Raw genomic sequence first — 56,555 nt, forward strand, 5'->3', positions numbered from 1 at the left:
CATGGTCACTCCTGTGGTCGTGGGCCACGATCGACCCGGTGTGTCCTGCCGGGCTCGATCGGTGTGGTCACAGCCTCTCCCGGCCGGGGTACGGTCCGCCTCCGTGCTGACCACGGAAACCACCACGGATAATGAGTCGGTGTCCAGTCCTGTGATATCCGCTCGTGAAGCCGACGTGCTCGCGCTGCTCGGGGAACACCTCAGCAACGCGGAGATCGCCGCCCGGCTGGTCATCTCCGTACGCACCGTCGAGTCCCATGTCTCCTCGCTGCTCCGCAAGTTGGAGGTGCCGGACCGGCGGGCGCTCTCCCGGCGCGCGGCCGAACTCGCCCGCGCCGAGCAGTCGCGCCCGGTACCCGCCCTTCCGGCACCGCTGACCGCGTTCGTCGGCCGGCTACGGGAACGCGCGGAGCTGGCCGAGGCGGTGAAGGTGCGCCGGCAGGTCACCGCGGTCGGTCCGGGCGGAGTGGGGAAGACGCGGCTCGCGCTGGCGGTGGCAGCGGAGGCGGCCGGCGACTTCGCCGACGGGGTGTGGTTCGTCGACCTGGCCCCGCTCACCGATCCGGCGCGGGTCGGGGCGGCGGTCGCAGCGGCCGTCGGTGTGGGGGAGCAGCCCGGGCGCGGCATCGACGAGGCGGTGCTGGCCGCGCTGGCGGACCGTCAGGCGCTGCTGGTGCTGGACAACTGCGAGCAGGTACGCGACGGGGTGGCGCCGTTCCTGGAACGGCTGCTCGTGGCCTGCCCGCGGCTGCAGGTGCTCGCGACGAGCCGGGCCCGGATGATGGTGCCGTTCGAGTGGGTCTTCCCCGTTCCGCCGCTGTCCTGGGCCGACGGCGGCGATTCGGAGGCTGTGACCCTGTTCATGGAACGGGCCGCGGCGGTCGGCCGGCCGCCGGATCCGACGGAACGCGACCGGATCGCGGCCATCTGCGAACGGCTCGACGGCATGGCCCTGGCGATCGAGCTGGCGGCGGCACGGTGGCCCACGCTCGGACTGGACGGTCTCACGGCCGGCCTCTCCGACCAGCTGCGGATCCTCGCCGGCGGACCCCGCGCGGACGACAGGCACCGGTCCGTGCGGGCCGCGCTGGACTGGAGCCACGACCTGCTGGAGCCGCCGGACCGGGCGCTGCTGCACCGCATTTCGGTGTTCGTCATGCCGTTCACCGCCGAAGCGGCCACCTCGGTCGCCGCCTTCGCCCCGCTGGATCCGGCCGCCGTCGCCGACGGGCTCGGCAGACTTGCCGAACAGAGCCTGCTCACCGCGACACCGTCCGCGACCGGCACCCGGTACCAGGCGCTGGAAACCATCCGCCAGTACGGGACCGAGCGGCTCGCCGAGGCCGGTGAGCTGACCGACGTGCGATCCCGCCACCTGGGGTGGTGCCTGGCCGGCGCGGCCGCCCTCACCGGAGCCGAAGGCGCGGACTGGCGCGCCCGGTTCGACGCGATGGCCGAGGACATCCGAGCCGCCCTCACCTGGGCCGCCGACCAGCCGGACCAGCGCGTGGACGCCTACCGCCTCGCCCTGTCCATGGCCGAACTGACCTTTACCCGCAACCTGCTCGGCGAAGCCCAGCAGCGGTACGAGCAGGCGGCCGCGCTCGCCGGCGACGCCGCCGGTGCCGCGGCGCTGCGCGAGGCCGCCGGGGTGGCCGGCTGCCGCAGGCTCGGCGACGACATGTTCCGCCTGCACCGTGCCGCCGCAGAGGCCGCCCGCCGGGCCGGCGACACCGCCGGCGCCGGCCGCGACCTGGCGGCCGCCGCCACCGTCGCGTACCGCTTCTCCAGCGAGTTCACGCGGATCCCCGACGTGGACGAGGTGACCGCCGTGCTCGCGGCAGCACGACAGCTGTCCGGCGACGGCGACGGCGACGGCGACCCGGCTGCCGGGGCGGCCGTCGCGCTGGCCGAGGCGGCGGTGATCGCGGATGCCTTCGGCGCGGTCCAGGGAGCTTCGGACAACACGGTCCAGGAGACGGTCGGGTACGCCGAACGGGCCGTCGGACTCGCCCGGCGGGCGGGCGACCCGGTGGCCGAGTCCGCCGCCCTCGACGCGCTGTCCGGCGCCCGCAGCTGGGCCGGTGAGTCCTTCGGCGCCGCGGCCGCCGCCCGGCGCCGGATCGACATCCTGGCCTCCGTACCCGGCACCCCCGGAAGCACGCACGAGCGGATGGACGCGCTCGCCATGGCCGCCGGAACCGCCCTCGGCGTGGGGGAGCTGCAGCAGGCCCGCCGGTGGGGTAGGCAGCTCGCCGACCACCCGCTGCTGGCCGAGGTGGGCCACCACGCCACGTCCTGGCTCCTGGTCGCGGACGCGTTCGCGGGCCAAGCCGACGACGTGCTCACCGGCAGCGGGAGGTTCCTCGACGCGTGGAAACGGAGCGGCCGGCAGCGGTCGTTCTCGCTCGGCCCGGCCGCCGCGTCGGTCGCAATGATCCACGGCTTGCGCGAGGACCACGACGCCCGGGCAGACTGGCTGGCGATCGTCGACCGGGTGGGCACCGCAGCGGAGCACCGCCACGGCTACGGTGCGGTCTTCGACGCCATGGTCCTGCTCCACCACGGGGACCCGGAAGCGGCCCTGGAGCGGGTCGCACCGGAGCCGGACCAGGTGTGGAAGTGGGTGTGCTGGATCTGGCTGCACTGGTACGTGGCGCTCCGCGCGGAGGCATCGGTCCTCGCCGGGCACCCGGACGCCCGGAACCGGATCGACGCCGCCCGGAGCCTGGTCACCGGCAACCCCGTCGCCACCGCCCAGCTGGACCGGGCGCAGGCGCTGCTGGACGGCGACCTGACGCGGCAGCTCGCCGCCGCGGCGGCATTCGACGCGGCCGGCTGCCCCTACCAGTCGGCGCGCACACTGCTGCTCGCCGGGGGCGAGCACGCCGCTGCCGGCACGGCCGTGCTCGCCGGCCTGGGTCTGGCACCCGCGGCCGTCCGGTAGCCGAGCGCCGATATTCGTTTCGTGTCTCGCGGAGGCGCCCCTACTGTGGCGCGGTGACAACTCGGATGATCATTCTCAATGGTGGTTCCAGCTCGGGGAAGTCCGGGATCGTGCGGTGCCTGCAGGCCGTACTGCCCGATCCGTGGCTGGCGTTCGGGGTCGATTCGTTCGTCGACGCCATGCCCGCGAAGATGCAGGCGTCGGAGGCGGGGCTCGACATCGCGGCGGACGGCCGGGTGAGCGTCGGGGCGGACTTCCGGGCGCTGGAGGAGGCCTGGACCGAGGGCATCGTGGCGATGGCCCGGGCGGGCGCCAGGATCGTCGTCGACGACGTCTTCCTCGGCGGAGCGGTGTCCCAGCAGCGGTGGCAGAAGGCCCTCGGCGGACTGGCGGTGCTGTGGGTCGGCGTCAGGTGCGAGGGCGAGGTCGCCTCCGGCCGCGAGATTTCACGAGGAGACCGGGTCCCGGGAATGGCCGCATTGCAGGCGGATCTGGTGCACCAAGGGGTGATCTACGACCTGGAGGTCGACACGACGCATGCCGAATCCCTGGAGTGCGCGCGAACCATCGCCGCCCACGTCAGCTGAGCGACGGATCAGCCCGGTCCGGGTGGGCCGCGGACACCGCGGCCAGGAGCTCGGGCAGCGTACCGGGGTAGTGCCGCAGGAGGGGGTAGAGCGCTGCCCACCGCCCGGCGGGGCCGCGGCCGGCGGCCCAACGGGCCAGCAGGGCCGCGGTCTCCACGTGGAGGGCCGCGCGACCGCTCCAGGCGGCGCGGGAGACGTCCGCCCAGCCGGAGGCCTGGCCGACCCAGGAGGTCAGCACGCTCGCCGGGCGGACGAGCGGGACGGCCGCGGAGGCGGGCAGCTGCCCGCGCTCGATCACCGCGGCCAGGTGGGCGAGGGTGGCGGCGGCCGGGTCGGTGCGTGCGTCGAAGGCGACGGGCATCGTCCGCAGGGCGTGCCGCGCCGCTTCGGCGCTGTCCCCGAACGGGCCGGTGTCGCCCGGCGGTTGCCATTCGGGGACCCAGTGGGAGCGGGGCGGCCGGTAGGGCTCCGGGACCGCGGGTTCGGGTGCGGGCGGCAGGGGGCGGCCCGGGCGGGCGGGCCGACCGGTGCGCAGCACGACGGCGACCTCGGGCGGGCAGTCCGGACGCGAGCGCAGCAACTCTGCGGCCGTGCGCGGCAGCCGGCACCCGAGGCGGGCCGCCGCGACCAGCCGCCAGTCGATCCGGTACGGCTCCGCGAGGATCGACTGCATGGCCCGCCGTGCCCGCCAGGGCTGGTGGTCGGCCCGGTGTGCGGTCCGCAGACGGCGCAGCAACGCACCGGTACCGAGATGGCGTTCGGCCGCCGTGTCGAGAAACGGTTCCGGTTCGGCCTCGGCGCAGGCCGCGACGACCTCGGCGTCGACCGGGTCGTCGTGTCCGGGCAACGCGGCCGCGAGTTCACGGACCCGGGCCGTTCCTCCGGCCGCGCGTACGGTGGCCCAGGCAGCGGCCCGTACGGTCGGCCGCATGTCGCCGCGCGGGTCCAGGAGCGCGGCCGCCGCGAGCTCGGGGTCGGCGGACAGCAGGGCGCGCCGGTGGTGGCCCGGATGGTACGAGCGGCCCGCCGCGGTGGCGTGCGGGTCCCGTACCCGCAGCAGGCACACCGTCTCGTAGTCCAGCCGGTGGTTGTCCCGCAGCGCGGCGTCGATCTCGGGCTCGTCCAGTGCGAACAGGGCCCGCTGGGTGTCACCGCTGCCGACGGTGAGCGCGAGTGCGGCCCGCAGCCGGGTGCCGCCCAGGCGCACGACGGCCTCCGTGACGGGGGTGGGCGGATCGAAGCCCATGAAGAAGAAGGCGGGATCGAGCCCGACCCAGGCGTCCAGGGCGTCGGGACGCTGGTGGTAGGGGAGCAGGGTGGCCAGGCAGGTCAGGTGGAAACGCACCGTCATCCGCTCGGTCTGGGTCAGCTCTCCGCCCGGCTGCCCCTGCCCCTGCCCCAGGGCTTGTTCCTGCACCTGCTCCTGCGGCGCGGCCGTCACCGGGACCTTCCGTCCCGGTGGTACGGGCCGGAGAATTCCCGCAGGGTCTGCTCGTACCGGCCGCCGAAGTCCACGCGGGTGACGTCCTTGAAGCGGAACCTGCTCGGGGTGCTTCGCCATTGCGCCTCCGTGTCGACCTCGCGGATCCGGAGCGACTTGGGCCGCAACTCCGTCACCTCACCGATCCAGCAAGCGTCAGGGACCTGGCGTTCCGCGTGCAGGGAGATCAGGCCGAAGCCACGCGAGGCTGCGTCCGCCAGAGCCGGCAGGCCGTCCAGCGGAACCGCCGGTACGGGCGCCCGTACCGGCCACTCTCCCCGGCGGCGCAGTGCCCTGACGGTCAGGCAGGTTTCGTCGCCGCGCCGTCGGACCTTCGTGATGTCCGCAGTGCGTACCGCCGCCCAGCCGTCGAGCTGGATGTCCTTGCAGACCGCCATCAGGGTCCACTCGGTGCCCGTGCCGACGACGAAGCCCTCGAGCCGCTCCGCACCCGGCATCGACCGCCGCAGGCGCACCAGTGCACCCGAGCCCACTGCCTCGTCGAGCCGGGCTCGGATCTTATCGTTCATGACGGAAGATCCTGCCCGGTCACGGCCGCCGGGGCATCCCCATTTCCCGAGCGGCCACGCTCGGGCGCGGAGGCCGCACAGAACACCGATCGGCCCGGAGGTGCCGTGTCCCCGCAGATGAAGTTGACCGCGATCACACTCGACTGCCCTGATCCGCCGGCTCTGGCGCTGTTCTACCAGCAGGCCACCGGCCTCGAACCCCACCCGGAATCAGACGCCGACTTCGCCGGTCTCAGCGGTGAGGACGGGCTCTTCATCGGCTTTCAACGGGTCGACGACCACCGGGCTCCGAGCTGGCCGGACCAAACCGTTCCCAGCAGTTCCACCTCGACTTCGCGGTCGAGGACCTGGACGAGGCCGAGGCCCGGCTGCTGGAACTGGGCGCGGGCAAGCCGGATCACCAGCCGGGTGGGGAGAGGTGGCGGGTCCTCACCGATCCGGCCGGTCATCCCTTCTGCCTGGTCGCAGGCAAGCGGCGTCGAGACGCTTCGCCGGGCGGGTGTACGGAGCCCCCGCCGGTCGGGTGAGCGCCGGCGGACCGCAGTGATGCCGGAGGCGATGGCGCGACCGCGGCAACGGGGGACCGGTACGGCCGGGTCAGCCTCCGCTGCCGGAGGCCCGGCCCCTGCCGGGAGCCGGGGGCAGCGGCCACGGCCCGGGCGGCTCGGGAACGGGACGGCCGGCGGCGAGGGAGGCCTCGGGCAGGCGCCCGCTGAGCCAGCCGAGAAAGGACGTGATCGGGCGAGGAGTGGGCACCGGTACGCGCCACGGTCAGCAACCACACGTAGGCGTCCATGCCCCGGGCCACGTGGGAGACGACGTGTCCCCGGGGCCACGCCGGCAGCGCCGAGGGGGCACACATGTCCGCGTCCGGCAGGGCGCTGAGAGTCGAGACGAACCGCGCGCCGGAGCGGACGATCTCGGCGATCGAGCGTCCACGTCCCCGTGGCTTCCGGGCCGGTCGCTCATGACGCCGAACGCACCGAGCCCGGCGCGTCTGCGCCCTCCGCGACGGCATCGGGCGCGGTGCAGCTACCGGCCACGGCATCGGCGAAGGCCCGTGCCAGGGGCGAGAGAGAGTCCCAGCTACGTACCGCCCAGCCCGCGGTGAGGACGGGGAGGGCGGGAATCGGGACCAGGCGCAGGTTCGGGTGTCCGGAACCCTGCCAGCCCGGCAGGGCGGGGACGACGGCGTGTCCGAGACCCAGTTCGGCCAGGAGTATCGCGGTGTCCCAGTCGGCGACGCCGGTGTCGAAGACCGGCCGGATACCCGATGCGGTCAGCCAGGAGTCGAGATGGGAGCGGGAGGTCGATCCCTCGGGGAGGCCGATCAGCCGGGCACCCTCGAGGTCCTCGGGTTCGATCAGCGGTCGAGCCGCCAGAGGGTCACCGGCCCGGACGGCCAGCACCCAGGGGAGCTCGATGACGGGGCGCTGTTCGATGCCCCGGACCGGTGTGCCGAGCGTGATCCAGGCGAGATCGAGACCGCCGACGGCCAGGGCGTCGAAGCAGCTGCGGCTGGAGTTCTCGGTCCGGAATTCCAGGCTCACCCGGGGGAAGCGCTGCCGGAATTCGACCACGGCCGCGGACATGAAGTGCCGGACCGTGGTGGCCCCGGTGGTGATCCGGACCGAGCCCCCGTCGCCGCGCACGAGCTCCTCGATCCGGCGCAGGGCGTGGTCGATGCCAGTGAGGCCGTCGGTGATCGCCGTGCGGAGCAGGTGCCCGGCCTGGGTGGGCGCGACGCCGCGGGAATGCCGCTCCAGCAAGCTGAGTCCGGTTTCGCGCTCGAGCCGCTTCACATGCTGGCTCACCGCCGACTGCGTACACGACAGGTCGCGGGCGACGGCGCTCAGCGAGCCGGCCTGGCACACCGCGGCGAAGACACGGAGATCATCAAGAGTCACGAGACCCAAGGTAAGCCTTGGTGGCGGCGAAGCAAACCCTAGGATTGACTTGGGTGTTGGGCCGTCTGATGATCGGTAGCGGGTCGACCCAGGGCGGCAACCCGCCTCCGCTCCTTCACGACGGTGCGCACCTGAAGGAGGGCGGGAGACGGGTGCCGACCCGACCACACGCAGAGAGACGCAGAGAGGACCACCTCCTTTGTCCACATCACCCCCGGCCCTCGCCCACGCCGTCGCGTTCCTCCGCGAGCTCGGTGCCGCAGACCTCGATCACCCGGGCGGCACCCTCCTCGCCCACCTGACACGCGTACGGGAACGCCTCGCCGCGTGGGGTGCTCGTCCCGCCCTGCAACTGGCGGGCCTGTGCCACGCGTTCTACGGAACCGACGGCTTCCCCGCGGCACTGCTGCCACTGGACCGCCGAAGTGAACTGGCCGCGGTGATCGGAGCCGAAGCCGAAGAGCTCGTGTACGCCTACGCCAGCTGCGACCGGGACGCCTCCTACCCGAACCTGGCCCGGACCGATGCCCCGATCCGGGACCGGTTCACCGGCCGCGTCTTCACCCCCGGCCCAGGGCTCAGGCGGGACTTCGCCGAACTGACCGCAGCCAACGAACTGGACATCGCCCACGTCGACCCTGACTTCCGCCTGAAGTGGGGACCCGATCTCCTCACCCTGTTCACGCGCTTCAGACCACTGCTGACCGAATCCGCCTGGGAGGACTGCCACACCGTGCTCCCCCGGGGGCAGGTCAGGCGGTGGTGAAGAGGTCCGCCTGCACCTCGTCGAGGATGAACCCGTTGTCGAAGCGGACGCGTACCGTCACGCGCTGCCCCTGCTGCTGGTAGGCGATCCATTCGGGCTCCAGGGCGCCGACCTTCTCCACGAGCTGCCTCCTGCTCTCCGTGGGCATCTGATGCCCGAAGTCATCGAGCAGCGACTTGAGCCGCACGTACTCGCGGACCTCCTGGCTCTCGTTCCGGTGCTCGACCACCTGCTCGACGGTGCCCTCGGTGCCGGCGGCCAGTGCCAGGAACCCGCCCCCCGCCACCGCACCGGAATCGGTCAGCCTGGTGTCCGCCGCCAGCTTCACCCGCCGGCCTTCCTTCAACGTCATCGGTCCTTCATCTCTCGGATCGGTCCATGCTGACCTTACCGACACGAGCGCACCGGTCGGCGAATCAGCGGGCCCTCAGGGCCGCAAGGAAGTCCAGTCTGGTCTCGAGCCGGCCCAGGTCCCGGCCGGTGAGCTGCTCGATGCGGGCGATGCGGTGGCGCAACGAGTTGACGTGCAGGTGGAGTTGGGCGGCGCATTGGGTCCAGGACGCGTCGCACTCGAGGAACCTCTCCAGCGTGGGCAGCAGGTCGGTCTGGTGGCGGCTGTCGTGATCGCGCAAGGGGCCGAGCAGACGGGCCGCGAAGGCTTGCAGGGTCTCGGCGGGGATGAGGGGCAGCAGCGACAGGATGTGCGAGGTGAGGTCGTCGGGGCCGCGTACGGTCACTTGTGCCGTGCCGCCCTCGGCGACCCGCAGCGCGGTGCGGGCATCGTTGAGCGCCCGGCGTGCGCTTTCGGCCGATCCCACCGGCGAGCTGACCCCGATGGAGATGCGGCCTGCCGGGCCGAGCCAGCGCGCGAGCGCCGCGGCGAGTCTCCGCTGGAGGGCAGCGCAGTCGAGGCCCGGTTCCGGCAGCGCGTCCGTGGGCTCCGGCACCAGTACGAAAAGTACGGCCTGTTCGCCGTCGACGGTGGCGGCGATGTCCTGCGGCGATACCGGCACCGAGCCGTCCTGTTGGACCAGGGCCTCCTCCAGGAGCACGCGCAGGGCCGGGGCGGGGATGGGGAGGGTTCCGTGCAACCCTCCCCTGGCAACCACGAACTGGCAGCGCTGCCAGGTGTCCTTCTGGCTGACGACGGCCTGCGCGGTGCTGCTCAGCCGGACGGGGATCTCGTCGGCCGGGACGCGGCTGTGCAGCAGGTCGAGGAGTTGACGGGCCAGGTCGTTCAGGGCCACCTTCGCCCGGTCGTGTGCGGATCGCGCGTCAGCGGCCAGTTCGACGATCCGGTCGAGGAGTTCCAGATCCGTCGCAGGCCAGGTCGACGTGTCGGCCTCCACGACCAGCAGCCAGTCACCCAACTCGGCGGCGTGCTCCGCCGCGGCCGACGGCCCGGCGGCGCGTACCGGTACGAGCGAGTAGGGCCGGTCCCCGATCGTGACCCGATGGGGAGCCGCCTCGCACGAGCGGCGCGCGGCGAGGTACCTCCCGGCCAGTGCCACCGCCGTCTTGGCGTGCAGCGGCGGGCGGGGCCCGGCGATCTGACGCCCGGTCGGCGACAGCAAGCGCACGTCGAGGCCGAGGCTGTGCCGGAGGAGCTCCAGTACGGAGTCCGGGGCGCTCTGGTCCATGAGGAGCCGTCGATGGCGTTCGACCACGGCGGCGAGGTCGCCCGCCTGCCCGCCGTGCAGACGGCGCAGAACGTGCTCGGTAATCGCGCTGAACGATGTTTCCGGTCTCACGGCAAGGAGTGGAAGGCCGTGGCGTCGGCAGGCGCGTACGAGGTCGTGCGGGACGAGTCCGTGTGCGGCTTCGCCGGCGGCGAGGGCTGTGACGCCCGCCTGATCGAGGATGCGCACAAAGCCCTCGGCGTCTCCGTCCTCCCGCCACCACGCGAGTTCGGTCAGGACGAGTTCACCGCCGGTGAGGAAGCGCCCGGGGTCGGCCAGGTCGATGGTGGGGACGGCGCGTATGGCGCGATCGAGCACGCTGTCGGCGCCCTGGCCCACGAGCAGAAGCAGCCCCAGTTCGTCGATGTCCAAGAGTTCGCGCAGTCGCATGATCGCCACTCTCTCACGCCCCCCGCTGCTTCCGGAACACGTATCGCCGCAGTTCAACGGCGTGATGCGGTGGGAAAGAACGGTGGTCCACAGGCGACGGAGAAGCCTGCTTTGAGCGATCGGTGACTGCCTCGCCCCCTTGATCGAGCTGTCTACTTCTGTGCATCCGGCGGACGGAGGCTTCGGGCCCCTGGCTCGAAACGAACGCCCCATCACGACCGAACCGACACGAAGAGAGGAGAGCCGCTCATGGACTTCCTTCGCCCAGCCGCCTGGGAGGAGGCGCTCGCCGCCAAGGCCGAGCACCCCACGGCCGTGCCCATTGCGGGTGGCACCGATGTGATGGTCGAGATCAACTTCGACCACCGTCGCCCCGAGTACCTCCTGGACCTCAACCGCATCGCCGAGCTCCGGAAGTGGCACGTTGACAAGGAGACCGTCCGGCTGGGCGCCTCCGTGCCGTACACCGCGATCATGGAGAACCTGCGGGCCGAGCTCCCCGGTCTCGCGCTCGCCTCGCACACCGTCGCCTCGCCGCAGATCCGCAACCGCGGTGGCGTCGGCGGGAACCTCGGCACCGCCTCGCCGGCCGGTGACGCGCACCCCGCGCTGCTCGCCGCCGGCGCCCGGGTCGAGGTCGAGTCGGTCCGCGGTCCGCGCCTGATCCCGATCGACGAGTTCTACACCGGCGTGAAGCGCAATGCGCTCGCCCCGGACGAGCTCATCAAGGCCGTTCACATCAACAAGGCGGACGGCCCCCAGCAGTACTCCAAGGTGGGCACGCGGAACGCCATGGTGATCGCCGTGTGCGCCTTCGGTATCGCGCTGCACCCGAAGACCCGCACCGTACGCACCGGCATCGGCTCGGCGGCGCCGACCCCGATCCGGGCGCGGGCTGCCGAGGAGTTCCTGAACGCCGCGCTGGAAGAGGGCAACTTCTGGGAGTCCGGCAAGGTCATCACCCCGTCGATCGCCAAGCAGTTCGCCAAGCTCTGCTCCGGCGCCGCCAACCCGATCGACGACGTCCGCGGCACCGCGAGCTACCGCCGGCACGCGGTCGGCATCATGGCTCGCCGTCAGCTCGTCTGGACGTGGGAGCGGTTCCGCGGCGCGAACGGCCGCTCGCTCGAAGGAGCTGCGTAACCGTGCGCGTCAATTTCACCGTCAACGGCCGTCCCCAGGAAGCGGACGACGTCTGGGAGGGCGAGTCCCTTCTGTACGTCCTGCGCGAGCGCCTGGGCCTGCCCGGCTCCAAGAACGCCTGCGAGCAGGGCGAATGCGGATCCTGCACCGTCCGCCTCGACGGAGTGCCCGTCTGTTCCTGCCTGGTCGCGGCGGGGCAGGCCGAGGGCCGCGAGGTCGTGACGGTCGAGGGCCTCGCCGACCACGCCGAGCAGCGTGCCGCGTACGGGGGTCGCGGCACCGACGGCGGCGGGGGCACCTCCTTGCAGGACCCACAGCAGCGGTCCGCCGAGGGCACCGACTCGCAGACCGGTGAGGGGAACGAACTCTCCCCGATCCAACAGGCGTTCATCGACGCCGGCGCCGTGCAGTGCGGCTTCTGCACCCCGGGTCTCCTGGTCGCCGCGGACGAGCTCATCGAGCGCAACAGCAGGCCGTCCGACGCGGACATCCGCGAGGCGCTCTCCGGCAACCTCTGCCGCTGCACGGGCTACGAAAAGATCCTGGACGCGGTCCGCCTGGCCGCGACCCGCCAGGAACGACAGGAACGACAGGAAGAGGCGGTCTGATCATGGCTGGCACCACCACCGGTATCCCCACCAACGTCACCCAGGGCTCCCGGACCAAGGGCGGTATCGGCGAGTCGACGCTGCGCCCGGACGGCACCCTGAAGGTCACCGGCGAGTTCGCCTACTCCTCGGACATGTGGCACGAGGACATGCTGTGGGGCCAGATCCTGCGGTCCACGGTCGCCCACGCCGAGATCGTGTCCATCGACACCTCCGAGGCCCTCGCGATGGACGGTGTCTACGCCGTCATGACGTACGACGACCTGCCGGCCGCGATGAAGTACTACGGCATGGAATTCCAGGACACCCCGGTACTGGCCCACGGCAAGGTCCGTCACCACGGCGAGCCGGTCGCCCTCGTGGGCGCCGACCACCCGGAGACCGCGCGCCGCGCCGCCGCGAAGATCAAGGTCGAGTACAGGGAGCTGCCCCTCATCACCGATGAGGCCTCGGCGATCGCCCCCGATGCCGTGCGAGTTCACGAGAACCGCGACGACCACCACTCCGGTCACGTCCCGCACCCGAACATCGTGCACCGCCAGCCGATCATCCGCGGCAACGCCGACGAGGCCGCCGAGAGGGCCGACGTCATCGTCAAGGGCGAGTACACCTTCGGCATGCAGGACCAGGCCTTCCTCGGCCCGGAGTCCGGCCTCGCCATCCCCGCCGAGGACGGCGGCGTCGACCTGTACTGCGCCACCCAGTGGCTGCACTCGGACCTCAAGCAGATCGCCCCGGTCCTCGGCCTGCCCGAGGAGAAAGTGCGCATGACGATGGCGGGCGTCGGCGGGGCGTTCGGCGGCCGCGAGGACATCTCGATGCAGATCCACGCCTGTCTGCTCGCGCTGCGCACGGGCAAGCCAGTCAAGATCGTCTACAACCGGTTCGAGTCCTTCTTCGGGCACGTCCACCGGCACCCGGCGAAGCTCTACTACGAGCACGGCGCCACCAAGGACGGCAAGCTCACGCACATGAAGTGCAAGATCGTGCTCGACGGCGGCGCCTACGCGTCGTCCACGGCCTCGGTCGTCGGCAACGCCGCGTCCCTCTCGGTCGGCCCGTACGTCATCGACGACGTCGACATCGAGGCGATCGGCCTCTACACCAACAACCCGCCCTGCGGGGCCATGCGCGGCTTCGGCGCCGTCCAGGCGTGCTTCGCGTACGAGGCCCAGATGGACAAGCTGGCCGCCAGGCTGGGCATGGACCCGGTGGAGTTCCGGCAGAAGAACGCGATGGAGCAGGGCACCATCATGCCGACCGGGCAGCCGGTCGACTCCCCGGCCCCCGTCGCCGAGCTGCTGCGCCGCGTCAAGGCCCGTCCGCTGCCGCCGGAGCGCCAGTGGGAGACCACCGGCGGCGTCGACGTCCGTGCGCTGCCGGGCGGTCTGTCCAACACCACCCACGGCGAGGGCATCGTCCGCGGTGTCGGCTACGCGGTCGGCATCAAGAACGTCGGTTTCTCCGAGGGCTTCGACGACTACTCGACCGCCAAGGTGCGCATCGAGGTCGTCAACGGCGAGCCCGTCGTGATGGTCCACACGGCCATGGCGGAGGTCGGCCAGGGCGGCGTCACCATCCACGCGCAGATCGCCCGTACCGAGCTGGGTGTCACGCAGGTGACCATCCACCCGGCCGACACCCAGGTGGGCTCGGCCGGTTCGACCTCCGCGGGCCGCCAGACGTACATGACCGGCGGCGCCATCAAGAACACCTGCGAACTCGTCCGCGAGAAGGTCCTGGAGATCGGCCGGCGCAAGTTCGGCTCGCACCACCCGGCGTGGGCCACGGCCGAACTGCTCCTGGAGGGCGGCAAGGTCGTCACCGACGGCGGCGAGGTCCTCTCCACCCTCGTGGACGTCCTGGAGGACGAGGTCGTGGAGGTCGAGGAGGAGTGGCGGCACCGCCCCACCGAGGCCTTCGACCTCGTCACCGGCCAGGGCAACGGCCACGTGCAGTACTCCTTCGCCGCGCACCGCGCGGTGGTGGAGGTGGACACCGAGCTCGGCCTGGTCAAGGTCATCGAACTGGCCTGTGCCCAGGACGTCGGCAAGGCGCTCAACCCGCTCTCCGTCGTCGGACAGATCCAGGGCGGTACCACCCAGGGCCTGGGCGTCGCGGTGATGGAGGAGATCATCGTCGACCCGAAGACCGCGAAGGTGCGCAACCCCTCCTTCACGGACTACCTGATCCCGACCATCCTCGACACCCCGACCATCCCGGTCGACTACCTCGAGCTGGCGGATCCGAACGCGCCGTACGGAGTGCGCGGCATCGGTGAGGCTCCGACCCTGTCGTCCACTCCGGCCGTCGTCGCGGCGATCCGGAACGCGACCGGCCTAGAGCTCAACAGGACGCCGGTCCGCCCCGAGCACCTCACCGGGGGCATCTGACCGACACCTTTCCGGGGCGCAGCGCCGTACGGATGGCCCAAACGGCAAAAATGATAAAATTGGATGCTTTGCCGACCGTCGACTGTCGAGCACGAGGGCTGTGATGCCGGCATGAGGACCATCCGCGCTGACGCCGACACCCCGGACCGCACCCACCGCCGAAGAACCGGATCCGCACCCGCATCCGCATCCGAGGGCTGGCGCGCCGCCCGTCGCCGCGCCGCGGTGCTGGCCCCGGGCGCGGCCGTGCTGATCGTGGTCTGCGGCCTGCCCCCGGCGGCTCCCGTCGCGTCGGCCGCACCCGTCGCGATGGCGAGTGCCGCCGACCCCACCCCGTCTCCAACGGTTCCGTCGGCGGCGCTGAAGCCCATCGATCCGGCCGCGCTGCAATCCGCGGTGGAGCAGGCGGCGAAGAAGCTCATGGTGCCCGGCACGGTGGTCCTGCTCCGCACCCCCCAGGGAACCTTAAGTACGGTCGTCGGCACGACCGAGCTGGGCAAGGCCACCCCGCCCACCACGGCCGACCACTTCAGGATCGCCTCCAACACCAAGACCATGACCTCGGCGCTGATCATGCTCCTCGCCCAGGACGGCAAGCTCCGGCTCGGCGACCGGGTGTCCGACTACGTCCCCGGCGTACCCGGCGGCTCCGACATCACCGTCGCCGAGCTGCTGAAGATGCGCAGCGGCCTGTACAACTACACCGACGCGCCCGAATTCTCGGCGTCCCTGGACGCCGAACCGGGCAAGGCGCGGACACCGCAGGAGATGCTGGACATCGCCTTCCGGCACCCGCCGAACTTCGCCCCCGACGCCTCCTACGAGTACAACAACACCAACTACGCGCTGCTGGGCCTAATCGCCGAGAAGGCGGGCGGCCGGCCGCTGGCCCAGCAGTTCCGCGACCGGCTGTTCACCCCGCTCGGCCTGGCCGGGACCTCGCTGCCCGGCATCCACGACGTGTCCCTCCCCGCCCCCTACGCGCACGGCTACATGTACGGCGGATCGGCCCACGCGATGGTCGACGAGCTCTACCCCGCCGACGTACAGGCCGCGGCCCGGTCGGGGAAGCTCAAGCCGGTGGACTACACCCACCAGAACCCGTCCTACGCCACCGCCGCCGGAGGCGTCATCTCCACTGCGGACGACCTGGCTACCTGGATCAAGGCCCTCGTGACGGGCAAGGTCCTGAACCCCGCCTCCCAACAACAGTGGCTGCGCAGCCCGCAGGCCCAGGATCCGGCCGCCCCCGAAGGCCAGAAGTACGGGTACGGCATCGCCTACCAGCGGTTCACCCCGAAGGCCGCGATGTACTTCCACGGCGGTGAGCTCCCCGGCTTCAACTCCTTCATCGGCCACGACCCGGCCAACGACGTCACCCTCGTCGTCTGGACGAACCTGACCGTCTCCCTCGATTCGAAGGCCACGGCCATGGCCCTGCTCCCCACCGTCCTCAACCAGGTCTACAGCGGCGTCTCCTACCCCACCGTCACCGACCACGACGACTAGGGCGTTTCCGGTCGGAAAGGTGATCCGACAGAAACGGCTAGTGGGCGGCGGGCTCGTACGCCAGGGGGACGCCGTCACGCATCACCTGGCGCGCCACCGCATCGGCGGACAGCCGGAGTTCGTCCTCGATCCGCGTCCGGCCGGACTCGCCGACCGTGATCGCCGCAGCGCGGTGCGGAGCATCGGCCAGGCGCTGGATGCGCAGGGCGTCCGAAGGCCGTACGGCAGAGTCGAAAGGGGTACCGGGCGCACCGGGTTCGGCGGACGGGTCACCGCCAGCGCGCGCCGCCGTCGCCACCCTGATGTGCGCGGTGCCCTCCGGCCCGGTCCGGCTGTCTTCCGCCATCGACTCCCCCTTCACCAGGAATGGTTCGTACCCCGATACGCCGTGGTTGCACTCCCGCAGAGCTGCGGCGGACACCGACGGGCATGGCCGGAAAGCGGCATCCAGGGAGACTTGGGCATATATCCTCACTCTCCACAGCGAGGGCGACGTACTCCTGGAGGAATCATGAGCGAGCGGCCGGTCCTTCTGCCCTACGCCGACCCCGCCTTCGTCGCGGATCCCTTCCCGCTGTACCGGCAACTGCGCGAGGACGGCCCAGTGCGCCGCGCCGTCATCGCGGGCGGCCTGGACGCCTGGCTCGTCACCCGCTACGACGACGGACTCGCGGCCCTGTCCGACCCCCGCCTCGGCAGCGACATCCGCGACGCCTCCGACACCCGGCTCCTGCGGCAGCTGCCGGAATCGGAACGCGAGTCGATGCTGAGCAACATGCTCCGCAGCGACCCGCCCGACCACACCCGCCTGCGCCGCCTGGTCTCCAAGGCGTTCACCGCCCGCAGAGTGGCCGGGATGCGGCCCCGGATCCAGTCCATCACCGACCGGCTGCTGGAAGCGGTCGTCCCGGCCGGCCGCGCCGACCTCGTGGCGGAGTTCGCGCTGCCGCTTCCGGTCGCGGTGATCAGCGAACTGCTCGGAGTGCCGGTGGACGACCGTCACGACTTCCAGCACTGGACCGACCGCATGATCATGCGGGGCGCGGAGCCGCCGGACCCCGCCGTGGTGAACGAGGCATGGCAGCACATGCGCGCGTACGTGACCGACCTCATCCAGGCCAAACGGGCACGCCCCGGCGACGACCTGCTCAGCGGCCTCATCACCGCCCGGGACGAGGAACAGCAGCTGACCGAGGACGAGCTGATCGCCATGGTCTTCCTGCTGCTGGCCGCCGGCTACATCACCACGGTCAACCTGATCGGCGGCGGCATCGCCACGCTGCTCGCCCACCCCGCCCAGCTCGACCTCCTGCGCTCCGACCCCGAGCTGCTGCCGGGCGCGATCGAGGAGTTCCTCCGCTACGACGGCCCGGTCAGCCCCGGCATCGCGCGGTTCGCGCGCGAGGACGTCGAGATCGCGGGCGTGACCGTTCCGCGCGGCGCGACCGTACTGATCGCCTCGGCCATCGCCGACCGCGACCCGGCACGGTTCCCCGACCCCGACCGCCTCGACATCACCCGCCAGGACAACGCCCACCTCGCATTCGGGCACGGCATCCACTACTGCCTGGGCGCGCCGCTGGCCCGCCTGGAGGGGCAGATCGCCATCGGCACCGCCCTGCGCCGCCTCCCCGGCCTCGCTCTCGCCGTGGCGCCGGACGAGATCCGCTGGCGCCCCGGCGGGTTGCGCGGCCCCCTGAGCCTGCCGGTGACCTTCAGCGCCGGCGGCTAGGACTCGCGGACTTCGGCGTCGAGCCGCTCTTGGACGGCTTCGGGCTTGACGCACTCTTCCCGGCCGGCCGGAACGGCTTCCACGACGGAGCAGAGGTGCCCCTCGACATCGGCCTGGAGCTGGTGCGGCTCATGCTGCGCGACAGCGGCGTCTGGTGCCGGCTGGAGGTGGAGGGCACCTTCGCCGTACACGTGGGATGGGACCAGTACCTCTACATCGGCAGTACATCGCCGAGGAGGACGAGTTCCCGGAGCTGGCCGACCGGATAACCGACGCCGGCGCCGCAGCGCTCCTGCCCATGTACGCCGATGAACGCGCGCCCCTGTTCACGGCAGTCATGCCGGACCGCGACGGAGTCCTACGGGCCCGCTGGCGGACCGAGCCGACGCCGGGCGACCGGAACTGGGCCTTCCTCAAGAACCTTCACCGAGGTGAGATCGTCACCGGCACGGTCACCCACATCGCCGGCTTCGGCGTCACCTTCGTGGACATCGGCGGCTTCGAAGCGGTGATCAACCTCCCCGAGCCGTCATGGCTCCCCTTCAACCACCCCTCCGACCTCGTCTCCGTCGGCCAGGAGATCGACGCGGAGATCCTTGACATCGACCTGGTCCGAGAGCGAGTGTCACTGTCCCTCAAGGCCCTGCGGGAAGACCCGATGTCGTCCTGACCGGCCGGACGAGGGCAGAATCCCGGACTGTGATGATCACCGCGCGCGAACTCAACCGAGCGACCCTCAGCCGCCAACTGCTGCTGGACCGTGAGCCGCTGACCGTCCCCGACGGGGTGCGGCGCGTGGTCGCGCTCCAGGCGCAGCACCCGGCCTCGCCCTACCTCGCCCTGTGGAACCGGCTCACCGATTTCGCTCCGGCCGAGCTCGACGCCGCCTTCACCGGGCGATCGGTGGTCAAGGCGACCCTGATGCGGATCACCTTGCACGCCGTGCACGCCGAGGACTACCCCGTCTTCCGCGCGGCGATGCAGCCCACGCTGTACGCCTCCCGGCTCGGCGCTCGCTTCGCCGTCGCAGGGCTGACCCCCGCGGACGCCCACGAACTGGTGCCGGAGCTGCTGGCCTTCGCCCGTCGGCCGCGGACCTCGGCAGAGATGCAGGCGTGGGCCGAGGAGCGGCTCGGCGCCGAGAAGAAGGACGCGGCGTGGTGGGGGCTGAAGGCGTACGCGCCGCTGCACCATGCCCCGACGGATGCGCCGTGGTCGTTCGGCCTCCGGCCGTCGTTCGTCGCGGCCGGGACCGGGCCCGTGCCCGTGCCGCCCGTGCCCGCGGACCGTGCGGTGGACCCTCAGGCGCTGCGGACCCTGATCCTCCGCTACCTGGCGGGGTTCGGGCCCGCCTCGGTCGCGGACGTGGCCCAGTTCGCCCTGGTGCAGCGGGAACCCGTCCGCGCGGCACTCCGCGCTCTGGACGGCGCCGTCGAGCAGCTCCAAGGGCCGGACGGCGGCATACTGTTCGACCTCCCGGGCGCCTCCCGGCCGTCCGCCGAAACCCCCGCCCCTCCCCGGCTCATGGCGATGTGGGACAGCATTCTGCTGGCCTACGCGGACCGCAGCCGGGTGATACCCCCGGCCTACCGCCCTCTGGTGATCCGGCGCAACGGCGACGTACTGCCCACCCTGCTGGTGGACGGCCATGTCGCCGGGGTGTGGCGCCCGAAGGAAGGCGGCATCGAGGCCACGGCCTTTCACCCTCTCTCACCCGCCACGTGGGACGGACTCGCCGCGGAGGCCCAATCCCTGACGGCCCTCCTCGTCGACCGCGAGGCGGATGTCTACAGCCGCCACCACCACTGGTGGGCAAAGCTTCCCGAGGCCGAGGTGCGGATGCTGTAACCAGCGGCCGGAGGGCTGGTACTCCGCCCTCCTCGGGGTTGGAGTACCAGCCTTCTCGGCTGCGTTCGCTGCGCGGGCGGGGTCGGACGAGCGACGCTGCGAGCGCGAGCCGCGCGGCATGCTCCTCGTCCCACTCTGCTTCCTGCGTCGCGCCACCCGACGGGGTCTGCTGATCAGGCGGTCGGCGGACACGGAACGGACTTGTGCCAGCTCTCGAAACTCAGCAGGCGACGCTCCGGTAGTGGCTGGTCAGCCGTCCCGAGTCGTCCAGAACGTGGAAGGCGAGCGCCGGCGGCAGGTCGAGATGGACGTGGTCCGTGGGGTGGGCGTACCGCTCCCAGGGAAGTCTGAGGGCCGAGACGACGCCGGGGGCGACGACGAGGGGCTTCCCCGCGAAGGTGGTCGCTGCTGCGGTGTGGGCGTGGCCGCAGATGAGGGCGGCGATGTTGGGATGGCGGTCCACCAGGGCGGCGAGCCGGTGTTCCTCGAATTGGCGGAGGCTGTCGATGTAGGGGCTGTGCAGCAGGGCCGGCGGATGGTGGAAGCCGACGAGAACGGGCACGTCGCTCGGCGTCCGGGCGAGCTCGTCCTCCAGCCAGAGCAGGGTCTCGTCCTCGATGAACCCTTCGTCCTTCCCCGGTACGGAGGAGTCGCACAGGGCGATGACGAAGCCGGGCGTGCGATGAACCTGGTTGACCGGAGCTGCCGAGGCGGGCTCCCCGAGCAGGGACCGGCGGAAGGCGCCGCGCTCGTCGTGGTTTCCCGGGCACACCAGCACCGGGTGCCGGGAGGTCAGTAGTTCCCGGGCCTGCTCGTACTCGGCCGGCAATCCGTGGTCGGCGATGTCGCCGGTCACCACAACGGCGTCGAGATCGCAGGGAAGGGCATCCAAGTAGTCCATGACCGCCCTTGTGCGGTCGATGCTGCGCTGCCGGCCGTCGATGTGGACATCGCTGAGATGGGCTATGACGCTCACGGGTCGTGCCTGTCCTTCCGAGAGATGGGTTGGGCTCAAGGGCATGGGCCGTGGGCCGGGCCGGGGCCGTGGTCGGTGGGCCGTGAGGACGGTCGGGTGTTCATGCCCGCGTCCCTGGCTCCTTCCGGTGAACCTAATCCGCAACTGGACCATGGGTAAGATCCGGTTCCATGCCGAATGATTGGGCCAGTTCGGGGTTCGACCTCCACCTCGACATCGGCCCCGCAGGCGGGCGGCGTTCGGGGCTGGAGTCCGCGCTGCGCGAGGCGATTCGATCGGGACGCCTGAGACCGGGGACACCCCTGCCGTCGACTCGCGGGCTGGCCAAGGAACTGGGGCTCTCCCGGGGCACCGTGAGCGCGGCCTACGAGCAACTCGCCGAGGAGGGCTACCTGGCCGTGCGCCCCGGCTCGGGCGCGCGCGTCGCCGACGTACCCGGTGCTGACCTCTCCCCGGCCGTCCCGGCCACCACCCCCGACCGGCCTCCCCGTTACGACCTGCGCCCCGGGCTTCCCGACGTGAGCGCCTTCCCCGTCCAGGCCTGGCTCCGTGCGTGCCGCCGCGCACTCGGGTCCGCGCCGCCGCGGATCTTCGGTGCCGGGGATCCCCAGGGGCACCCTCAGCTGCGTGCCGCAGTCGCCGACTACCTCGGCCGGACCCGGGGAGTGCTCACCACACCGGACCGAGTCGTGATCACCTCAGGATTCCACCAGTCCATAGGACTCCTGAGCCGGGTCCTCCATGGCAACGGCACCACTGCCGTTGCCATGGAGGACCCGGGCCACAACGTCTATCGCGAGGTCGTCCAGCGCGCCGGGCTCACCACCCCGGCCCTGACCGTCGATGCGCACGGGGCCCGCATCGGATCACTGGCCCGGGGCATCGGGGCGGTGGTGGTCACTCCCTCGCACCAGTACCCGACCGGCGTACCGCTGCATCCCGACCGCCGTCAGTCGCTGTGCGAATGGGCACGCGCCACTGGCGGCCTGATCGTGGAGGACGACTACGACGGAGAGTTCCGTTACGACCGCCAGCCTGTCGGGGCCCTCCAAGGCATCGCTCCCGACCAGGTGGTGTACTGCGGCACCGCATCCAAGACCCTCGGCCCGGCGCTCCGGCTGGCCTGGATGGTCCTGCCGCGCCACCTGGTGGGAGCGATCGTGAAGGCCAAGGAGGAGACCGATCTGTACACCGAGACCATCGGCCAAGTCGCCCTGGCCGAACTGATCAGCACGCACGCCTACGAGCGCCACATCCGCGCAGCCCGCCTGCGGTACCGCCGCCGCCGCGAACTGCTCCTCGAACACCTGGCCGCGTTCCCGGCCTTCACCCCGCACGGTGTTCCGGCCGGCCTGCACACCCTCGTCACCCTCCCGCCCGGCGGAATCACCGAACACCGGCTTCTGGCCGACTGCGCGGAACGAGGCATTGCGCTGCGAGGTCTGACCGAACTCCACCACCGGCCGACGGCTGACACACCAGGAGGCCTGTTGATCGGATTCGCCGCTCCCTCCGAGCACGGGTACCCCACAGCCCTGGGAGCCTTGTCCTCTGTCTTGGCAGACGCCACACGTCGATCCGGTGAGAGTGCCCGGCAGCATTCCCGACACCAAGGTGAGGGTCAGGGCCAGGATTAGGGGAATGCCAGAGCGTCGGCGACCAGCTCGGCGAAGGCCTCCGGGGTGAGGACCTCGACTCCGAGCTCGGCGGCCTTGACCGCCTTCGAGCTCGGCTTGCCGTTCGCGGACGGCGCGGCGACGAGGATCGACGTCCTGGCGCTGACACTGCTGCCCGCGCGCCCGCCGGCCTTCTCGATGAGGGCGTTCATCTCGGTCCGGCCGAACCCTTCCAGGGGCCCGGCCATCTTGCCCGTGACCACGACGACCTTGCCGTCCAGCGGCCCTGCGGCGCCCTGCGCCGCCGACGAGCCCTCGGGCTCGGTCATGTTGACGCCCGCCGCGATCAGCTTGTCGATGACCGGGGCGAGGGCAGCCACCTGTTCGACTATGACCGGGGCCTTCTCCGGGCCGATCCCCTCCACGTCCTGCATCGCGGTGGCGTCGGCCTGGCGGATTGCCTCCATCGTGCCGAAGTGGCGGGCAATGCGGCGGGACATGCTGCGCCCGGTGCCGAGCACTCCCAGGGCGCAGAAGACCCGGCTCAGCGGGCGGGACTTGGCGGCTGTGATCTGCTCGGCCAGCTTGACCGCCCGCTTGGAACTGCCGGACGCCACGGTGAGCTGGTCGACGGAGAGGGTGAAGAGATCGGCGACGTCGGTGACGTCACCGGATTCGACCAGGGCCGCCACGTACGTCTTGCCGAGGCCGTCTATGTCGAGCATCTCGCGCCCCGCCGCGTACTCGATCAGCGCAGGAAGCGCACACGAGGTGCCCTTCGCGCACCGCCACCGCTCCTGCCGCTTGTCGATCTCTCCACCGCAGTTGGGGCACGCCTCGGGCAGCGGAACCTCCTGCGCACCGTCCGGGCGGAGCCGGACCACGGCCGCCTGGACCCGCGGGATGATGTCGCCGGCCTTGTACACCGTCACGGTGTCGCCGATGTGGAGGTCGCGGCGGCGGATGTCGGCGGGGTTGTGCAGAGTGGCCCGGGTGACGGTGGAGCCGTCGATCTCGACCGGGCCGAGTACGGCGGTCGGGGCCAGGACCCCGGTACGGCCGACCTCCCACACGACGTCCTCCAGCACCGTCTGCCGCTCGACGGCGGGCAGCTTGACCGCGATGGCCCAGTACGGGAACCGGGAACCGAACCCGGCCTCCTCCTGCTCGGCCGCGTCGTTCAGCTTGACGACCACGCCGTCGATGCCGACGGGCAGCTCGGCGCGCATCGCGGCGATCGCGTCGACCTGCTGCTGCGCCTCGGCGAGGTCGGCGACGACGCGGAGCCCGGCGGCGGAGGCCGCGGTCGTCTGCACCCCGGCTGCGGCCAGGGCGGCCAGGGCCTCGGCGTGCGTGGCTCCGGCGGGCAGGAACGATACGCCGTCCAGTTCGACCGCGCCGTAGGCCCAGAACGTCATCCGGAGCCGGTACGGCCGGTCCTTCGCCCTCAGCGTGCCCGCAGTGCCGTTGCGGGGGTTGGCGAAGACCTGCGCGCCGTGTGCGGTGCGGACGGCGTTCGCCGTCTCGAACTGCTCCTGGGTGAAGGCCACCTCACCGCGGACCTCGACGGTGGCCGCCTCGGCCAGCTGCTCGGGCAGGCCGTCGATCTGGCCGATGACGTGGCTGATGTCCTCGCCGTGACTGCCGTCGCCGCGGGTGATGATCCCGACGAGGCGGCCGTCGCGGTACCGGGCGGCCACGGCCGCGCCGTCTATCTTCGGCTCGACGGTGAACCCGCCCGCCGGGGCACGGCCCAGACGGCGCTGGACGGAGGCGCCCCAGGCCACCAGGCCCTCGGCGTCGAAGACGTTGTCCAAGCTCAGCAGGCGGGTGGTGTGCGCGATGTCACCGGCCGGGGCCGCACCGTCGGCGACCAGGCCGGTGGGGGAGTCGGGGGAGACCTCCGCCGGGTTTTCCGTCTCCCAGGCCAGGACGGCCAGCCGGAGCCGGTCGTACGAGGCGTCGTCCAGACTGCTGTCGCCGTCTCCGTAGTACGCCCGCGAAGCCTCGCGCAGGCGCTGGAGCGCGGCCTCGTACTCGGTGCGGCCGGACAGGCTGGACAGGCTGGACAGCGCCTCATCGGCGGAAAGGATCGTCATGAGAGTGATCCTCTCCTGGGGCACTGACAATGGCCGAAATCGGTGAAGTCCCGGGGGCCGGACCGGTCATCGCCGTTCTCGTGGGCCACTTTCATGCCGGTGTGTGGGTGTGGGGAGGGTGAGGCGGGTTTCGGGAGCGGCGGCAGGAAGCGTGGTGGGGCGGGCGCCGTCCTGGTCGGAGGTGACGTCCGTGAGCGGGCGGGTGCGTTCGGCGGCGCGTGCCATCCACTGCAGGGTCCGGGTCGAGGTGCCGGACGTCGTCGCGGACCCGGCGCTGCTGATCCACGTCGTGAGCGTGAACCGGTGGTCGGCGAACTGTCCGCTGGGGCACGTGGACGGGACGACCTCGTGGAAGGCGCTGGCCGGGAAGAAGACGATGGTGTCGTGCTCGGGTTCGACGGTGCGGTAGGACTCGGCCGGTTGGGCTCCACCGTCGTGGAGCAGGGTGTCGTACAGCCGGAGTTGACCGCCGTCGAAGCCACGGGGCTTGCGGTGGAGGTAGTACACCGCGGAGAGCGCAGTGCTGACGTCGCGGACCCGCGAGGCGTCGGTGTGCATGCCGTAGTGGCCGCCCTCACCGTGCGCCGTCAGGACCGTCAAGGACTGTGTGAGCGCGGCCTGATGGCCGAGGACCTCCTGGACGAGCGGCAGGCAGTCGGCGAGGTGCGCGGAGAACACCGCGCTCGTTACGGGGAGGACGAGGGAGTTGCGGCCCTTGTGGGAGACCTGACCGGTGAAGGGATCGAGGACCGTCCCGGCGTTGAAGTCGGCCTGCCGGGATATTGCGTACGCCAGCAGGGAGTTGGCGCGTTCCGCACCGAGGAAGTTCTCGAAGCGGCAGACCGGCGCTGGTACCACGGGGGTCGGTGACCACTGGTCGGAGGAAGGCAAGGCCTGGATGCCGATTTCAGTCGGCATGGCCGGTTCCATCGCGTATCCGCTCATGGCCCGGAACCGTACGCCGGGTGCCGACCGCGCCGAAGGAGCACATGGGGGCGCACGGGAGTACGCGCCCCGTGCCGGGTGCTCGCCGTGGCAACCGACCTGCCGGTTCTGCCGATCCGTCCGGGGACCGCCGGGCTCCGGGGGTGTCCCAGGGCAGGGGCGCACAGCGCCGCGGAAAACGTTCGTCCTGCATTCGCGGAAGCCGACTCAGGCGGTCAGGCCACGGGGCCGACGGTGCGCCCGGTTCGTGGGCCGCGTCCCCGCCCGAGGGCCGGGCTGCCGGTGAGTCGGCGCAGCTCCAGTCCGCGACCTCCGCTGACCGCTCGGCTCGCTGCAAACAGGAGGTGGCCGCCCCGCTTCGCAACCGCCCCCGGACCGCATCACAGCATGACGACCTGTCCCCGGCCGGCCTGTCCTGCAAGTGCCTCCGCCCACTGAGCCACTGCCAGGTCAACGTCAGCGCGTCCCACGCAGTTCACATGCCAGGGACGGTCGAGCCTACTTTCCTCGAGGGTCGCGAAGCTGTGAATCCGAGCATCGGGCGGCGGCACATCGTGCCCGGCCCACCAGATCGCGAGGGATTGGACGCCCCGCTGCAGCGTTCCTTCCAGCGTGTCCACGATCACGGAACCCTCGCGGGCGCATGTCGCCACGAAGTCCAAGGGGGCCTCATGGCCGCCGAGGTTCACATGGACGGCGGTCGGGGCGAGCCATGCGCTGCTGAAGACGGGGCTCGACGCCGTGGTGGCGGTGACGAGCATCTGCGTGCCCAGCACCGTGTCTGCTGCCGAATCGGCCTGCACCAGCCGGTAGGGCGTTGGACCCACCGCGGCGTGGAACTCCTCGCCCCGTATGTTCGGCGAGTAGACCCGTACCTCTTCGAGGTCGGGGCATTCGAGCAGCGCCCACAGGCGCATCAGCGTCGAGGCGATGTGCCCGCTGCCCAGAACGCCCACCACCCGCGCGCCGCAGAGTTCGCGCACGACGCAGGCGTAGGCCGCCGTACGCAGGGCGGAGAGCAGAGTGGAACGGATCAGGGTGCGCGGTCGGAGGGTCGGCCGGTCATAGAGCACGTAGAGCGCACAGGCCCGGGGCAGGCCCCGCCGAAGGTTGAGGACATTGGCGCCGACGGCTTTGAAGCCCGCGCCACCCCCGCCGAGGGCGGTCAGTACGTTCAGCTTGTAATCGAAGTCGACACCCCCGTACCGCCTCTGCGTCTCGGTGGAGAGCCGGAGGAACTCCGCGGTCTGCTCATTCGTGGGTGCCGTGATCGCTTTGCCGTACCAGCCGGCCTGTGGTGAGCGCAGCGCGCCGCTCACCACACCGACGACCTCGGGCGCCTTCTGCCACAAGCCGCTCGCGACGAGGTCGGCCTCGGAGACGAGGAGGAGCGGCAGTTCGTCATCGCCGACGGCTGACTGGAAGCTCGTCATCCCTCCAACCCCCTGAACCACACCGACGACTCCCCGACGGCCACAGTGACCGGCCCCGTCCGGCCCGGCCCGAGGGCGCGGCGGGCGGAACGGGCAGAACCATCCGGTTGGCGCAGGCCACCGATGTGATCAGTGTTCGGGATCGCCAGGCGGGTGAACCCGGCGTCGGCGGCTCGACCAGCCCGGTACGCACAGATCGGGGCGGGTCCCCGGGCCGATTGCGGGTAGGTGCCGGGCGTGAGCTATGTGAGCCCCGGCAAGGGGTACTCCCGTGACAGCCGGTACATCACCACCCGGATCACCGCCGACGCGCGCGACGGCTACCCGGTGGAGCGGGGCCGCTACCGCCTGGTGGTCAGCCGGGCCTGTCCGTGGGCCGGCCGGGCGGTGATCGTACGGCGGCTCCTCGGGCTGGAGGAGGCGCTTCCGATGGCCATCGCCGGGCCCGTGCACGACGAGCGCAGCTGGACCTTCGACCTCGATCCCGGCGGGCGTGACCCGGTGCTCGGCATCGAGCGGCTCGAGGACGCCTACCTCGCACGTGACCCCGGCTATGACCGGGGCATCACCGTGCCGGCCGTCGTGGACGTCCCGAGCGGGAAGGTGGTGACGAACGACTTCTCCCGGATCACGGTCGACATGTCGCTGGAGTGGACGCCGTACCACCGCCCCGGGGCGCCCGCGCTCTACCCGCCCGAACTGCGCCCGCACATCGACGCCGTGAACGAGGCGGTGTACAGGGACGTCAACAACGCCGTCTACGAGGCCGGGTTCGCCGGCACCCAGGAGGCGTACGCCGACGCGTACGGGCGGCTTTTCGACCGGCTCGACCGCCTGTCCGCCCAGCTCGAACGGTCCCGCTACCTCGTCGGCGACACCATCACCGAAGCGGACGTACGGCTGTTCACCACACTCGTACGCTTCGACGCCGTCTACCACGGGCACTTCAAATGCAACCGCCACAAGCTGACCGAGATGCCGGTGCTGTGGGCGTACGCGCGGGACCTGTTCCAGACCCCTGGCTTCGGCGACACCGTCGACTTCGACCACATCAAGCGGCACTACTACCTGGTGCACGACGACATCAACCCGACGGGGATCGTGCCGGCCGGCCCCGACACGGCGGGCTGGCTCGCGCCGCACGACCGCGCCGCCCTGGGCGGACGCCCCTTCGGCGACGGCACCGCGCCCGGGCCGGTCGTTCCCGGGGAAGAGGTACCGGCCGACCACACCCCGCTCTCCTGAACGGCCGCCGGGCTCCGGGCTCCGGCTCCGGCTGCCGGGGGATGCGCTCAAGGCTGAGGCCCGGCGGCGGTTCAGGACGGCGGAAGGTCAGGTGTGGAGGCGGCTGTTGGGGCCGTCCTGATCGCCGGCAGCGTCGTCGTTGAACCAGTAGTCCCCGGAGGCCAGATAACGGAACGAGTAGGTGCGCTCGCCGGCCAGCTCCACGGTGACCGCCCGTTTGCCGTCCCTGCGCGGCTTCAAGGTGTGGACGCCGGGCTGCCAGTCGTTGAAGTCGCCGACCACGCTGACCGGCCCGGGCGGGTTGTCGGCGGGCAGGATGAAGGTGACCTCGGTGCGGTCCTTGCGCAGCGTGCGCTCCAGCATGGGGTGCTCCTGACAGCGGCAGCGGGCGGGTACGCCGTCCATCGTTGGCGTGCCACGGCCCGGCCGCACGCCGACGCCCCCACCCGCCCGCCACGGTCACCCGCCCGCCACAACGCCTTGTGACGCAAATGGTGCACCCTGTTACTCCGCGTGCCGAGTGGGGCGGCACGAAGCCGCGTCAGGGGCCGGGCTGACACGCGGTTCGAGCAGGAGCCGGGTGGGATGGCCTCACTTCGGCAGCCCCGGCAGCCCGCGCAGCCGGCCCCGCATCCGGCCCGTGCGCCGCGTGCGGGCGTGGCGGTCGAGTTCCTCCAGCAGGCGGTGGGACCGCTTGTCGACGTCCAGCTCGTCGAGGACCCGGTCGATCTCGGCGAGCAGCGCGCCGAGCAGCTGCCAGTGCGCCGGATCCTCGCGGGCGGAGGCCCGCAGCAGGTCTGCGAGCCGGTCGCGGTGCGCCCGGGCCACGGCCAGCTCCCCGGTCAGGCGGGCCTCCGCCTCTTCCGCGTTGGCGCTGACCTGCGCGGTGATCAGCTGGGCGAAGCTCTCCACGGCGATCGCCGTGTGGCGCAGCACCTGCCGCAGCGCAGCCGCGGTCCCGGCCTCGAAGAGCGGACCGTCGGGGCGGGCCTTGGCCAGGTCGGCCAGAGTCCGGCAGGCCACGCGGAGCACGACCGCGCAGATCTCCAGGGTGTCCAGGCCGGTGCGCAGCACCATCCGGAAGAGGAGGCCCTCCTTGACCCGCGGATTGAGCCGGAGGCTGTCCTCGGCCTGCCGGAGGGCGGTGTCGACCTGCGCGATGTCGTTGTCGAGCCGCCGTGCCTCGTACAGCCGGGCCGCGGCCTGTTCGACCTTGGCCGGTCCGAGCGGTTCCTCGCCGAGGTGGTCGAGCAGCCGGCTCATGCGGAGCGCGAGGTCGGTGATCGCGGTGCCCGCCGGGCCCACCCAGAGGGGTGGTGCCAACAGCAGGTTGACCAGCAGCCCGACCACCGCGCCGATGACCGTTTCCAGGACCCGGTCCCAGGCGGTGTTCGCGACCTGGGTGACACCGAGGACGAGCATGGCGCTGATCGCGACCTCGGGGACGAACTCGTCCACGCGCACCAGGTGGCCCACCACCAGGGAGGCCAGGATCAGCAGGCCGAGGCTCCACCACGTGAGGCCCACCAGCACGCTGAAACCGATCGCGATCAGGACGCCGACGACCACGGAGTTCACTCTGCGGATGCTGGTGGTCAGCGTGGAGTAGAGGGTGACCTGGACGACGAGCAAGGCGGTCAGCGGGGCGGTCAGCGGGTTCGGCTCACTGCTCAGGCGGAGGGCGACGACGTAGCTGATGACGGCCGCCGCGGTGGACCGCAGGGCCTGGACGGCGACCGGCTCGCGGCGGCGCTGCGCGACACGGGTGGCGAGGCTGGTGATCATTTCCGGCATGCCGGGGCGCCTTCCCACGCCGGTGCCGGATGACGCACGGCGGGGCGGTACTTTTTCCGTCCGCTCGGCGGGGCTACGGCGCCCGCCTCCCGGCCCGGGCGGCTGCCGGCACCGAGCAGCGCCGCCCCGCACCGGGGCGGAGGAGGGGACGAGCCGTGGAGCCCGGGCCGAACGGCGGGGGACGGAAGCCCGACGTATCCGGACCGACTGGCCCGGCGGGGACGGGGTAGGCGGGAGAGGACCTGGAGTCCGTGTCGAGGAGAGCTGCGAGGGAGCGGAAGCCATGAAGGACAAGGGCAACAAGCGTCAGGAACAGGAAAAGGGCCGCGAGGAGCAGGTGCAGGAGCACCCCGGTCCGGACCCGGTACACCCGGAGGCCAGCAAGCCGGTAGCCGGCAAGAGCCCCGAGGAAGTGAGGAAGATGCAGGAGCGGAAGATGGCCCACGGGCAGGACGACGCAGGCTGACCGCCCCCCTCCGGTTCCCGCTCGTGCAACTGCGCAACCGTGAGGGCCCGCGGAGAGTTCCTACGGGCCCTCGTCGTAAGTGCCTGCCTCGACCTCGAGGGCGAGTTCCTGGAGCACCTCGATCGCGGAGATGTCCGTCCGCCCACTGTCGTGCGCGATCGCGAGGCTGGTGAACGCCAGGCTGAAGCCGGAGACCATCGTGTGCAGGGCCGGGCCGAGGGCCTCCGCCACCAGCGTTGCCACCTGCTGCGGAGAGGCGTCGGCCGGCACACGGATCGACGGCAGCATCTCGTTCAGGAGTGTCGTGACCACTCCGGCCGTTGCCGCCGGGTAGTCGTCGTTGCCGTCTCCGTTGCCGGTGTCCTCCAGTCCGCCCTCGGCTGCCCGGCGGATTTCCTGGGCTTCGGTGAGGATGCCGATCACTCGCTTGAGTACCTCTGCGCGTTCCATTGTGCGGAGCGTAGTCCGACACCCCGTCGCACGTACCGAAGGACGAGCCGGCCTCGGCCTGTGCGCGGCGCGCGGGTTCAGCGGCTCGAGACCCCGGACGGCCCCCTCGGCGCGATCCACGGAGGTGCGCTCCTGCACAGCCTGGCCGCCCCCCGGCCACACCGTCGGGCACGCCGAGTACGTCATCACCGGTGGCGGACGGCGTCTGATCGCTTTCGGCGATGCCGTGCACGCGCCGATCCAGATCGACCACCCCGAATGGTCCTCGGCCTTCGACCACGACCCGGCCCGGACCGCCGACCACCGCCGCCGCCTCGTCGCCGAGTTGGCAGAGCCCGGCACGGTCGGCTTCGGCGTCCACTTCGCCGACGTGGTGTTCGGACACGTCCGGCAGGAGGGAGACGGCCCGGCTTGGCGGCCCCTGGACGCCTGATCCGCCGGGGCCGGGTGCCAACGGCGGATCGGACGGCGAGACGATGCGGCTGCCGATGCTGATCGCGGGCACCCGCGAGCGGCCGCCGAACCCGGAGACCGCCCTGCCCCGCGCGGGCGGGAAGAACTCGGTTTCCCTGTACTGGCCGTGGCCTGGGGTGACCCACTCAAGACAGAAGGGTCACCCCGCTCCACCGGCGCAGGGAAACGCCGCCCGGACGCCGTCCGGGGCCCCTTGATCAGAAGATGCGCTGGCCGGGAGTGAGGATGCCGTCGGGGTCGTAACGGTGGCGTGCTGCCTTGAACTCGTCCCAGAAGGGGCCGAAGTGGCGCGCCCAGTCGTCCTGGGTGAGCGGCACCGAGCCGATCGGGTACCAGTGGCCGCCTGCCTCGAGTGTGGCGTCGTACTGGCTGCGGTTTGCGGCCACCATCGCCTCGGGGGAATCCGCCCCGGGTGAAGCGGTTTTGAGGAGGGAGAAGAGGTAGGCGAGCTCTCCGTCCGGCATGACGGGGAGCGGGGTCCTGCACTTGGCGGTGAGGATGGGGTACAGCAGGATGACCGCGCTCAAGCCGAGCGCGCCGGCCTTGAGGTTAGCGAGCGTCTTCGTGGCGACGTCGTCTACGGCGGAGGCGGGGAGCAGGCTGTCGTACCAGGGGTGGGGCCGCTGCCACTCGCCGATGGATTTGAACGTCTCCACCAGCGGGGCGATCCGGTTGAGGAAGTCGAAGTAGTCCAGGTCCTGGACCTCGACTGCGGTGTGGTCCAGGTCACTTGTGAGCCGGGCGTCGTCAGCGGGTGTCGCGTCGTAGGCCGCAGCCTCGATCATGTAGGTCCAGCCGTCCGGGGAAGGCGAGTGGACCTGGCCGATGAGGTAGTCGAAACGTCCGTCCCCGATCAGCTTGGCCTGCTGTGCGGTGAGCGCGGCAACGCTCGGGCAGATCAGTGTGTAGAGCCGTACGGAGCGGGGCGCGGGAACCAGCGGGATGGTGGCGCGGGTGATGATCGCGCACTGTCCGAGGCCGCCGAGGGCAGCCCGGAAAAGGTCGGGGCGCAGGGTGGGGGAGCAGGTCGTCATCTCGCCTTCGCCGGTGACGACCTGGAGTTCGAGCACGTTGTCGACCTGCGTGCCGTAGTGGCCGATCTGCCCGCCCAGGCCTCCGGCCGACAGCGTGCCGCCTACGGACAGCTCCAGGTAGTCGGTGAAGGCCGGTGGGGTGAGACCCTTGGACAGGGAAGCCCGGACCAGAGTGCTCCACCGGACCCCGCCCTGGACTATGGCGGTGTCGTTGCGGATCTTGACGGAGTCCAGGGTGCTCATGTCGATGACGAGCCCGGACGGCACCTGGGCCTGCCCGTTGGTGGAGTGCCCCTGGCCCCGCGGGGCCACCTTCAGTCCGCGCTCGCGGCAGTAGCGGACCATCGTGGCGACGTCCTCGGCCGAGCCGGGCCTGAGGACCGCGGCGGGCAGCTGGTGGACGAGGCCGCCGAAGTCGGTGGACGCCGCGTCGAGAGCGGCCTGGTCGAAGCACAACTCTCCGTCCAGCTTGGGGATCTCGTCGAAAGGACCACCAGCGCGGGGGGTGGCAGCCGGTTCCGGCTGCGGGGCAGGGACGTGGGAAGAGGTCACGCTTACTCCAGATCGGCTCGAGAACGGGGAACACCACCGATCCTCGGCCGAGTTGGTGACGGTGATCGGCGGTGTGCGTGATCCACAGTACGCAAGGCCACTCCGGGCCAAGGCCGCCGGGCCGGAGACCGCCGCCAGGCCCGGGCCGGGGCCGGCGGCAGGCCGGCTGGGGGTTCGGCGGGCGGCGTGGCGGCCGGCGCTGCACGCCGGGTCGCCGGCGCGGGGACCATCACCAGTCCAGGCCTGCGGGGCCCGTGCCCGCACGGGCAGCAGGCGACCCGGCTCCGCCGGAGTCCGTAGCCAGTAGCCCACAGGGTGATGACCTCGGCGGTTCTTCGGCGTGGCTGCTTGCCTCGATGCGGATGCCGGACGTGTCATGTGTCTGGTCCTGTGAACGTCTGTGAACGCCCGCCCGCCTGAGGAAAACAGCCCCGGCTACAAGCATCGCCTGCTCGCACACCCGGCACGCGCGGCGGATGGCCGAGACGAACATCCGGTACCGACGGTGAGGGAACCATGGTGAAACTCCCCGCGCGCCGTTCCCTGCTCACGGCCGGGGCCGGCGGATCGGTCGCGGCCGTCATCTCCGCGGCCTTCCTGCTGCGGGGCGGCCCCGCGCCAGGACAGGCGCCGTCCCCCTCCCCGCCCGCCCCGTCCGCCTCCGGAACCGCCTCGCTGCGCACCGACCTGACCCTGCGCAGCCGACTGCTCGGCCGGGACGTCCAGTACAGCCTCTACCTGCCCGCCGGGGTGAGATCCGCGCCCCGGGGCGGCGGGGCGGACGGCGGGATCCCGGTCATCTTCCTGCTGCACGGTGCGAGCGGGAAGCACACCGACTGGGTCGCCAAGGGCGGCATCGTGCCGACCCTGGAACGGGCCATCGCGGCGGGCCGGATCCCGCCGTGCGCCCTCGTCATGCCCGACGCCCGGCGCGACCCCGCCAAGGGCGGAGGTCAGGACGAGACGTTCTACATCAACGACGCCGGATCCGGCGTCGACGCCCTGCGCTACGAGGACATGTTCATCGAGGAGTTCGTTCCGTCCGTCGAACAGGCCCACGGGCTGGGCGGCCGGGCCGAGACGAGGGCCGTCGCCGGGCTCTCCATGGGCGGCTACGGCGCGCTGATGTACGCCCTGCGGTACCCGGGCCTGTTCGGTTCCGCCGCCGGGCTGAGCACGGCACACTTCACCGTCGAGGGCTACCGCGCGATGCCGATGCAGGAGTGGAACCGCTTCTTCGGCCACGCCTTCGGCCGGGACCTGGCCGGAACCGCCCGGCTGACGGACCGCTCCCGGGAGTACAACCTGGCCGACGTCATCCGGCGCACCGCCCCCGACCGGCTCCGGCGCACCCGCTACCACCTCGCCTGCGGCACCCAGGACACCAACCACCTGCCGGGGACCGCGGAGCTCCACACCGCCTTCGCGGCCCGCGACGTGGACGCCGAGGTGGTCTTCCAGTCGGGCGGCCACGGCTGGGCCTACTGGAGCGTCGCGGCGGAGCCGATGCTGGACTTCTTCGGCCGGCAGCTCGGCCCACCCCGGCCAGAGGCTCCTTCTTCCGACGCGTCGTAGTCCGGAAGCAGGCTCTGGGCTTGCCGTTCGACCTCATGGACAGTTCGCGCTTGATGGGGATCTCTGGAATCGGCTCTGACCGGAGTTCCGTGAATGATCTACTCGCGTGCTTCCCGACCGGACCGATCGGTAGGCTCTGCGGGCCCGGCCCGCCTTCGCGTCCCGGGCCAGCAGCCGGTGCGGCTCGGGAAGTCTTCGGACGATCAGGGGCTTCACCGTCAGCAAGGAGACCATCGCGATCCAGGCGCACAGCGGAAGCGCGAGAAGGACCACAACGGCGATGTCGACCTCGAGGTAGGCGGCGTGGCGGAACACCGCCCAGGGAGCTACCGCAACCAGCAGCATGCCCGCCAGCAGGTACCAGTCGACAGGGTTGCGGGGCAGTACGGACGGCAGCGCCTCCATCGGCTCGGGGGCGGGCACCGGCGGGCCGGGCGGGGGGGCCTGATGGGTCATCATGGCCCACGCACCGATGCAGACCGCCCCCGCGGCGAGAGCGGCCAGGACGTCCCAGCGTGCTCCATCGGCCCGGTCGTACACAAAGCAGAGGACGACGGCGACGGCGGCGCTGCCGAGTGAGGCGGCGCGCAAGGATTCGGTGACGGTGTGTCTCACAGGAGTCCCGGGGTCCGACCTGACAGGAACAAGGAGCAGCGATCCGAAGATCGGCTCAACGTACCTGGACCGGCGGGGCGGCTGGAAGGTTGTGTTCCCAAGGCCGGAGACGACCACCCGGGACAGCTCGACCCGCCCCTGGACCTGGCCGGCTATCGGCCGACCCCTTCGCTGTGGCAGATCCACGGCAACGGAACGGGCTTGCGCAGCACCCGGTCCGACCGGAGCCGGCCCAGCACCTCGACCGGCAGGGCAGGTCAGCCAGGACACGGGCGATGCGGGGAGCGTCTTAGCCGGCCTCGAGCACGACCACTCGACCTCCCACCGGGGTACTTGATCAGTGGTGGACCGTCGTGGTGAGGCGTTGCAGTGCGGCGTGGGCGGGTGGGCCCCAAGTGGGCTTGCCTCCGGGGCGGCCGTGGACGCCGGCGTGTCCGATGTGGATGCCGGCGAGGGCGCGCAGCACCGCCCAGCCGCGGGCGCGGCGCAAGGTCGCGGCGTCCGGGCTTGGCTGGTAACTCTCGTGGAAGCGGTCGATGGCGCCGTCCGGCAGCAGGATCCAGGCGGCGGCGAGGTCGCAGGCCGGGTCGCCGGCGAAGAGGTCGCCGAAGTCGATCACGCCGGAGAAGGTGCCGTCCGTGGTCAGGATGTTGGCCGGGTGCAGGTCGCCGTGGAGCCAGAGGCGTGGGCCTGCCCAGTCGGGCGCGGCGGCGGCGTCTTCCCAGACCGCGCGGACCGCGTCCGGGTCGCGGACCAGCCCCAGTTCGGTGGCCGAGGCGAGCCCTCGGGTGAAGTGTTCTGCGGTGTCGGCCAGCGGGCCACCGCGGTCTCGGCCTGCCGGCGCCCCGTCGGGGGCGGGGCGGTGGAGGGCGGTCAGGAAGGCGGCCAGGGTGACTGCCGCCTCCGCGGGGCGCGTTGCGGGGGCGCGGTCGGCGGGCTCGCCCGGGACCCAGGTGGTGACGAGCCAGGGCCGCGGGAACCGTTCGGAGGGCTCACCAAGGCGCTGCGGGACGGGAATCTGGAGAGGGAGGTTCGGGGCGAGGAGGGGCAGCCAGGCATGTTCCTTGCGCAGCAGTGCGTCCGCGGACTGCGTCGCCCAGGGCAACCGGACGGCGAGGTCGTCGCCGAGCCGCCACAGTTGGTTGTCCCAGCCCAGCGCTCCGAGCTTCAGAGGGAGATCAGCCAGGTCGGAGTGCTGCTCGCGCAGCAGATCCCGGATCAGGTCCTCGGTGATGTCCATCTCGGTGGCCGTCATATGGAGCAGCGGTAGTCGGGTATTGCGGCCTGCCCGGGTTCCGGGCGAATCGTCCTGCCGGAGCTGTAGGGGTGTCTGACCGAGCGCGGCGACGCGTTGTTGGAGTTGTGCGACGCTGACCGGCATCCGTGCAGTGGATCCGCCCCTGCGCCGACGAGGACCGCCACCTCGTCTACCTCGACACCCGGGCGTTCTCGGCCTTCCACCCCCAGGCCGTGAGCATCCCCGGCGACAATCCGGTGCACCGGGGGGAGTCCAGGTAGCGCACGGCTTCGTCGAGCTGGGTGTCGTCGACCAGCCCCGTCGCCAGCATGGCGGCCCGCGCCCGCTCCCAGGTGTCCGCCCAGAACCGGCTGATCGCGCTCCCCGGCAGGAGCGGCGGTACGTGGATCTCGGCCGCCACCGGTTCCAGCCCGGCCGCCCGCAGCAGCTCGGTACGGTGGGTCACCTGGGAGACGTCGGTTCCGATGCCGTCGCGCAGCCCCTGCCACATGGCCCGCATCGCGCGGGTGTACGGGGTCACGGGCGCCGAGTCCGTGGTCAGGTCGACCGCGTCGCTGACCACCAGGACCCCGCCCGGGGCGAGCAGCCCGGCGAGCTTGGCGACCATCTGCTGGGGGGAAGGCAGGTGCATGAGCAGGAACCGGGCGTGGACCAGCCGGAACAGCCCGGGGGAGAAGTCCTCGGAGGTGATGTCCGCCTGCAGAGTGGTCAGTCCCGGCACGGGGTGCGCCGCGAGGAACCGTACGTCGCGGTCCACCGCGAGGACCTGCGCCACTCCCGCCTCGCCGAGCAGCCGCCGCGCCACCGTGCCCGTTCCCGCGCCCACCTCCAGGCACGTCCAGCCGGGTCCCACTCCCAGCTGCCGCAGCCGGGCCATGGTCGTCTCGTCGTAGGTGAGGGCCCCGAGGTCGATACGGTCGTCCTCGCCCCAGTCCTCGGGACGGAAGACCCGCTCACCGTAACGGCCCTCGCTCGCGGGCCCTGCACCGGCCATGTGGCCATTGTGGCAACGGGGAGCCGATGCCACATGTCGTGCGGCCCCGGCCGCCGGCCGGAAAACCGCGCCCGAGCCCCGGGTACCGGCCCGGGGCGGGGGCACCCAGGGCCGACGCCGGCCCGGTACGGGCCCACCTCGGGCTTGACCACGCCGAGCGCTCCGCCCCCCGGCGGGCTGGGCGGTTTCGCCGAGCGCTCCGCCCCCGGCGGGATGGGTGGTCAAGGGGAATCCGGCCGCGTCGGCGTCCGGACACCGGCCGAGCGGGTCCGCCCGGGTGAATCTCCGGCCGCGTTGCGATGAGTACGGGCTCCGCCTCCGGTCTACCCTTCACACCCATCGTCCCGGAGGAGCGGCAGATGACCGATACGACGACCCTCGACCTCGGACCACAAGCCAGGATCGTGGCCCGTCTCGCTGAGGGAATCCCGGACGCCCGGCTCGCCGACCCGACGCCCTGCCCCGAGTACGCGGTCCGCGACCTGCTGGGCCACCTCGCGGGCCTCGCCGTCGCCTTCCGCGACGCCGCCCGCAAGGACCTGGGCCCCACGACGGACACGGCCCCCGACTCGGCCGCGCTCTCCCTGCCCGACCGCTGGCGCGAGGAACTGCCCCGGGTCCTCGGCGAACTGGCCGAAGCCTGGAGGGACCCGGCCGCCTGGACCGGCATGACCCGCGCGGGCAGCGTGGACCTGCCCGGCGAAATCGCGGGTGCGGTGGCCGTCGACGAACTGGTGATCCACGGCTGGGACCTGGCCCGGGCCACCGGCCAGGAGTACGCACCCGATCAGGGAGCGCTGCGCGCCTCGCATGCGTTCCTGCTGGCAGCCGCCGAGGACGAGGACCGCGGCGGCATCTACGGGGCCGTCGTGCCCGTCCCGGACGACGCCCCGCTGCTGGACCGGGCAGTCGGGCTGAGCGGACGCGATCCGGGCTGGACGCCGCCGACCGCCCCGTGACGCAGGCCACCAGTCGCCCCCCGTCGGCCACCCGCGCCCGATCGACTCACCGAATGTGCGCGGTTTCTCGGTGACCCGGCCACACGTTGTACGGCCCCCCGCAGGGAGGACTGGAGGCCGGGCCGGGAGTCGGCGAAGATGTGACCGTCAAACCCATGCCCTTCTTCTACACCGAGCCGCAGGACCGGCTCGGCCACCTGGACGCCCAGATGATGCGGGCGCTACGGGTCGTGGTCGACCTCGGCATGCACCTGTGGTGCGAGATCCCGGCGCGCTCGCCCTTCGCCGCCGGTCAGCGCTGGACCCCGGCCCTGGCCCGGGAGTTCCTCGGCCGCTGCTCCGGCCGCCCGCCCGCCTACCCGGACAGCGAGATCGTCCGCTACCCGGGCCGGCCGGCACAGGCGATCACGTACAAGCGGGGCCAACGGGCCTGGTTGCAGGGCCGGGAGGCGGCACGGGCGAAGCAGAGCGCGGACTTCGACCTCCGGCCGGGCAGCGGGGCGGCCGATGGCCGGTCGGGCCAGCCTGAAGAGGCCGGTCGGTCATCGCACCCGGACATCCGCGGCTCGGCCGGAAAGCCCCGTAGGAGGTGGGACATCTGCTCGCGGGAGGGGTGCGCCCTGGCCGGAGGCTTCCCGGGGACACCACGCCTGGTGCGGCGTACGCTCGTGAGCAGGGGCTGGTGGTCGACACCGTTGCGGCGCCCGGACGAGACCGCGGGAGGATCCATGACCGCGCTCGGTGACCTGATCGAGATCGACGACAGGACCGTGCTGGCCCTCGGGCAGGGACTGGATGTCGAGCACGATCAGCCGGACGTCGCCAACGCCCTCGTACACCGTGCCGGCGATACCCTGGTGCTGGTCGACACCGGCGTCACGGCGGCCTTCCGCGCGGCACTGCGGGAGGCGGCCGACCGGGTCGGGCACTGGTCCCGGGCACTGCTGCTGACCACGCACGGCCATCTTGACCACGTCGGCAACAACGACCTGGCCGACGAGCTGGGCGTGCCGGTCGAGCACTACGTCCCCGCCCTCGACCTCGACCAGATGCGGGACCCGGCCTCGTACTGGGTGCGGTCCTTCGACCGCATCGCCGGGTTGGCGCCGCTGCCCGCGCCGCCCGCACCGGCCGGCAAACTGGTGTCGCTCTTCGAGCCGATGCGGCCTTTCGGCGCGACGACCCGGACCTACGAGGAGCGGCCGCTGCAGCGGATTCGGATCGGCTCGCAGCGATTCACCGGCTGGACCTTCGCCGACGGCGCGGTCCGCGTGCTGCGCAGCCAGGGACACTGCGCCGGGCATGTGATCGTGCACCTGAGGGACTGCGGCGTCCTACACCTCTCCGACGAGGGCAACGGACCCTGCGGTGCGATGGCCGACGCCGACCAGCTCAAGATCCAGACCGTGCTCGGCGCCGTTGCTCTCCTCTTCGAGGAGGGAGAAGCCGCACTCCTCACCGACGGCCACACCTTCGCCCTGCGCCGTGGCGCTGAGGTGCCGTCCTACCTGGACGGGCTGCTGGAGCAGGCCACCGCCCTTCAGGAGGCGGCACTCAGGCTGACCAGCGAGAGCAAGCAGGTTCGGCCAAGCACGTTCATGACCCGCTACGCGGAAACCATCGCTGAACTGGGGGTCGGCGGCGCCAACCCGAACGCGATGTTCACCGCCATGACGGTGGTCAACCAGCTCCGCGAGCTCGGTCTACGCCCGGCGTCCGACAGCGTCGACGCACCCTGGTCCCGGCCCGAGCTCCCAAACCCCGCGCCCACCACCGAGCCTAGGTGATCAGACCTTGCGGACCCTGCCTGTTGAGGCGTCTCAGATCCGCTTGTGGATCAGACGGCAGCGTGGGCCGAGGTGATCGCCGAGCTCGAGGATGAAGGCGTCGCTGAGCGGCGGCCAATTGTCGAAGCGCACAGCGAGGTTGGCGATGTGGACGGCCCAGGGGCCGGTCCAGTCGCCCAAGAGCGCGGCGGCGGCGCAGTTCTCGCAGGTCACGATGGGTTCGGCCTGCTCAAGCCAGGGCTTGACCAGCGTGATGTGTGCGTCTTCGTCGAGCGGGGTGGTGCAGTTCGGGCAGGCCGGCGGGGTGTAGTTGCCGCCGGGGTCATGGATCTGACGTTCGTCGAGGATGTCAATGCCGTCTCCGACGAGACCGGTGTTCCGGTGGAAATCGCGAAGTGCTGCTGCTGCGGCGGGGCCGGGCAGGTACTGACTAGGCCGCCAGAGCGGGTCAGGCTGATCGTTCGGCTCGATGATCTGCTGCTCAAGAAGCCAGGCGGCGGCGGCCGCCGCCCGCGCGGGGGCCTCCTGGGCCGAGACGGTCAGCTCGGCGATGATGATCGCACTGTCGCTCATGGCCGTGATCGTATCGTCGGGATTTCGGGGTCGGCCGTCCGGTGAGGCTGCGGCCGACGGAGGCCTTCGACTTCGCCGAGCCGCCCTTGACCGCTCGGCCTGGGCGATCGGAGCGACCAGGTTGTCGCGGATCCCGCCCAGCCGTGGCCCCGTTGGGCCGGGTCCGAACGCAGGAGCGAGACAACGGCCGGTCCGCGGACTGCCGCGAGACCCTCACGCTGTACCCGCAGCCGGCCGGCCCCGCGGGCCGGTGACTCCGCCGTCGGCGGCCGGCGGTGCGCCGCGAGATCGTCCTGGTGCATTGGAGCGAAATCCGTTGCCGAAGCCCGAGCCGTGACGTCCGACCCGGCATGCCTTGTGCTCATCTGTCTCCGGCGCCACCGGCGCCTGTCAAGGGAGGCCGCGCCGTCATGCGGCCCCGTCTGTACTCAGCAGCGAAAGGTGTTTGTTCGTGAGTCGAGGTACAAACGGATCGGACCGGAAGCGGCTGCGCGCGCTTTCCACGCTGGGCGCAATGGGTCTCATCGCCGGGCTCGCTTCGGGCATGCTGGCCCCACCGGCCGGGGCCGACCAGGCCCCCGCGGCGACTGCCGCGAAGTCGCCGCCCGGTGGGGGCCCCGTTGCGTGCAAGGGGCAGGTCTACGTCTCGTTCGGCGACCCGAACCAGCTCTACACCGCCGACAGAGGGCCCGGAACGGTCCGGTTCACGCCGCTGGGCGGCCCGACGCCGTTCCTCTACAACGCCATCGGAGTGAACCCCGACGATCGCTTCCTCTACGGAATCACGTTCGGCGGCCCGGACAACGAGCTGGTCCGGTTCGACCGCAAGGGGGACTTCACCAATTTCGGCGCCATCGCCGGTCTGCCGCCCGCCCTCTACATCTCGGGAACGTTCGACGACGCGGGCAACTACTACGTCCTGGCCGACGACACCGGGCAGATCTACCGGATCGGAATCGCTGACGACGGCACCGGCTCGGTGACCGGGGTCATCGAGGTACCGGAGCTCGCCGACCCGGAGCTCGACGTCTTCGACATCGCGTTCCGTGACGGATTCCTCTGGGGCTCGACCGACTCGGGCGCCATCACGCGGATCGACATCGCCGACGAGAGCGTGGACTTCTTCCCGGGTGTTCTTCCGGGGGGTGAGGACTTCGGCGGCGTCTTCGTCTACGGCAACGGCGACCTCGGATTCTTCCGCAATTCCGGACAGCTCTTCCGGGTGCGCGTGGAGGACGCGAGCGGCTCCGACCCCGAGTTCACCGTGCTGTCGGTGCAGACCACCACCCCGGCGACCAACCTCGACGCCACGTCCTGCTTCCTCGACTCGTCCGCCGACCTGTCGGTGCACAAGCGCGGCCCCAAGAGCGTCACGGCGGGCGCAGCAGTCACCTACCGGATCACCGTACGGAACGGCGGGAAGGGTGACTCCTCCGGCTGGTCGCTGACCGACACCCTCCCGTCGCAGATCCTGGAGCCCACCACGGCGACCGAGGGGTGCGAGATCACCGACGGCGTCCTCTCCTGCACGGGTGGTCCGCTGCCGGAGCGCCGGCACGTGGAGATCACGGTGACGGGTACCGCCGCGGACGTCTCGGAGCCCACGACCGTGTCGAACACCGCAACGGTGTTCGGCGACGACAGGGACCCGGACAACGCCAACAACGAGAGCACCGCGACCACCGAGATCAACCCGGAGGACGCGAACGACGAGAAGCACGAGAACGAGGGGACGCCGCGCCCGTAGTCGGCAGGTGCAGTGGAGGATCCGGATGCCGGTTGGGCATCCGGGTCCTCCCTGGGAATCCAGAACGCCGGGGACCCGAGCCAGGGCGCCGGCATCAACCTCCGCAACTGCACGGGCGCCGCCTGGCAGCGCTGGGACGTCCCCCTCCCGCCGGCCCGGCTCTTTGAGTTGCCGCGGCGACGCATGGTCCGGCGTTACGGGAGTTCGTAGGCTCGGGCGAGTATCTCCACGGTGGCGGCCATGGCCCGGCGCAGTTCGGGCGGTGCAATGACCTGGACGTCTCCGCCGAGGCGGAGCAGCTCGCCACGGGCGTGCTCGATGCTCTCGGTAGGGATGACCGCTTCGACCCATCCGCCGTCGCCGATGGGGGTGGCGGTGGAGTCGACAGCCCGCACCACCTCCGGGGGGACGTTGTCGGGCAGGCGCCGGCGTCCCCCCGGGGACAGGCGGATGGTGGCCGTGCCGGTGTAGCGGCGCGCGTGGAAGTCTTTGAGGTACGAGGCCCAGTACGCGCCCAGGTCGAAGTCCTCCGGTCGGTCGAACCGCTCTTCGCCCGGTACCGCGTCGAGGACCCGGGTGACACGGTAGGTCGCGGTAGTGCCCTGCTCCGTGGCGGCCACGACGTACCAGGTCCCGGACTTGAGGACCAGGCCATAGGGGCGGAGGCGGCGGTCCACCTCCTGCGGGGCGCGCCAGCGGCGGTACCGCACGTGCACCACACGCCGCGCGAGTACCGCATCGACGAACAAGGGGAGATGCGGCGGCTGTTCAGGTTCTCGGTACCAACCGGGTGCGTCCAGGTGGAACACCGTCGCGACCCGTGACGCCTCCTCGCGTAGTCCCGTCGGCAACGCGGCGAGCAGCTTCAGCCGGGCGGCCGTCACCTCGGCCTCCAGCCCCAAGTCGGCGGCGGGCCCGGGCAGTCCGGCGAAGAACAGTGCCCGTGCCTCGCCCTCGCTCATCCCGGTCAGGCGGGTGCGGTAGCCGTCGAGCAGCTGGTAGCCGCCCCCGCGGCCGGGCTCGGCGTAGACCGGAACCCCTGCGGACTGCAGGCGCGCCAGGTCACGGTAGGCGGTGCGCACGGACACGTTCAGCTCGTCGGCGATGGCCCGCGCGGAGACACGGCCCCGCGATTGCAGCAGCAGAAGAACCGAGAGCAGTCGACTGGCAGACATGCGCGCATTCTCCTCGGAAACCCTGACAGAACCTGTCACACGGTTCTCCTATCGTCGCTGCACGCCCGGATCCGCAACCGAACGAGCCGGATCCGCATCCGCAAAGCACCGAACTGGAGTCCCGCTGTGCCCACCGACACCGTCGGCCCGCCACCTGCCGTGATCGAGCTCCGCCAGTACACGCTGCGTCGCCGCCGGCGCGACGAACTCATCGAACTGTTCGACCGGGAGTTCATCGAAACCCAGGAAGAGGCGGGAATGAGCGTGCTCGGCCAGTTCCGGGACCTCGACGATCCGGACCGCTTCGTCTGGCTGCGCGGCTTTCGCGACATGGCGGCGCGTCATCGCGCGCTCACGGCCTTCTACGGAGGGCCCGCCTGGTCCGAGCACGGGCCCCACGCGAACGACACCATGATCGACTCGGACGACGTCCTCCTGCTGCGCCCCGTGCCGGCCGGAAGCGGCTTCACGGTGTCCCCGGCCGCTCGTCCCCCGGCCGCTCGTCCCCCGGTCGGTGCTCCGCCACCGGACCGGTTCGTGGCCGCCACCGTGTGGTCCTTCCCTCCCGGACGACAGGACGGCATCGCACTGATCCGGGACGGCCTCCTCCCCGTACTCAAGGAGACGGGGCCCGCGCCACTTGCCTTCCTGGCCACCGAGCCCGCGCACAACACGTTCTCCAGGCTGCCGGTCCGCACCGGCGAGAACGTCGCCGCGGTCTTCACCTCGTACCCCGACGAGAATGCGCACCGTCGACACCTCGACGACCTGCAGGCCCATCCCTTGACACGGGGCGAAATCCTGCCGGCCATCGAACGAGAACAGACATCGGCACCCCGAACTCTCCGGCTGACACCCACCGGCCGCTCGCTCATCTCCTGACACCTGAGCCGACGAGCCGGATGAAGGTGGAGCGCCGCCTCCCGCATCATCGCCGGGTTCCCGGGCGGCTGGAGCGCGCTCGCTCGAGGGATGGCGGGTCATGCGGGCACCCGCCTCCCGCCCCAGGGCATCATGGCCTGGTGAACATGCCTCCGACGGCAGACGGCGGCCGCGGCGTCGCAGGGTTCCTCGACGTCGACCCCACGCCACGCACGGCCGTCGTGTGGATGCCTCCGCCCCACTTGTGGCCCCCCATCCAGAGCATCCGCGCCGAACACGACCCGCAGATCCGCCGCTGGCCGCCGCACGTCAACCTGATCTTCGGCTTCGTACCGGAGTCCGACTTCCCGGCCGCGGCTCCGCTGCTCGCCGCCGCGGCCGCCGGTGCCGAGCCGTTCGACGTGCGCCTCAGCGGAGTGCACTCCTTCCGCCATCGCGCGTACTCCACCGTGTGGCTCGACCCCGCCGCGGCCGGCCTGCCCCCCTGGACGGCCCTTCGGCTCGACCTGGCAGAGCCCTTCCCCCGCTGTAGCGAACGCTTCCCGCGCTTCACGCCGCACCTGTCACTGGGGCGTACGCGCGACCCGCGCAGCCTGACCGCAGAGTGCGAGGCCCGCCTGAGCAGCATGTCGGCGCGAGTGTCCGAGGTGGTCCTGCTCTCCCGCCGTGGCGATGGACCCATGCGGCCTCGCGCCACTGTCGGCCTCGGCACGGGCGCGCTGCGTTGGCTCCCGGACTCCGAACCCGACGAGGCGACCGAGTAGCCACCGCCGCAGTAAGACTCGTGGTCGAAGCCCCGGACGTAGGCCCCGGTGGACGAGAACACGATGGCGTACTCACCGCCGATCCCGTCCCGCATCGCCGTCACCGGAGTGCCCGGCCACGTTCGGCGTGAGGCGTCCCGGCAGACCCCGCAGGGCGCAGTCAGTGGCTGGGGCTAGTGTGCTGCCGTATGAAGATCGAATCCCTTCTCGAAGACCTGGACAGCGACGACGCCGCGCGGGCGGCGGCCGCTGCCGAACGGTTGGCGGAGCAGGCCGACAGCGTGGTGCCGATGCTGCTGCGGGGTGTGGCCGATGTGCAGCGGACCGTTGATCTGAAGCCGGTCATGCGGGTGTTGAAGCGCATCGGGCCGCCGGCCTTCGACGCCCTGCTGGCGGCCTGGCGCCGGAAGGAACTGTCGGACTGGCAGGCGGGCCGGCTCCTCGGGGTGTTCGACGAGCGCTCCGCCGACCAGTACGCGGCCCTGGCGGCCGATCCGGACTTCGGGAAGTCGGAGGACGGCTTCCAGGGGCTCGTCAGGCTGCGGGTGGACTCCGAGGCCGGACTGACGGCCCTGGTGGGCTGCTTCGCCCGCGGCCGCCGCATCCCCTACAAGGCCCCCGACTACGCCCGCGAGCTGCACGACTCCTTCCGACCGCGGCTGCGGTCCCTGCGCCGCGACCCGGCCGCGTCCCCGAGGATCCGGCGGGGCGCGATGGCGGCGCTGGTGGCGGGCGGCGGCGCCGACGCGCTCGACGACCGCGATCGGGCGGCGGTCGAGCGGCTGATACGGGTGAAGATCCTGGACGAGGTCCCGAGCCTCCCCTCGACGACGCTCAGCGCCTGGTGGATGGCCGTGCCCGGGGCGTCGTACGAGGGGGTCTTCGAGGCCCTGGGCCTGCACGACCGGCGGCCCGTCACGGTCGCCGCCGGCGTCCAGGCCTCGGAGAGCCGGGAGATCCAGGTACCCGGGCCGGACGGCGCCGTCCGTACCGTGGGGCGGGCCTTCATCACCCCGGAGCTGAACGGCTGGCGCCTCATCTTCGGTTCCTTCGACCTGCTCGTCGGCGACCCCTGGGACGGCATGATCGAGACGGTCGAGCGGGTCAGCCTCCACTGCGGCCAGGCCCAGTTCTTCTTCCTGGACGATGCCGGCGGCTCCGACGTGTGGATCGTCGCCGAGAACGGCCGGGTGATCCGTCAGTACGCCGCCGAGGGCGACCCCGAATGGGAGGGCGACCCGCTGCCGTGGGAGACCCTCGCGGTCGACGAACCGAACTTCAACCCCGAGTACGACGAGGCCAACGCGGGCACCACGGGCGCCCGGTCCGCCTGCGGCTACCTCTCGGTCGACCCCGGCGAGGTCGGCCCGCACACCGAGGTGCGCGGTCACGGCTGGCTGGCCCTCACCGCACCGGGCGTCGGCCACGGCGCGTTCCCCGGGACGCTCCGCATCTGAGGCGCACCGTAGACGGGAGCCTCTTGGCATTGCGGTGCGGCAAGGCCGCCACGCGAACGGCCGAGCGGCTCGGCGTCAGGACGCAGGCGGTCAGAGGGGCTGGAGCCGGGCGCGCAGCAGGCAGAATTCGTTGCCTTCCGGGTCGGCCAGGACGTGCCAGTTCTCGGTGCCGGTCTGGCCCACGTCGACGGGCTTGGCGCCGAGCGCGAGCAGCCGCTCCAGCTCGGCGTCTTGGTCGCGGTCGGTGGGGTTGACGTCGATGTGGAGTCGGAGCTTGCCGGTCCGCGGTTCGCTGCTGGGGCTGAGGATGAGAGTGGGCTGCGGGCCGCCGAAGCCGGCGTCGGGCGGCCCGACCTCGATGCTTCCGTCGTCGTCCCGGCCGAGTTCGACGTAGCCGAGGACCTCGCTCCAGAATGCGGCGAGCCGGTCGGGGTCGGCCGTGTCGATGACGAGCTCACTGATGCGGCATGCCATGCCCGTCAGTGTACGTCGACGACCCGGGAGTCGAGGAGCAAAGGCAAGGCTGACGGCTGCTGGTCGAGCGGGGCTTCCCGGTGCCCGGTCACCTGCATGCCCGTGGCCTACCGGTCCGGGCCCGGTGCGCCCTGCGCCTACCTGTCAAGTCCCGCGTCTCGAACCGTTGTTGTGTGACTGCTGCTGATGGCGATGGTGGCGGCGGCTGCCTTTCCGACCGTCCACACGTGCCGCGGCGGGCAACGCCTTGAGCGTTCAGCGCGTGGCGGGAAGGGCGATGAAGGTCGGTGATCGAGCGGGCCGCACGCAGGCCCCAGGCGGCGGATGGGCGGCCGGAACGGCGGCGGGAGTTCGGACAGTCGGCGCCTTGGCTAGTCTGCACGGGTGACCACCGACCTGACCCTGCTGCCGCGTGTCGCCTACCGTGGGCACGAGGTCACCGCGCCCCGGCTCCGCGGCCTCCTCGCGCTGCTCGCGGGCGACCTGCGCACCGGCTGCAGCACCGAGCGGCTGGTGGCAGGGCTGTGGCCGGACGAGTTGCCGGAGCGGCCGGGGAAGGCGGTGCAGGTCCTCGTGTCCCGGGCGCGGGCGCAGCTGGGCGCAGACGTCCTGGCGAGCACGCCGACCGGATACCGGCTCGCGCTCGCCGAGGACCAGGTCGACAGCTCCGCCCTGCTGCTGCACGCGGCCGCCAGCGCGGACCGGGCCAGGGCCGGGGACCACGCCGGATCGCTGGCCGCGGCCGAGGCCGGGCTCGCGCTGTGGCTGGGCACTCCTGAAGGGGCAGGCGCCGGCAACGATCCCGTGGCCGCGTTGCGCACCGAGCGCGCCCCCGTCCGCCGCGCGCTCGTACGCGCGCAGGCGCTCGCGCTCGCCCGCCTCGGACGGCACACGGAGGCCGCCGGGCCGCTGGCCGCGGCCGCCGCCGAGCATCCGCGCGACGAGGAACTGCTCGCCGAGCTGCTGCGCGGCCATGCGGCGACGGCGGGCCCGTCCGCCGCGCTGACGCGGTACGAGGCGTACCGCCGTGAGCTGCGCGACGAGCTCGGCACGGATCCGGGCGCCGGGCTCAAGGCCGTACAGCAGGAGCTGCTGCGCGGCGAGGCGCCTGTGGTCAGGCACGGCGTGCCGCACGAGCCGAACCCGCTCCTCGGCCGGGACGAGGACATCGCGGCGGTGCAGCGGCTGCTGCGCGCCTCCCGCGCAGTCACCGTGGTCGGCCCCGGCGGCCTCGGCAAGACCCGGCTCGCCCACGCCGTCAGCCGCCGGGCCGAACAGCGCGTGGTGTATTTCGTGCCGCTCGCCGGCGTCACCGCGGACGCGGACGTGGCCGCGGAGGTGGCCTCCGCACTCGGCGCAGGCGAGGGGCGGCCCGGAGCCATGAGCGGCCACGCCCCGGCCGACCCGGTGTCCGGCATCCTCGGCGTGCTCGGCTCGGGGCCCGCCCTGCTGGTCCTCGACAACTGCGAGCAGGTCATCCGGGGCGCCGCCGACCTCGTACGGGCTCTGGTCTCGTCCTCGAGGGACCTGCGGGTGCTCGCCACCAGCCGGGCCCCGCTGGACCTCACATCGGAGGCCGTGTACGCGCTGCCGGAGCTCGGTCCCCGCACCTCGGTCGAGCTGTTCACGCAGCGGGCCCGGGCCGCCCGGCCCGGCGTGCAGCTGCCGCAGGACGCGGTGGCCGAGCTGTGCCGCCACCTCGACGGGCTGCCGCTCGCCGTGGAGCTGGCCGCGGCGAGGGTGCGGGTGCTTTCGGTGCCGGAGATCGCCCGCCGCCTCGCCGACCGGTTCGCGCTGCTGCGCGGCGGGGTGCGGGACGTGCCGGAGCGCCACCGCACGCTGCACGCGGTCGTGGAGTGGAGCTGGAACCTGCTCGCGGAGGACGCCAGGGCGGCGCTGCGCACGCTGTCCGTCTTCCCCGGCGGCTTCTCGGGCGAAGCGGCGGAGCAGGTGCTCGGCGAGGACGCGCTGACCCTGCTCGAGCAGTTGGCCGGTCAGTCGTTGCTCACCCTCGCCGACACCCCGGTCGGCGTGCGGTTCCGGATGCTGGAGACCGTACGGGAGTTCAGCGCGGCCCGGCGCGCGGAGGCGGGCGAGGAGGACGAGGCCGTCGGCCGGTTCCTCGACTGGGCGCGGGCTTTCGGGGTCGAGTACCACGACGTGTTCTTCGGCTCGGAACCGCGGGCCGCCTGGGGCCGCATCAAGGCCGAGCAGGACAACCTCGTGGCTGCCCTGCGGCACGCCCTGGCCCGTACGGACGGCCCCACCATCGCCGCCCTCACCGCCGTCCTCGCCGCTTTGTGGTCCACCGACTCCAACTTTCCCCGCCTCGCCGCCCTCGCCGCGGACACCGGCCCGCCGCTGTCGCACTACTACCCCGAACCCGAATACGTCGAAGTCGCCCGCGCCGCCGCGGTGTTCGGCGCGGCGAGCCTGTTCCTGGGCTACGGCCCGCACGCCGTACGCCAGCTCGTCACCCTCCGGCGGCTGCCCCCGGCCCCGCCCGACACGCTGCTGCGCGCCATCGCGGCAGTGCTGAGCGCGGTCCCCGAGATGCTGCCCCCCGACTACGAAGTGCTGCACGAGCTCTGCGGCAGCGGCAGCAGCCCTGGCGTTGGCACTGGCCCTGGCACCGGCATCGACGGTCAGCAGCCGCTGGTCGCCGGCATCGCCGAGTGCTTCGCCACCTATGTCTGGGAGTACGAGCACGACATCGACCGCGCGCTCGCCTCGGCCCGCCGGATGATCGCCGAACTGGCTCCGGTCGACAATCCGTCCGTCCGGCTCATGGCGCATTCCCGGCTGGGCGAGCTCTGCATGCGGACGGGACAGGGCGAGGAAGCGTACGGGCACCTCAAGGCGGCGCTCGAAGTGCTGCCGCGGCTCGGAGACGGGCACGACTACATCGGCATCCGCACCTCCCTGGTCCTCGCCTGCCTGCAGCGCGGCGAGCCCGACGAGGCCGAGTACTGGGCGCGGCAGGCGGAGAGCGACAACCCCCCGCAGCAGGACGACTTCTACGGCCCCGACTTCGGCGGGCGCGCCGAGATCGCGCTCGCCCGCGGGCTGACGGAGGTCGGGCTCGGCCTGTGGCGCAGCGCCGTGAAGAGGATGGCCGCGGCCGCCGCGTCGCACGGCGGCGAGCCCTGGATCGACCCGTGGGCGCTGCAGATCCAGTCGGCAGCGGTGACGGCGCACGCCCACGCCGGCCGTCTCGAACTCGTCGCGGAGTCGGTGGACCGGCTGCGGCAGCGGCTGCGGACCCTGCTCTCCGGACCGCCCGGGTCGCCCATGGAGCTCCCGGTGCTCGGGACGGTGCTGCACGCCCTGGGCACGGCGGGGCTCGCGTCCGGCGACGCCTCCGCCGCAAGGATGATCGCGCTGGCCGAACGACTGCGGGTGCTGCGCGATTTCCAGCCGACGATGTCGGCGGCCCGCGCTCGGCGGGCGGCCGAGGACGCCGACAGGGCGGCGTACACCGACGCGGTGTCGGAGTACGCCGCCCTGAACCGGGACGAGCTGTGGGAGGCGGCCCGCGCTGTCATGGCGGTTACTTCGGGTCGCGGTTGAACAACGCCGTCGACCAGCGGTAGCCGAGCGCGGACAGGCCGACGCACCAGACGATCGCGATCCACCAGTTGTTGCCGATCTCGCTGCCGAGGAGGAGTCCGCGCAGGGTTTCGATGGCGGGAGTGAAGGGCTGGTATTCGGCGATCGGCTGGAACCAGCCCGGCATAGTGTCGGCCGGGATGAAGGCGCTGGAGATGAGCGGGAGGAGGATCAGCGGCATGGCCATGTTGCCGGCCGCCTCGGCGTTCGGGCTGGCCATGCCCATGCCGACTGCGATCCAGGTGAGCGCCAGGGAGAACAGCGCGAGCAGCCCGAACGCCGCCAGCCACTCCAGGGCGGTGGCGTCCGTGGACCTGAAGCCGATGGCCACGGCGACGGCACCGACGAGGACCAGGCTGGCGAGCACCTGCAGCACGCTGCCGACGACGTGCCCGATGAGCACGGAGCCGCGGTGGATCGCCATCGTACGGAAGCGGGCGATGAGGCCCTCGGCCATGTCGGTGGAGACGGACACCGCGGCGCCGATCACGGTGCTGCCGATGGTCATCATCAGGATGCCCGGGACGAGGTAGGCGATGTACTCGGAGCGGTCCGCGCTGCCGCCGCCGATGCCGGCGCTCATCACGTCTCCGAAGATGTAGACGAAGAGCAGCAGCAGCATGATCGGGGTGAGCAGCAGGTTCAGGGTGAGGGACGGGTAGCGGCGCGCGTGCAGCAGGTTGCGGCGCAGCATCGTGTTCGAGTTGCGTACGGCGAGGGTCAGGGCGCTCATCGGGCCGTCTCCTTGGGCTGGTTGGGGACGCTGGTGCCGCCGGTGAGGGCGAAGAACACGTCGTCCAGGTCGGGGGTGTGCACGGTCAGCTCGTCCGCTTCGATGCCGGCCGAGTCCAGCCAGTCGAGGATGGAGCGCAGTTCGCGCTGGCTGCCGTCGCTGGGGATCTGCAGCGACAGCGCCTCGTCGTCCCTGGTGACCTCGCGCAGGGCGACGGCGGCGGACTGGTACGCGCCCGGGTCGGTGAAGCGGAGCCGGACGTGCCCGCCCGGGATGAGCCGCTTCAGCTCGTCGGCGCTCCCCTCGGCCGCGATCCTGCCGTCGCTCAGCACCGCGATGCGGTCGGCGAGCTGGTCGGCCTCCTCCAGGTACTGGGTGGTGAGGAAAACGGTGACGCCGCCGGAGACCAGCTCGCGGATGATCCCCCACATGTTGTGACGGGCACGCGGGTCGAGGCCGGTGGTCGGCTCGTCGAGGAAGATGATCCGCGGATCGCCGACCAGGGTCATGGCGATGTCCAAGCGGCGCTTCATGCCGCCGGAGTAGGTGGAGACGGGCTTCTTCGCAGCCTCGGTGAGGTCGAACCGCTCCAGCAGCTCGGCGGCGGTACGGCGGCCCTCGCTGCGGGACAGCAGGTGCAAGTCCGCCATGAGGAGCATGTTCTCCTCGCCGGTGATCAGGCCGTCGACGGCGGAGAACTGCCCGGTGACGCCGATCGCGGCCCGCACCGCCTGCGGGTCGGCGGCCAGGTCGTGGCCGGCGACGTGCAGGTCGCCGGCGTCGGCGGTGATGAGGGTGGAGAGGATCTTGACGGCGGTGGTCTTCCCGGCGCCGTTCGGGCCGAGCAGGGAGAAGACCGTGCCGGCCGGCACCGCCAGGTCGATGCCGTCGAGGACCGTCTTGTCGCCGTAGGACTTGCGCAGCCCCTCGGCCGCGATGGCGGGGGAGTGCGAGGTCGTTGTCGTCATGCCGCAGAGGTTGCGGCAGGGCGCATTCAGCGCGGTTTCACGATGGTTTCAGCCGCTGGAACCCCGGCAGGGCAGGTGCTCCACAGGGGTGGTTCAGAGGACCGGATGAATCCTGGGCGGGTGCCCCGTGCCTTCCCCCGAAGCTGGGGGCATGCCATAGCGGTTGGGGACTGTGAGCAGCGAGGATGCCCGTCATGGCTACCGATGAGGACCTTGCTCCCGTACGTTCGAGGCACTCGATGCCGGTGGTGTTCGGTGCGGGGGCGGCCATCGGCGTTCTGGGCGGGATGATCGGTTTGGGCGGCGCGGAGTTCCGCCTGCCGCTGCTGATCGGCCTCTTCGCCTTCGCCGCGCTCTCGGCGGTCATCCTGAACAAGGCGATGAGCCTGGTCGTGGTCCTGGTCGCGCTGCCCGCCCGGCTGGCGGCGGTCCCGGCCGCCGAGGTGGCCGCACGCTGGCCCGTCGCGGTGAACCTGCTGGCCGGAAGCCTGCTGGGTGCCTGGGCCGGAGCGTCCTGGGCGGTGCGTATGCGCTCCTCCACCCTCTACAAGGTGCTGGCTGCTCTGATGGTGCTCATGGCGGCCGCCCTGCTGGTCACGCACACCACCACCCTGGGGGCACTCGCGTTGCCGCTGTGGGCTCAGGTGCCCTGCGGAGTCGTGGCCGGGTTCGGCATCGGGGTGGTCGCGGCGATCATGGGTGTGGCCGGGGGCGAGCTCCTGATCCCCACGATCGTGCTGCTCTTCGCGGTGGACATCAAGACCGCCGGCAGCCTCTCCCTGCTGGTGTCACTGCCCACCATGCTGGTGGCCTTCGCCCGCTACAGCCGTGACGGCAGCTTCGCCGTCCTCGGCGCCAACCTCCGCTTCACCACGGTGATGGCGGTGGGCTCGATCACCGGTGCCGTGCTGGGCGGGCTGCTCCTCGGTGTGTTCTCGGACCTGGTGCTCATCCCCGTGCTGGCCGCGATCCTGCTCGTCTCGGCGGTCAAGCTCGCCCGGCATGACTGAGTCCGCGACCGGTTCCGCCGTATGGAGGGCCGGGCGTTAAGGACGCGTCAAAGTTGTTGGGGGGCGGGGGTCCGTCTCGAGGCCCTGCCACGTCCGTCGGGTACGGGGGCACGTACGCCGGTGGCGGGGTCCCCGGCCGGTGCTCTGCCCGCTCTACGTGGGCAGTTGTGGTCGGGACCGATAGTCCGGGGGCGCTGGGCGATGCGCGGCGTACCAGGCAGGCCGGGTACCGGGAGCCGGTCCGTCCGGTGCGGTCCACCTCGGCGGCAGGCCCATACTTGGTGATCGTTGCGAGGCCCTGGGCAAGTGGCCGCCGGGTGCGGGTGCGGGTGCGGGCGCGGGTGTGCTGGGCAGGTCGGGAAGGATGACGGGGGACTTGAGCGAAGCGAACGACCCGATGATGCCGGCGGTGGTGGACAGTGCCGCTCTGCGGGCAGAGCCGTCCGGCAGGGTGGCGCGGTGGTTGTTGCGGCACCAAGTACAGCCGGTGGGCCCGGCCGCCGACGAGGGCCACTCGAAGCCGCACGCGTGGTGGAAGGTGATGTGCCTGACCGGCGTCGACTACTTCTCCAGCCTGGCCTACGTCCCCGCGATCGCCGCCCTCGCAGCCGGGGCCGTCTCGCCGTTGGCGACGCTGCTGATCGTGGCACTGACCCTGCTGGGAATGCTGCCGATGTACCGGCGGGTGGCGAAGGAGAGCCCGCACGGCGCCGGGTCGGTGGCGATGCTGGAGGACCTGCTGCCGTTCTGGTGGGGCAAGTTGTTCGTACTGATCCTCCTCGGCTTCGTGGCCACGTCATGGATCATCACGATCACCCTCTCCACTGCGGACGCCTCCGTCCACGTGGTGGAGAACCCGTTCTTCCCCGCAGTGCTGCACGGCCACGAGGTCGCCCTCACGGTGGCGCTGCTGCTGGTGCTGGGAGGGGTGTTCCTGCTGGGGTTCAGCGAGGCGGTCAGTGTGGCCATCCCCCTGGTGGCGGTCTTCCTGGTGCTGAACGCGGTCGTCATCGCGGTGGGCCTGACCCATGTCTTCACCACCCCGGGGGCCTGGTCGGCGTGGATCGATGCCCTCGGCGAGGGCGGAGGCGGCTTCGGTGACCTGGTGGGCCCGGCGCTGCTGGCGTTCCCACTGCTGGTGCTGGGCCTGTCGGGCTTCGAGACCGGTGTGAGCATGATGCCGTTGGTGGCGGCCGAGGGCGCCGACGAGGAGCAGCGGCTGCGCGCGCGGATCCGCAACACCCGAAGGCTGCTGACCACCGCCGCTCTCATCATGAGCGTCTACCTGCTGTCCGCGAGCTTCGTCACCACCCTCCTCATCCCGCACGAGCAGTTCGAGCCGGGTGGCGCCGCCAACGGCCGTGCTCTGGCGTGGCTGGCCCATGAGCACGTCGGGGAGGCGTTCGGCACCGTCTACGACATCAGCACCATCCTGATCCTGTGGTTCGCCGGCGCGTCCGCCATGGCGGGACTGGTCAACATCGTCCCCCGCTACCTGCCCGACTACGGCATGGCACCCGAGTGGGGGCGGGCCGTCCGCCCGGTCGTGATCGTCTACACCGTCCTGTGCATCCTCATCACCATCGCCTTCGACGCCGACGTCGACGCCCAGGCCGGCGCCTACGCCACCGGCATCCTCGCCATGATGGTGTCCGGTGCCTTCGCCGTCACCGTCTCCGTCGCACGCCACCGGCGGCGCGCGACCACCGTCGGCTTCGCCCTGCTCACCGCGGTCCTGCTCTACGCCCTGGTCGCCAACATCGTCGACAAGCCCGACGGCATCGTCATCTCCGGGTTCTTCATCGCCGGGATCGTCATCGTGTCGCTGGTCTCCCGCGTCTCACGCACGACCGAGCTGCGCGCCGACCGCATCGTCTTCGACAGCGATGCCCGCCGCTTCATCGACGACACCCTCGCCCACGACAACGCCATCAACATCATCGCGAACCGCCGTCAAGCCGGTGACGTCGCCGAGTACAGCGCGAAGGAACGCGAGCAGCGCGGCGTCAACCCGGTCCCCGGCCCGGCCGACGTGCTGTTCCTCGAGATCGACGTCGTCGACCCCTCGGACTTCAGCGACACCCTCACCGTCCACGGCGTCGAAGTCGACGGGTACCGCGTCCTGCGCGCCGAGGCCCCGGCCGCCCCGAACGCCATCGCCGCCGTCCTCCTCGCCCTGCGCGACGCCACCGGCGTCCAGCCGCACTGCTACTTCGCCTGGGCGGAAGGCAGCCCGCTGGTGCACATGGTCCGCTACTTCCTCCTGGGGCGTGGCGACACCGCACCGGTCACCCGCGAGATCATCCGCAGCCACGAACCCGACCCGGACCGCCGCCCCGGCATCCACGTCGGCGGCTGACCGTCACGGCCGCGTGCGGTCGCGTGCAGCCGTGTGCGGTCGTGTGCGGTCGTGTGCAGCCGTCCAAGGACGGACTCGAGGAGGGCCGGGAAGACCGAGAGGACCGGCCGGAACATGACGCCGGGCCCTGGCTGCCGAGCGAACCGGCGAGACGGCGGAACGGGGCGGCCGGTGACGGAGAATCAGGAACCGGAGGCGCGGACGGAGCCGGTGCTCGTGCCCTCGGCGGTGCCCAGGAAGCAGGTGACCTCGCGGTCACCGAGGCTCCAACTGCTGGACTGCGGGTAGTAGTAGAACACCTCCAGCGTCTTCGGCAGCTTCGCGGCGTCGCCCGTGTAGTCGGTCAGCGCCCTGCCGCCGCACTTCTCCTCGGCGGTCGCGACGACCTTGTCCGTACCCGGGTAGGGGCCGCCCTCCAGGTTGAAGACGGCGTACGCCTCGCCCTCGTGGGGCTGGTGGCAGGGCACGGTCCGCACCGTGAAGCGGGCCTGGGTGTTGTCCCCCTCCTGGGTCTTGGCCAGGTCGTCCTCGGTGTTGAAGCAGTCTCCCTTGCGGATGTCCTCCACGTCGCTGGAGCCCGGCGTGGTGACTTGGCCGCTGGTGTCACGCCGCGGCGGGGGGCCGTCGTCCAGCGCTCCGGACAGCCCGAGGATCACCAGGATCGCGTAGAACGCGATGGTGACGCCGTGGATGACGACGGCCGCGATGGCCAGCCCCTTGCCCTTCTCGCCGCCCTTGCGGATCTGGGAGAGGGCGATGAGGCCGAGGACCAGCGGGATGAACGGCACCGCGCAGACGATCGACATCACGAACGCCACGACAGCCAGCGCGTTGGTCTTCTGCGGCGGCGGGTACCAGCCCTGCGGTCCGCCGTAGGGCGCCGCCTGCCCGGGCAGTCCGGGGTGTCCCGCCTGACCGGGTTGCCCGTACGGCCCCGGCTGCGGGTACGGCTGTGGGGACGACGGCGGCTGCGGGGGTATCGACATGCGCGTGGTGCTCCTCGGGGAGGGTGG

The 56,555-nt window shown here is 71.7% G+C and carries 49 protein-coding genes and 3 pseudogenes (1 of these 52 only partly in view); 27 read left to right on the plus strand and 25 right to left on the minus strand.

Annotated elements, in window-relative coordinates:
• Positions 1-3, minus strand: the beginning of a protein-coding gene (locus AB0447_RS18215) for a pyridoxamine 5'-phosphate oxidase family protein (RefSeq protein WP_366477686.1). The gene continues 462 nt to the left of window position 1, outside the view; only the first 3 of its 465 coding nucleotides appear in the window; the start codon lies at positions 1-3; its stop codon lies beyond the left edge, outside the window.
• Positions 4-103: 100 nt separating this feature from the next.
• Between AB0447_RS18215 and AB0447_RS18220 the strand changes: the two genes are divergently transcribed.
• Positions 104-2,947 (plus strand): LuxR C-terminal-related transcriptional regulator, encoded by a 2,844-nt coding sequence (locus AB0447_RS18220; protein WP_366477687.1) that lies wholly within the window; start codon positions 104-106, stop codon positions 2,945-2,947.
• A gap of 53 nt (positions 2,948-3,000) precedes the next feature.
• Positions 3,001-3,534 (plus strand): chloramphenicol phosphotransferase CPT, encoded by a 534-nt coding sequence (gene cpt / locus AB0447_RS18225; RefSeq protein WP_366477688.1) that lies wholly within the window; start codon positions 3,001-3,003, stop codon positions 3,532-3,534.
• Here the strand turns inward: cpt and AB0447_RS18230 are convergent.
• The gene (locus AB0447_RS18230; RefSeq protein ID WP_366477689.1) at positions 3,527-4,975 is read right to left on the minus strand and encodes a hypothetical protein; all 1,449 of its coding nucleotides are present in this window, start codon (positions 4,973-4,975) and stop codon (positions 3,527-3,529) included. The two genes, cpt and AB0447_RS18230, sit on opposite strands and share 8 nt — an antisense overlap.
• Positions 4,972-5,544, minus strand: a complete 573-nt coding sequence (locus tag AB0447_RS18235; protein ID WP_366477690.1) for a hypothetical protein — start codon at positions 5,542-5,544, stop codon at positions 4,972-4,974. Before AB0447_RS18235 ends, AB0447_RS18230 begins: the two co-directional genes overlap by 4 nt.
• Before the next feature lie 105 nt (positions 5,545-5,649).
• On the opposite strand from AB0447_RS18235, the pseudogene AB0447_RS18240 reads away from it, so the two are divergent.
• Positions 5,650-6,071 (plus strand): annotated as a pseudogene (locus tag AB0447_RS18240) (VOC family protein).
• On the opposite strand, the gene AB0447_RS18245 reads toward AB0447_RS18240, so the two are convergent.
• Both AB0447_RS18245 and AB0447_RS18250 read right to left on the minus strand, forming a co-directional pair.
• A complete protein-coding gene (locus tag AB0447_RS18245; protein WP_366477691.1) occupies positions 5,990-6,592 on the minus strand; it encodes a maleylpyruvate isomerase N-terminal domain-containing protein in 603 nt (200 codons plus the stop codon). The pseudogene AB0447_RS18240 and the gene AB0447_RS18245 sit on opposite strands and share 82 nt — an antisense overlap.
• Positions 6,510-7,451 (minus strand): LysR family transcriptional regulator, encoded by a 942-nt coding sequence (locus AB0447_RS18250; RefSeq protein ID WP_366477692.1) that lies wholly within the window; start codon positions 7,449-7,451, stop codon positions 6,510-6,512. The genes AB0447_RS18245 and AB0447_RS18250 overlap by 83 nt, the downstream gene beginning before the upstream one ends.
• Positions 7,452-7,650: 199 nt before the next feature.
• On the opposite strand from AB0447_RS18250, the gene AB0447_RS18255 reads away from it, so the two are divergent.
• Positions 7,651-8,217, plus strand: coding sequence for a DUF6817 domain-containing protein (locus AB0447_RS18255; protein WP_366477693.1), 567 nt, complete (start codon positions 7,651-7,653; stop codon positions 8,215-8,217).
• Here the strand turns inward: AB0447_RS18255 and AB0447_RS18260 are convergent.
• Complete coding sequence (locus AB0447_RS18260) at positions 8,204-8,569, minus strand: hypothetical protein (protein ID WP_366477694.1); 366 nt, start codon at positions 8,567-8,569, stop codon at positions 8,204-8,206. The two genes, AB0447_RS18255 and AB0447_RS18260, sit on opposite strands and share 14 nt — an antisense overlap.
• A gap of 64 nt (positions 8,570-8,633) precedes the next feature.
• Positions 8,634-10,286, minus strand: coding sequence for a PucR family transcriptional regulator ligand-binding domain-containing protein (locus AB0447_RS18265; protein WP_366477695.1), 1,653 nt, complete (start codon positions 10,284-10,286; stop codon positions 8,634-8,636).
• Between the two features lie 249 nt (positions 10,287-10,535).
• Here AB0447_RS18265 and AB0447_RS18270 point away from each other — a divergent pair, with 249 nt between their 5' ends.
• From AB0447_RS18270 to AB0447_RS18285, 4 genes are all read left to right on the plus strand, one after another.
• On the plus strand, positions 10,536-11,429 hold the full coding sequence (locus tag AB0447_RS18270; RefSeq protein ID WP_366477696.1) for a xanthine dehydrogenase family protein subunit M: 894 nt from the start codon (positions 10,536-10,538) through the stop codon (positions 11,427-11,429).
• A gap of 2 nt (positions 11,430-11,431) precedes the next feature.
• Positions 11,432-12,037: a (2Fe-2S)-binding protein gene (locus AB0447_RS18275; protein ID WP_366477697.1), complete on the plus strand. Its 606-nt coding sequence runs from the start codon at positions 11,432-11,434 to the stop codon at positions 12,035-12,037.
• Positions 12,038-12,039: 2 nt separating this feature from the next.
• Complete coding sequence (pucD, locus tag AB0447_RS18280) at positions 12,040-14,430, plus strand: xanthine dehydrogenase subunit D (protein WP_366477698.1); 2,391 nt, start codon at positions 12,040-12,042, stop codon at positions 14,428-14,430.
• 111 nt (positions 14,431-14,541) lie between these two features.
• Complete coding sequence (locus AB0447_RS18285; protein WP_366477699.1) at positions 14,542-15,939, plus strand: serine hydrolase domain-containing protein; 1,398 nt, start codon at positions 14,542-14,544, stop codon at positions 15,937-15,939.
• A 37-nt stretch (positions 15,940-15,976) separates the two neighbouring features.
• Here the strand turns inward: AB0447_RS18285 and AB0447_RS18290 are convergent, their stop codons facing one another.
• Positions 15,977-16,285: a hypothetical protein gene (locus tag AB0447_RS18290; RefSeq protein WP_366477700.1), complete on the minus strand. Its 309-nt coding sequence runs from the start codon at positions 16,283-16,285 to the stop codon at positions 15,977-15,979.
• A 165-nt stretch (positions 16,286-16,450) separates the two neighbouring features.
• On the opposite strand from AB0447_RS18290, the gene AB0447_RS18295 reads away from it, so the two are divergent.
• The 4 genes from AB0447_RS18295 to AB0447_RS18310 all read left to right on the plus strand — a co-directional run bounded on the left by AB0447_RS18295 (position 16,451) and on the right by AB0447_RS18310 (position 19,519).
• Positions 16,451-17,671 carry a cytochrome P450 gene (locus tag AB0447_RS18295; RefSeq protein WP_366477701.1) on the plus strand — a complete coding sequence of 407 codons (1,221 nt, stop codon included), beginning with the start codon at positions 16,451-16,453 and terminating at the stop codon, positions 17,669-17,671.
• A 95-nt stretch (positions 17,672-17,766) separates the two neighbouring features.
• Entirely contained in the window at positions 17,767-17,940 is a 174-nt protein-coding gene (locus tag AB0447_RS18300; RefSeq protein WP_366477702.1) for a hypothetical protein, read from the plus strand.
• A 29-nt stretch (positions 17,941-17,969) separates the two neighbouring features.
• Positions 17,970-18,341: a S1 RNA-binding domain-containing protein gene (locus AB0447_RS18305; RefSeq protein ID WP_366477703.1), complete on the plus strand. Its 372-nt coding sequence runs from the start codon at positions 17,970-17,972 to the stop codon at positions 18,339-18,341.
• Positions 18,342-18,370: 29 nt separating this feature from the next.
• Complete coding sequence (locus AB0447_RS18310) at positions 18,371-19,519, plus strand: winged helix DNA-binding domain-containing protein (protein ID WP_366477704.1); 1,149 nt, start codon at positions 18,371-18,373, stop codon at positions 19,517-19,519.
• A 220-nt stretch (positions 19,520-19,739) separates the two neighbouring features.
• Here AB0447_RS18310 and AB0447_RS18315 read toward each other — a convergent pair whose 3' ends face one another.
• Positions 19,740-20,495: a metallophosphoesterase gene (locus AB0447_RS18315; RefSeq protein ID WP_366477705.1), complete on the minus strand. Its 756-nt coding sequence runs from the start codon at positions 20,493-20,495 to the stop codon at positions 19,740-19,742.
• Positions 20,496-20,665: 170 nt separating this feature from the next.
• On the opposite strand from AB0447_RS18315, the gene AB0447_RS18320 reads away from it, so the two are divergent.
• Complete coding sequence (locus tag AB0447_RS18320; protein WP_366477706.1) at positions 20,666-22,132, plus strand: PLP-dependent aminotransferase family protein; 1,467 nt, start codon at positions 20,666-20,668, stop codon at positions 22,130-22,132.
• Here AB0447_RS18320 and ligA read toward each other — a convergent pair.
• The 3 genes from ligA to AB0447_RS18335 form a co-directional block, all read right to left on the minus strand.
• Complete coding sequence (ligA, locus tag AB0447_RS18325) at positions 22,129-24,210, minus strand: NAD-dependent DNA ligase LigA (protein WP_366477707.1); 2,082 nt, start codon at positions 24,208-24,210, stop codon at positions 22,129-22,131. The genes AB0447_RS18320 and ligA overlap by 4 nt on opposite strands.
• A gap of 66 nt (positions 24,211-24,276) precedes the next feature.
• Complete coding sequence (locus AB0447_RS18330; protein WP_366477708.1) at positions 24,277-25,155, minus strand: 2OG-Fe(II) oxygenase; 879 nt, start codon at positions 25,153-25,155, stop codon at positions 24,277-24,279.
• A gap of 380 nt (positions 25,156-25,535) precedes the next feature.
• Positions 25,536-26,588 carry a hypothetical protein gene (locus tag AB0447_RS18335; protein ID WP_366477709.1) on the minus strand — a complete coding sequence of 351 codons (1,053 nt, stop codon included), beginning with the start codon at positions 26,586-26,588 and terminating at the stop codon, positions 25,536-25,538.
• A gap of 237 nt (positions 26,589-26,825) precedes the next feature.
• On the opposite strand from AB0447_RS18335, the gene AB0447_RS18340 reads away from it, so the two are divergent.
• A complete protein-coding gene (locus AB0447_RS18340; protein WP_366477710.1) occupies positions 26,826-27,833 on the plus strand; it encodes a glutathione S-transferase C-terminal domain-containing protein in 1,008 nt (335 codons plus the stop codon).
• A gap of 87 nt (positions 27,834-27,920) precedes the next feature.
• Here the strand turns inward: AB0447_RS18340 and AB0447_RS18345 are convergent, their stop codons facing one another.
• Both AB0447_RS18345 and AB0447_RS18350 read right to left on the minus strand, forming a co-directional pair.
• Positions 27,921-28,196 (minus strand): isoamylase early set domain-containing protein, encoded by a 276-nt coding sequence (locus AB0447_RS18345; protein ID WP_366477711.1) that lies wholly within the window; start codon positions 28,194-28,196, stop codon positions 27,921-27,923.
• Positions 28,197-28,424: 228 nt separating this feature from the next.
• Entirely contained in the window at positions 28,425-29,627 is a 1,203-nt protein-coding gene (locus AB0447_RS18350) for an aromatic acid exporter family protein (protein ID WP_366477712.1), read from the minus strand.
• Positions 29,628-29,910: 283 nt separating this feature from the next.
• Between AB0447_RS18350 and AB0447_RS18355 the strand changes: the two genes are divergently transcribed.
• Positions 29,911-30,093, plus strand: coding sequence for a hypothetical protein (locus AB0447_RS18355; protein WP_366477713.1), 183 nt, complete (start codon positions 29,911-29,913; stop codon positions 30,091-30,093).
• A 60-nt stretch (positions 30,094-30,153) separates the two neighbouring features.
• Here the strand turns inward: AB0447_RS18355 and AB0447_RS18360 are convergent, their stop codons facing one another.
• A complete protein-coding gene (locus AB0447_RS18360; RefSeq protein ID WP_366477714.1) occupies positions 30,154-30,543 on the minus strand; it encodes a hypothetical protein in 390 nt (129 codons plus the stop codon).
• Between the two features lie 151 nt (positions 30,544-30,694).
• Between AB0447_RS18360 and AB0447_RS18365 the strand changes: the two are divergent.
• A pseudogene (locus AB0447_RS18365) lies at positions 30,695-30,976 on the plus strand (MBL fold metallo-hydrolase); the annotation flags it as partial.
• 238 nt (positions 30,977-31,214) lie between these two features.
• Here the strand turns inward: AB0447_RS18365 and AB0447_RS18370 are convergent.
• Complete coding sequence (locus AB0447_RS18370; RefSeq protein WP_366477715.1) at positions 31,215-32,603, minus strand: FAD-binding protein; 1,389 nt, start codon at positions 32,601-32,603, stop codon at positions 31,215-31,217.
• 516 nt (positions 32,604-33,119) lie between these two features.
• Between AB0447_RS18370 and AB0447_RS18375 the strand changes: the two genes are divergently transcribed.
• Positions 33,120-34,178, plus strand: coding sequence for an alpha/beta hydrolase-fold protein (locus tag AB0447_RS18375; RefSeq protein ID WP_366477716.1), 1,059 nt, complete (start codon positions 33,120-33,122; stop codon positions 34,176-34,178).
• A gap of 33 nt (positions 34,179-34,211) precedes the next feature.
• On the opposite strand, the gene AB0447_RS18380 is transcribed toward AB0447_RS18375, so the two are convergent.
• From AB0447_RS18380 to AB0447_RS18390, 3 genes are all read right to left on the minus strand, one after another.
• The gene (locus AB0447_RS18380) at positions 34,212-34,793 is read right to left on the minus strand and encodes a hypothetical protein (protein ID WP_366477717.1); all 582 of its coding nucleotides are present in this window, start codon (positions 34,791-34,793) and stop codon (positions 34,212-34,214) included.
• A 337-nt stretch (positions 34,794-35,130) separates the two neighbouring features.
• The gene (locus AB0447_RS18385) at positions 35,131-36,048 is read right to left on the minus strand and encodes an aminoglycoside phosphotransferase family protein (RefSeq protein WP_366477718.1); all 918 of its coding nucleotides are present in this window, start codon (positions 36,046-36,048) and stop codon (positions 35,131-35,133) included.
• Between the two features lie 172 nt (positions 36,049-36,220).
• Positions 36,221-37,045 (minus strand): class I SAM-dependent methyltransferase, encoded by an 825-nt coding sequence (locus AB0447_RS18390; protein ID WP_366477719.1) that lies wholly within the window; start codon positions 37,043-37,045, stop codon positions 36,221-36,223.
• 359 nt (positions 37,046-37,404) lie between these two features.
• Between AB0447_RS18390 and AB0447_RS18395 the strand changes: the two genes are divergently transcribed.
• The 3 genes and pseudogenes from AB0447_RS18395 to AB0447_RS18405 all read left to right on the plus strand — a co-directional run bounded on the left by AB0447_RS18395 (position 37,405) and on the right by AB0447_RS18405 (position 39,791).
• Complete coding sequence (locus tag AB0447_RS18395; protein ID WP_366477720.1) at positions 37,405-38,004, plus strand: TIGR03086 family metal-binding protein; 600 nt, start codon at positions 37,405-37,407, stop codon at positions 38,002-38,004.
• A 164-nt stretch (positions 38,005-38,168) separates the two neighbouring features.
• Positions 38,169-38,492 (plus strand): annotated as a pseudogene (locus AB0447_RS18400) (DUF885 family protein); the annotation flags it as partial.
• Positions 38,493-38,561: 69 nt separating this feature from the next.
• Positions 38,562-39,791: an MBL fold metallo-hydrolase gene (locus tag AB0447_RS18405; RefSeq protein ID WP_366477745.1), complete on the plus strand. Its 1,230-nt coding sequence runs from the start codon at positions 38,562-38,564 to the stop codon at positions 39,789-39,791.
• Between the two features lie 33 nt (positions 39,792-39,824).
• Here the strand turns inward: AB0447_RS18405 and AB0447_RS18410 are convergent, their stop codons facing one another.
• Complete coding sequence (locus AB0447_RS18410; RefSeq protein ID WP_366477721.1) at positions 39,825-40,364, minus strand: hypothetical protein; 540 nt, start codon at positions 40,362-40,364, stop codon at positions 39,825-39,827.
• Positions 40,365-40,815: 451 nt separating this feature from the next.
• Between AB0447_RS18410 and AB0447_RS18415 the strand changes: the two genes are divergently transcribed.
• Entirely contained in the window at positions 40,816-42,111 is a 1,296-nt protein-coding gene (locus AB0447_RS18415; RefSeq protein WP_366477722.1) for a DUF11 domain-containing protein, read from the plus strand.
• 194 nt (positions 42,112-42,305) lie between these two features.
• Here the strand turns inward: AB0447_RS18415 and AB0447_RS18420 are convergent, their stop codons facing one another.
• Positions 42,306-43,286, minus strand: coding sequence for a WYL domain-containing protein (locus AB0447_RS18420; protein ID WP_366477723.1), 981 nt, complete (start codon positions 43,284-43,286; stop codon positions 42,306-42,308).
• Between the two features lie 126 nt (positions 43,287-43,412).
• On the opposite strand from AB0447_RS18420, the gene AB0447_RS18425 reads away from it, so the two are divergent.
• The 3 genes from AB0447_RS18425 (at position 43,413) to AB0447_RS18435 (ending at position 46,389) form a co-directional block, all read left to right on the plus strand.
• Positions 43,413-44,168, plus strand: a complete 756-nt coding sequence (locus AB0447_RS18425; RefSeq protein WP_366477724.1) for an NIPSNAP family protein — start codon at positions 43,413-43,415, stop codon at positions 44,166-44,168.
• A 146-nt stretch (positions 44,169-44,314) separates the two neighbouring features.
• Positions 44,315-44,932: a 2'-5' RNA ligase family protein gene (locus tag AB0447_RS18430; protein ID WP_366477746.1), complete on the plus strand. Its 618-nt coding sequence runs from the start codon at positions 44,315-44,317 to the stop codon at positions 44,930-44,932.
• Between the two features lie 188 nt (positions 44,933-45,120).
• Complete coding sequence (locus tag AB0447_RS18435) at positions 45,121-46,389, plus strand: hypothetical protein (RefSeq protein ID WP_366477725.1); 1,269 nt, start codon at positions 45,121-45,123, stop codon at positions 46,387-46,389.
• A gap of 90 nt (positions 46,390-46,479) precedes the next feature.
• On the opposite strand, the gene AB0447_RS18440 is transcribed toward AB0447_RS18435, so the two are convergent.
• A complete protein-coding gene (locus AB0447_RS18440) occupies positions 46,480-46,863 on the minus strand; it encodes a VOC family protein (RefSeq protein WP_366477726.1) in 384 nt (127 codons plus the stop codon).
• A gap of 384 nt (positions 46,864-47,247) precedes the next feature.
• Between AB0447_RS18440 and AB0447_RS18445 the strand changes: the two genes are divergently transcribed.
• Entirely contained in the window at positions 47,248-50,433 is a 3,186-nt protein-coding gene (locus tag AB0447_RS18445; protein ID WP_366477727.1) for a BTAD domain-containing putative transcriptional regulator, read from the plus strand.
• Here the strand turns inward: AB0447_RS18445 and AB0447_RS18450 are convergent.
• Together AB0447_RS18450 and AB0447_RS18455 are read right to left on the minus strand one after the other, a co-directional pair.
• Positions 50,414-51,205, minus strand: coding sequence for an ABC transporter permease (locus tag AB0447_RS18450; protein WP_366477728.1), 792 nt, complete (start codon positions 51,203-51,205; stop codon positions 50,414-50,416). The two genes, AB0447_RS18445 and AB0447_RS18450, sit on opposite strands and share 20 nt — an antisense overlap.
• The gene (locus AB0447_RS18455) at positions 51,202-52,173 is read right to left on the minus strand and encodes an ATP-binding cassette domain-containing protein (protein ID WP_366477729.1); all 972 of its coding nucleotides are present in this window, start codon (positions 52,171-52,173) and stop codon (positions 51,202-51,204) included. The genes AB0447_RS18450 and AB0447_RS18455 overlap by 4 nt, the downstream gene beginning before the upstream one ends.
• A 194-nt stretch (positions 52,174-52,367) precedes the next feature.
• Between AB0447_RS18455 and AB0447_RS18460 the strand changes: the two genes are divergently transcribed.
• Together AB0447_RS18460 and AB0447_RS18465 are read left to right on the plus strand one after the other, a co-directional pair.
• The gene (locus AB0447_RS18460; RefSeq protein ID WP_366477730.1) at positions 52,368-53,183 is read left to right on the plus strand and encodes a sulfite exporter TauE/SafE family protein; all 816 of its coding nucleotides are present in this window, start codon (positions 52,368-52,370) and stop codon (positions 53,181-53,183) included.
• 376 nt (positions 53,184-53,559) lie between these two features.
• Entirely contained in the window at positions 53,560-55,542 is a 1,983-nt protein-coding gene (locus AB0447_RS18465; protein WP_366477731.1) for an amino acid transporter, read from the plus strand.
• A gap of 182 nt (positions 55,543-55,724) precedes the next feature.
• Here AB0447_RS18465 and AB0447_RS18470 read toward each other — a convergent pair whose 3' ends face one another.
• Positions 55,725-56,528, minus strand: a complete 804-nt coding sequence (locus tag AB0447_RS18470; RefSeq protein ID WP_366477732.1) for a septum formation family protein — start codon at positions 56,526-56,528, stop codon at positions 55,725-55,727.
• Positions 56,529-56,555: the final 27 nt, after the last annotated feature.

This window comes from Streptomyces sp. NPDC051211 (genome assembly GCF_040689505.1).
Taxonomy (GTDB): Bacteria; Actinomycetota; Actinomycetes; order Streptomycetales; family Streptomycetaceae; genus Streptomyces.

Coding starts and splice junctions, on each gene's coding strand:
- AB0447_RS18235 (WP_366477690.1), bottom strand. CDS start 5,544: ATGAACGATAAGATCCGAGCCCGGCTCGACGAGGCAGTGGGCTCGGGT.
- AB0447_RS18245 (WP_366477691.1), bottom strand. CDS start 6,592: ATGCCGTGGCCGGTAGCTGCACCGCGCCCGATGCCGTCGCGGAGGGCG.
- AB0447_RS18260 (WP_366477694.1), bottom strand. CDS start 8,569: ATGACGTTGAAGGAAGGCCGGCGGGTGAAGCTGGCGGCGGACACCAGG.
- AB0447_RS18265 (WP_366477695.1), bottom strand. CDS start 10,286: ATGCGACTGCGCGAACTCTTGGACATCGACGAACTGGGGCTGCTTCTG.
- AB0447_RS18270 (WP_366477696.1), top strand. CDS start 10,536: ATGGACTTCCTTCGCCCAGCCGCCTGGGAGGAGGCGCTCGCCGCCAAG.
- pucD (WP_366477698.1), top strand. CDS start 12,040: ATGGCTGGCACCACCACCGGTATCCCCACCAACGTCACCCAGGGCTCC.
- AB0447_RS18285 (WP_366477699.1), top strand. CDS start 14,542: ATGAGGACCATCCGCGCTGACGCCGACACCCCGGACCGCACCCACCGC.
- AB0447_RS18290 (WP_366477700.1), bottom strand. CDS start 16,285: ATGGCGGAAGACAGCCGGACCGGGCCGGAGGGCACCGCGCACATCAGG.
- AB0447_RS18295 (WP_366477701.1), top strand. CDS start 16,451: ATGAGCGAGCGGCCGGTCCTTCTGCCCTACGCCGACCCCGCCTTCGTC.
- AB0447_RS18305 (WP_366477703.1), top strand. CDS start 17,970: ATGTACGCCGATGAACGCGCGCCCCTGTTCACGGCAGTCATGCCGGAC.
- AB0447_RS18320 (WP_366477706.1), top strand. CDS start 20,666: ATGCCGAATGATTGGGCCAGTTCGGGGTTCGACCTCCACCTCGACATC.
- ligA (WP_366477707.1), bottom strand. CDS start 24,210: ATGACGATCCTTTCCGCCGATGAGGCGCTGTCCAGCCTGTCCAGCCTG.
- AB0447_RS18330 (WP_366477708.1), bottom strand. CDS start 25,155: ATGAGCGGATACGCGATGGAACCGGCCATGCCGACTGAAATCGGCATC.
- AB0447_RS18335 (WP_366477709.1), bottom strand. CDS start 26,588: ATGACGAGCTTCCAGTCAGCCGTCGGCGATGACGAACTGCCGCTCCTC.
- AB0447_RS18345 (WP_366477711.1), bottom strand. CDS start 28,196: ATGCTGGAGCGCACGCTGCGCAAGGACCGCACCGAGGTCACCTTCATC.
- AB0447_RS18350 (WP_366477712.1), bottom strand. CDS start 29,627: ATGCCGGAAATGATCACCAGCCTCGCCACCCGTGTCGCGCAGCGCCGC.
- AB0447_RS18355 (WP_366477713.1), top strand. CDS start 29,911: ATGAAGGACAAGGGCAACAAGCGTCAGGAACAGGAAAAGGGCCGCGAG.
- AB0447_RS18360 (WP_366477714.1), bottom strand. CDS start 30,543: ATGGAACGCGCAGAGGTACTCAAGCGAGTGATCGGCATCCTCACCGAA.
- AB0447_RS18375 (WP_366477716.1), top strand. CDS start 33,120: ATGGTGAAACTCCCCGCGCGCCGTTCCCTGCTCACGGCCGGGGCCGGC.
- AB0447_RS18385 (WP_366477718.1), bottom strand. CDS start 36,048: ATGACGGCCACCGAGATGGACATCACCGAGGACCTGATCCGGGATCTG.
- AB0447_RS18390 (WP_366477719.1), bottom strand. CDS start 37,045: ATGGCCGGTGCAGGGCCCGCGAGCGAGGGCCGTTACGGTGAGCGGGTC.
- AB0447_RS18395 (WP_366477720.1), top strand. CDS start 37,405: ATGACCGATACGACGACCCTCGACCTCGGACCACAAGCCAGGATCGTG.
- AB0447_RS18410 (WP_366477721.1), bottom strand. CDS start 40,364: ATGAGCGACAGTGCGATCATCATCGCCGAGCTGACCGTCTCGGCCCAG.
- AB0447_RS18420 (WP_366477723.1), bottom strand. CDS start 43,286: ATGTCTGCCAGTCGACTGCTCTCGGTTCTTCTGCTGCTGCAATCGCGG.
- AB0447_RS18430 (WP_366477746.1), top strand. CDS start 44,315: ATGCCTCCGACGGCAGACGGCGGCCGCGGCGTCGCAGGGTTCCTCGAC.
- AB0447_RS18435 (WP_366477725.1), top strand. CDS start 45,121: ATGAAGATCGAATCCCTTCTCGAAGACCTGGACAGCGACGACGCCGCG.
- AB0447_RS18440 (WP_366477726.1), bottom strand. CDS start 46,863: ATGGCATGCCGCATCAGTGAGCTCGTCATCGACACGGCCGACCCCGAC.
- AB0447_RS18450 (WP_366477728.1), bottom strand. CDS start 51,205: ATGAGCGCCCTGACCCTCGCCGTACGCAACTCGAACACGATGCTGCGC.
- AB0447_RS18455 (WP_366477729.1), bottom strand. CDS start 52,173: ATGACGACAACGACCTCGCACTCCCCCGCCATCGCGGCCGAGGGGCTG.
- AB0447_RS18460 (WP_366477730.1), top strand. CDS start 52,368: ATGGCTACCGATGAGGACCTTGCTCCCGTACGTTCGAGGCACTCGATG.
- AB0447_RS18470 (WP_366477732.1), bottom strand. CDS start 56,528: ATGTCGATACCCCCGCAGCCGCCGTCGTCCCCACAGCCGTACCCGCAG.